We start from the raw sequence: 57671 nt of genomic DNA, 5'->3' as shown, positions 1-57671 counted from the left end.
TCCAGGAACTCGGCATCGGTGAGCCGTTCGACCCGGTCCAGCAGCGGGTCCAGCGCGGCGGGCGCGGACTGCAGCAGCGGGTGCGCGGCGGTGAGCAGGCCGCCGAGCAGCCGGTGCAGGTGCCGGCGGGTGTCCGGCCCGGTGGCCGCGTCGATCCAGCCGGCCACCCGGGTGCCGAGGGTCGCCAGGTCGGTCAGGTCGAGCAGCACCCGGGCGGCCAGGGCGGCGCCCTGCATCAGCGCCGAGCCCGACCGGGTCAGGTCGTCGAGGGCGGCGTCCAGGCGCAGGCCGATCCGGTCCTGTCCGGCCCGGATCGCGAGGTCGACCAGGGCGGCGGCGTCGTCCGCCGCGTCGCTGCCGGCCAGGCCGGGCAGCCCGCGCACCGCCGCGTCCAGCAGCACGACGGCCAGCTCGGCCGCCTGCTCCCGGCTCTCGGCGGTGGTGCCCGGCAGGTGCTGCCGGCGCAGCGCCTCCAACAGGTCCAGCGCGGCCAGCAGCTCGGGCAGCGTGCCGGTGGCGGGCAGCACGGCGGCGGCCAGGTCGAGCCGGTCGGCGACCAGCTCGGGCAGGTCGCAGCGGGCGGCGTCGCGGAGCCCGGCGAGGAGCTGCGCGGCGGTGGGCCCGCCGTCGGCGACCTCGCGGCGGAAGCGTTCCCGCAGCGTGCCGGTCGCGGCCAGCGCCGCGGTGACCCCGCGCACGCCGACCAGGTCCAGGCGGGCCGCCACGGACGGGGTCCAGGCGAGCTGCCAGCGGGTGGTCAGGGCGGCCCCGTCGCCGGTGCCGGTCACCGCGACGGGCTCGCCGTAGCCGACGCCGCAGACATGCAGGCGGTGCAGCAGGACCTCCCGCCGCCGGTCCAGGTCCGTACGCAGCGGGTCCAGGCGGACCTCGCGGGCCTTCGGGCTGTCGGGGTGGGGCAGGCGCAGCGCGGCCAGCGCCGCCTCGACCGCCGGGCCGAGCCCGGAGCGGGGCGTGCCGGGGGCCGTCCGGCCCCGGTCCGCGCCGACCAGCACGGTCTCCAGCGCGCGGGCCAGGGCACGGCCCCGGCCGAGCAGCTCGCCCTGGCCGAGCACGGTGGTGACCGCCTCCAGCACCTCGCCCCGGCCGGGGGCGGGCAGGCCGCGCAGCCGGGCCAGGTCGTCGGCCAGCCGGACCGCCTCGGCGGCCTCGCCGGTGCCGGCGGTGTGCCCGGCGGCGCGCAGCTCGCGGCACACGTCGGTGACGGCCCGGGCGGCGGCGGCCCGGATCCGGTCCGGGTCACCGGCGGCGGCGAGGACCGCCTGCTGCCAGCGTGGGTCGCGGATCCCGGCCGGGTAGCCCGACCGGGAGTCGAGCAGATCGAACGCGTAGGGCACCAGCGAGGTGGCGACCGCGTCGCCGCCGGGCGCGGCGCCCGGCCGGTCGGCCGCCCCGCCCAGCGGGCCGGCGGTGTCCGGGCCGGCGTGACCGGCGGGGTCGGCGTGACCGGCGGCGTCGGGCGCGGCGGCGAGCAGCAGGGCCGGAGCGTGGAAGGCGCCGACGACGGCGGCGACCCGCCGGCCGTCCGCGCCCGCGTCGGCCAGCACCCGGCGCATGTGCGCCTCGCGGGCCAGGTCCCGCGCCGGCACACCCTCGTCGCCGGCGCTGTCGGCGCGCATCGCCCAGCCCACCCCGAGGGCGGCCCGGCGCACGGCCTCCGGCGGGCAGCCCGGGGCGCGTACCTCGACCACCCGGTCCCACATGTCGTCGCCGTCGCGGCCGGTGCCGCTCGCGCCGAGCCCGGCGGCGTAGCGCGCCGGGCGGGGGCCGGGCACGCCCGGGTCCGCGTCGGCACCGTCGTCGGCCGTCGGGGCCGCGCCGGCGCCCGCCCCCGTCGCCGTCCAGCCGGGATCGGCCAGCGGCAGGTCGCAGCAGATCACCTCGACGCCGCGCTGCCGGGCCCAGCGGATCGCCGCCAGCTCCGGCGAGAAGTCGGCGAACGGGTAGAAGCCCAGCGGCCCGTCCGCGCCGTGGCTGCCGACCACGGCCAGCGGGGCCCGGGCGGCCGGGTCGGACAGGTACGGCAGCCAGTGCTGGAAGTCCGCCGGCAGCTCGACGGCGACCACCTCGGCCCCGGCGGCGTCCAGCAGGGCGGGGACCACCGACGCCAGGGCGGGGCTGTGGTGCCGCACCCCGATCAGGTAGGGCCGCGCCGAACCGGCGAGCGCGTCGACCACCGCGCGCGGGTCGTCGGCCGGCGGGCCGACCGGTGCCGGGCCGACGCCCGGCGGGTCGGTCACGGCCGGTGCGCCGGTCGGGCCGGCGGCTTCGCGGGACGCCGCCGTCACCGCAGGCTCGCCCGCAGGTCCCAGAGCCGACGCCACATCGCCGAGCCGTCCTCGGCGCGGCGGCGGACCGGGCCGTCCCAGTAGCCCAGCAGCCGGGCGTGGTCGTTCTCGTCGTCCTTGCGGACCACCCCGAGCAGGTGCCCCGGGACCAGGTCGAGCGGGTCACCGCCGGGCAGGTACGCGGCGGCCAGCCCGAGCGACGCCGCCACCTGAACCGCCTCGGCGGTGGACATCACGGTGCCGGGCCGCTCCACGTCCCAGCCCTCGCCCGACCGGCCGGTACGCAGGTCCCGGAACACCGTGATCAGGGCGTCGAGCACCGCGTCGTCCACCGTGTACGCGGCACCGGCGCGCTCCACGGCGGCGGTGGCCTGCCGGCGGACCAGGTCGGTCTCGGTGCCCGCGTCGGCGATCGGGTGGACCGTCTCGAAGTTGAACCGGCGCTTGAGGGCCGAGGACATCTCCGACACGCCCCGGTCGCGCAGGTTGGCGGTGGCGATCACGGTGAACCCGGGCGTCGCGCGGATCAGGCCGTCGCCGGTGCCGGACAGCTCCGGCACGTTCATCCGCCGGTCGGACAGGATGGACACCAGGGCGTCCTGCACCTCGGGCAGGCAGCGGGTGACCTCCTCGATCCGGGCCACCCGGCCGGTGCGCATCGCGGTCAGCACCGGCGAGTCGACCAGGGCCTGCGGGGTGGGGCCCTGGGCGAGCAGCAGCGCGTAGTTCCAGCCGTACCGGAAGGCGTCCTCGGTGGTGCCGGCGGTGCCCTGCACGGTCAGCGCGCTGGTGCCGCAGATGGCGGCGGCCAGCAGCTCCGAGAGCATCGACTTGGCGGTGCCGGGCTCGCCGACGAGCAGCAGGCCCCGCTCGCCGGCCAGGGTGACCACGCACCGCTCGACCAGGCTGCGTTCGCCGACGAACTTCGGCGCGATGGTCATGCTGGCCGGCAGGTCGACGCCGCCGGGGCGGCCGCGCCGGTCGGCCGGCAGCGACAGCGCCTCGCCGTCGCTGCCCCGGATGAAGGTGACCACGGCGCGCGGGGTCAGCGCCCAGCCCGGCGGCCGGGCCCCGTCGTCGTGGGCGGCCAGGAAGGCCAGCTCGTCGGCGTACCGCTGCTCGGCGGAGAGCACCTGGGCGGCGGCGTTGTCCGGTGCCGCGGTGGGGCGGACGTGTTCCGTCACGGTCACGGGTTTCCTCGATCTCTCACTGGTGTCGGACGGGTGGGCGGGTCGGTGGCGGGACCGGCGGCCCCGCCACCGACGCGGGGATCAGCGCGGGGCGCGGGAGGCCGGGGCGTCGAGGCGGGGCGGGTCGCCGTCGCGCACCCGCCGCCAGGCCCGTCGGTAGAGGTCGGCGACCGGCTCGCCGGGCACGGTGACGCCGAGCGCGGCCGTGCCGTCGGGGGCCAGGTCGAACAGGCTGGCCTTCCAGCCCTCGATCGGGGCCTGCCCGCCGCCGCGGGCCAGCCACGGGCCGGGCAGGAACAGCGACCGGCCGGCCCGGGGCCGGCTGGCCGCGACGACCAGGTCGGTGCCGGCCAGCTCGGCGCGGGCGGCCTTGAGCCGGGCCGGCTTCCAGCCGGTCCACGTCGCCGTGTCGCGGTCGGTCGGGTCCGGCATGGCCAGCAGCATCAGGTACACCGCCGCCGCGTCGACGCCCAGGCCGTGCGCCGCGGCCACCTCGGCGACGAGATCGGGCACGGACCGGGTCGGGTCCTGCGGCCACCACGTCCCGTCGGCGGCCCGCTCGCCGCCGGCCGGGTCGCCGGGGTCGGCGAGCAGCGCCGCGAACCGCGGGTCGCGGACCAGCCGCAGGGCCACCTCCATCGGGTACGGCCGGGCGGCGTCGTGGCGCAGCGCCGGCAGGTACGGGTCCGTCCCGTCGGCGTCGAGCAGGTCCGGCCGCAGCGCGGGCGAGGGCTGGTCGTCGTGGGTGGCCAGCACGATCGCGCCGTAGCGTTCCCAACCCGGCCCGGTCTCCGACGGGGTGCCCGCCACCTGGCGGAAGGCGGGCAGGGAGACGTACCGGTCGAGGTCGAGCAGCAGCTCGGGGTTGGCCAGCCGGTCCCGGATCGCGGCGAGGGCGGCCGGCAACGCGGCCCGGCACGGGTCGCCGGCCGGCGTGTGGTGGGCGACCCAGGCGGCCAGGGCGACCGTCGAGGTCAGCACCGCGCCGGTGAAGCCGGCGGCCCGCTCGTCGACCGGCCGGGCCCGGTCGCCACTGATCCGGAAGGCCAGGTCGGTGCCCAGCTCGACCGAACGGGCCGGGTCGAGCAGAGCCGGCAAGGCCCGGGCGGGGCTCCAGGCGGCGCGGACCGCCCGCACCGCTGCGGCGAGCAGCTGCTCGGGCACCACGACCCGGCGGCCGAGGGCCGCGGTCCAGACCTCCGCCGCCGCGTCGACGTCCGGCCCGTCGGTCCACAGCCGGGCCGGATCGGCGGGCAGCAGGGCCGCGACCACGGCCCGGCGCAGCTGCGCGCCGGCCTCGCTGAGCACGCCGAAGGCCAGCTTGACCTCGCCGACCTGCCGGATGCCGAGCGCCCGGCGGGTCTCGACCGGCACGGGGGTCGCCGAGTCCACGTGCGGCAGCCCGGCCAGCACCAGCTTCGCTGCGGTGGGGGTGACGCCGGTCAGCTCGGCGAACCGCTCGGCTGCCTCCGGCCGCCACGGCAGCGGGCCGCGCGCGGCCCACTCGGTGCGGAAGCGGGCCAGCCAGCCGGCCGGCCGGTCGTCGCCGACCGACGCCGAGGAGTCCACCGTGTACGGCTCGGGCACGGCGAACACGCCGGCCGGGTCGTGGTGCAGCGCGTCGAGGTGGTAGCCGGTGTGGGTGCCGCTGGCGGTGAGGACGGCGAGGAACGCCCCGTCGGGCAGCGGCAGGATGCCCGGCCGGGGGCGGCGGCGGTTGCCCTGCGCGTCGAGCAGGTCGTCGTCGAGCAGGTGCAGCCGCAGCCGCCGCCACCGGGCGGGCTCGGCGGCGGTGGCCAGGTCGAGCCGGTCGAGTTCCGTGAGCAGGGCGGCCAGGTCCTCCCGCTGCTCGTCGGGGGTGACCGCCGCGACGGCCCGGTAGGCGACGGCCGCGACGCCGTCGAGCATCGTCCACCAGTACAGCGCACCGGGCAGCGCCGGCCCGTCGATGTGCAGCCGCACGGCGGGGTCGACGCCGCCGGTCGCGGAGCGTTGGGCGGCCAGCGCCTGGAACTGGGTGAAGGCGTGGGCCAGGTCGGCCTCCCCGTAGGCCGTGCCCCGCAGTCCGTCCAGCGCGGCGCCGAGCCGCCGGTCGGTGGGCCCGGTGGCGGTGGTCGCCGGGGCCGACGTCGGCGCGGACAGCGCCCGGGTGAGCCGAACGGTCGCCGCGTCCAGGTCGGTGCGGACGCGGGCGGCCATCCGCAGCACCCCGGCGACCCCGGCGAGCAGCGCGTCGTGGCGGATCGCCGGCACCGCCGACCGGATCAGCGCGACCAGCGGGTCGGGGGTGGGCTCGGCCTGCCCGCCGGTGGGCGCCGGCGCGGCCGGGCCGGGGCGGCCGGCGCCCGTCCGGTTCGCCGCCGGGTCGGCCAGCTGGGCGCGCCGTTCGTCGACGGCGGCGGCGAGCAGACCGGCGACGGCGTCCCGGTCGATCCGGCGCAGGGCGGCGGAGCCGGCCGGGTCCCGGGGCAGCAGGTTGCCGAGGAACTCCGCGCCGGGCAGCGGCACCGCGCCGGGGGTGTAGTGCCGGCCGGTCTCCCCGGCCACGGCCGACGCGACCCCGTCCGGGCCGAGCAGGGCGAGGTTGCCGAGCACGGCGCGGGGCCGGTCGTCGCCGGGCAGCACCAGCGCGGCGACCGGCTCCTGTCCCGCCGGCACGGTGACGGCGCGGCCGGCCAGGTCCTCGCCGCGCACGGAGCCGTCGGGCCGGGTGACGACCCGCCAGCCGAGCAGGCCGTCCACCGGCGCGGCGGCCGGGGTGGCCTGCGGCGACAGGGCGGGCCGCAGCCAGCTCGCCCGCTCCGTGAGGTGCTCCCCGGCGGGCAGGTCGGCCAGGAACCGGGGCAGGCTGCGCCGGCCGTGGGCGTCGCCGGCCGGGTCGTACTCGCGCCAGCCGCGGTCGCCGTCGTCGTCGGTGCGGTAGACCCAGTGGGCGGTGCCGTCGGTGATGACCGGCACCTCGTCGGGGACGGCGGTGTCCCCGGCGTGCAGCACGCCGCCGCCGGTGGTGCGCCCGCCGCCGGGCAGGGGCAGGGTGATCGTGTTGCGCCGCGGCTGGCTGCCGCGGGTGCGGCCCTGGAGGGGCTGCGGCTCGTCGGGGGCGGTGTGCCAGTAGCCGCGCAGGTTGTAGTCGAGCTCCTGGGAGCGCCAGTAGACCAGCAGGCGGCCGTCGACGTAGTGGTAGCCGGGCTCGCCCCACTTGTCGCCGGCGGGGATGCGCAGGTCGTGGCGGAGCACGATGCCCTCGGCGCCGACGACGCGGACGGTGGTGGGGCTGCCGAGGATCACGTAGGGCCAGGCCTCCTGGCAGGTCGTCTCGATCCGGTGGTCGCCGCCGGTCACCTCCTGCCAGGCCGTCTCCCACTCCGGCCAGCCCAGCTCGTCGAAGATGCCGCCGCGCAGGCTGGCGGCGACCTGCTCGGCGAGGTCGGTGCCGAGCGCCCGCCCGAGGGCGCCCTGGCCGGCGGCGGGCCCGTCGGCGTCGTCGGTGACCAGCCGGAGCGCCTCGACCGGGAGCCCGCCCAGCCAGCTCACCGAATCCCGCAGGTACGGCAGCCCGGCGGCGAACCGGTCGCGGACGCGACCCCGCAGCCAGTCGGCCAGCAGCGGCCGCAGGCCCGGCGTGCCGGCCAGCCGGCGCAGCGTCTCCGACTCGTTGTCGAGCCGGGCCAGCCCACGGCGCAGGGGCTCGGTGAACCGGTCGTCGCCGGCCAGCGCGCGCAGGTCCCGTTCTCCCCCGGCCTTGGCCCACTGCGCCAGGTCCAGGGTCTCGCGCTGCCGCGGCTCGGCGACCGGCAGGTCGAGGGCGAGCAGCAGGTCGAGCAGGTCGAGGTCCTCGCCGATGGGGAGGGTCTCGCCGCGCTCGGCCAGCTCGGCGCGCAACCGGTCGGCCATCCGTTCGACCAGCGGATAGAGCGCCGGAAGCCGAAGGGGGCGGTAGCCGGAGGTGGCCCGGTCGAGGAAGCGGCGCAGCCAGCCGGCGACGCCGTCGCGGGGGCGGGCCGCGTCCGGCGCGTCGGGGTCGCAGAGCCCGGCGAGGGCGCCGGTCTCGGTCAGCAGGACCAGCCAGGACGGCAGGTCGTCCCGGTCGGTGGGCATCAGGTCGAGCAGGCTGCCACGCACCGCCGGGTCCCGGCCGGCCAGCGCCGCGAGCGCCGGCAGGTGCGCCCGCCACCAGCCGGCCGGCGCGTCGGCGACGGTGGGCAGTCGGAGCAGCTCGCCCAGGTAGGCGGCCACCCGGTCGGCGGCGTCGGCGTCGGCCTTGCCGGCGGCCCGGGCCAGCCGGTTGACCGCGGTGGCCGACTGGGTGGACGGCGCCACACCGGCGGTGGCGGCCCGCAGCGCCAGCCGGCAGAACCGGTCCAGGGCCTCGCCGGGCGGCAGCTGGGCGGACAGCTCCCGCGCGTAGCCGGCCAGCGCGGCGCCGGACACCACCTTGGCGGCCGCGAACTCCAGGTAGACCTCGTCGAGCCGGTGCAGGTCGATCGGCAGGCCGTGCTGGGCCTCCGCCCGCCGCGCCTTGTTGAACAGTTGCGTCGCGTAGGTGTCCTGCCCGGCGGCCAGGAACACCCGCGCCGCCTGCTCGAAGAAGGTCGGCAGCACGTGCGGCAGCGTGCGGGCGAAGCGCTCGGCGACGGCCAGGTGCCCGTCCAGGGCGGCCTTGGGCCGGGACCGGGCCTGCCGGGCGAGCTTGCGCAGCTCGGGCACCACCGCCAGGACGTGCCGGCCGTCGGCCGGGTGGTGGACCAGCACCCACTCGGGGAAGGCCAGCGGACGGCGGGGGCCGAGCCCGACGACGGCCGGCTCGGCGGCCGGGGTGAGACCGAGGAAGGCGAGCGCGGCGTCCTCGCCCTCGCCGAGGGCGGCGTCGACCAGCCGTACCACCGGCCGGTCGTCGAGGACCGGGTGCCGGTAGCTGCGGGCGGTCAGCGGCACCGCGTCGCCGGCCCCGGCGGTGCCGGCCGGCAGCACCGCCCCGGCGGCCAGCAGGCTCTCCGCCGACGGCGGGGCAGCTGCGGTGCTGGTGGTGGTCGCGGTCATGCCGTCCTCCCCGTGGTGGTCGCGGCCCCGGACAGGGCCGTGGCCATGCGCATTCCCTCCGACCAGGCGACCGGCCCGACCTCGGCCAGCCGCAGGGTCGGCCCGTCCACGACCGTCCAGGAGAGGCTGCCCAGGGTCGCCTCGGAGTCCCAGTAGTCCTCGTCGAAGCCCAGGGCGGCCTCGACCGTGCGGCCGTCCTCCCAGACGCGACACCTGGCCTGGGAGCCGGAGACCCGGAAGCCGAACGTGGCGGCGCGGACGGCCAACCGGTTGGGCACCTTCGTGCCCCGGAAGTCGGTGACGGCGGTGTCCCGGTCGGCGAGGGTCGCGGGCCGGGCGAAGGTGCCCCGGTGCAACTGCTCGACGCGCTGGGCGATGTCGAGTTCGTCGGCGAACTCGCGCAGGTCGGCCAGGGCGGGCAGGTGCGCCGGGTGGGGCAGCCGCGCGCTGGTCGGCGAGAGCCGGACGGTCTCCCCGTCGAGGTCGACCATCCGCAGGTCGCCGCCGTCGGTGACGTCGCGCAGGAAGCCCGGCGCGGCGGGGTCGTCGCCGAGCACCACGAGGTCGCGCAGCGCGTCGCGCCAGGCCGGGTCCGGCCAGACCCGGGCCAGCAGCGCGGTCGGCACCGGCAGCGAGGACACCACCCAGGCGTCGACCCGGGCCAGGCACTCGGCGGCGTGCCGGTCGAGCCACTGGGCGAGCTGCCGCAGCCGGTCCACCTCCGGGTCGTCCCGCAGCGCCTTGGGGAAGGTCTTGAGTGGACGCCCGGTGGCCCGCGGGCCGGCCGACCGGGCCGCCACCTTTCCGTCGACGAGGGAGATCTCGTGCGAGTCTCCCACCGCTAGCCAGCCCATCAGGAATACCCTCCGTAATGGCGAAATCACCAGATTCCCCAAGGAATCCGCCATGATCGACGACGTCCGGAGGCTAACAGTAGCGACCGACAAGATCGCTGGGGTCGGTCAGGGAGCGGTGCCGGACCAGGCCCGGGTGGCGTCGGGTGCGCCGGCCAGCCGGGCGAACGGCCCGCCGCCGGCCAGCAGGGCCGCCGGCGGCCCGCACTCCACCAGCCGGCCCCCGTCGAGGACCAGCACCAGGTCGGCGTCGGCGACCGTGGAGAGCCGGTGCGCGATGACCACCCGGGTCATCGGCAGCGCGCGCAGGCCGGCCTCGACCGCCGCCTCGGTCACCGTGTCCAACGCGCTCGTCGCCTCGTCCAGGATCAGCAGGGCGGGTTCGGCCAGGAGGGCCCGGGCGAGCGCGACCCGCTGCCGTTGCCCGCCGGACAGGCCGGCCCCGCCGTCGCCGAGGCGAGTCTGCAACCCCATGGGCAGGGCCGCCACGTCGTCGTGCAGGGCGGCCAGCCGGATCGCGCGGGCGATCGCCGCGTCGGAGGCGTCGGGCCGGGACAGGGTGAGCGCCTCGCGCAGCGTGCCCGCGCCGACGTACGTCTCCTGCAGCACCACGCCGATCTGCCGGCGCACCGAGGCCAGCTCCAGCGTGGCCAGGTCGACGCCGTCGAACCGGATCTGCCCCTGTGTCGGCGCGTACAGCCCGGTCAGCAGGCCGACCAGGGTGCTCTTGCCGCTGCCGGAGCCGCCGACCACCGCGACCTTCTCCCCCGGCCGGAACACGGCGGTCACCTCCCGCAGCGCCCAGGGGGAGCGCCGGTCGTACCGGAAGCCCACCCCGGTGAGGGTGACCAGGCCGGTCAGCGCGGGCGCGGGCCGCCCCGGCGCGGGCTGTTCGACGGGGGCCTGCGCGATGTCGGCCAGCCGGTCCACCGTCGGCGTCAGCAGCGTGAACGACGGCAGCCGCTGGGCCAGCGCCACCGCCGGGGTGACCGCGGCGACCGCGAGCGCGGCCAACCCGGCCGCCCGCCCCGGCGAGTCGGCCAGCCGGGCCGCCACCAGGAGCATGAGCACCGGGCTGGCCACCGACCAGGCGGCGAGCAGCGCCTCCCCGGCCGCCGACAGCCGGGCCAGCCGGTACGCCGCGTCGACGCCCCGGTCGAACGACTCCTGCCACCGTCGCAGCACCCGCCGCTGCGCACCGGCGACCCGGATCGCCGCCATGCCCTGCAACGCGTCCGACAGCCGGGCCGCCTCCTCGCCGGAGGCCAGCAGCTCCTCCCGTTGCAGGGCCCCGGCGCGGCTGCCGATCCACGCCGCCGTGCCGACCTGCGCGGCGATGACGACGGCGGCCACCAGGCCCAGCAGCGGCGCCAGCACGGCCACCACGGTCAGGTAGCCGACGACCAGCAGCCCGTCGAGCGCCGTGGCCACCAGCGACGATGCCAGGAGGTCCCGCACGGCGGCCACCGCGCGCACCCGGTCGATCAGGTCGCCGGCCGAGCGGCGCTGGAAGTACCGGTAGACCACCTCGAACAGCCGGCCCACCGTGTCGGTGCCGAGCCGGCTGCCGATGCGGCGTTGCAGCGCGGTGACGGCCAGCCCCCGCGCCAGCGACAGCGTCCCGGTGACCGCCGCCAGCACGGCGACGGCGGCGAGCCACGACGCCCGCGGGGGCGTCGTGGCGTCGATGATGGCGGCCGTCGCCCACGGCACGGCCAGCCCGGCCACGGTGATCAGCAGCGACGCCGCCGCGAGCACGGCAAGCAGCCCGGTGTGCCGGCGGAGCACCGGCGCGAGCAGTTCACGCACCGGCCCGGGGGTGGGGGTGGCCGGCGGCGCGGGGCCGGCGGGCTCGGCCAGCAGCACCACCCCGGTCGAGCCGGCGCAGAACTGGGCGGGCGTCAGCCGCCGCCGCCCGACGGCCGGATCGACGACGTCGACGCCGCGCCGGCCGACGCCTTCCACCACCACGTAGTGGTCGCCGTTCCAGTGCGCCACCAGGGGCAGCGGCAGGTCCCGCAGCCGCGTCGCGTCCTGCCGCAGGGCCGGCAGCGCGATCGCCCGGCAGCGCAGCCCGAACTCCTGCGCCGCGTCCCGCAGGTCGCGCAGGCTCAGCCCGTCGCGGCCGACGTCGAGGTGGGCCCGCAGCCTCGCCACGGGCACCGCCCGGCCCGACGCCGCCAGCAGCATGGCCAGCGCGCTGGGGCCGCAGTCGGTGGCGGCGACCTGGAGCACCACAGGCACCCGCCGCCGGCCGGTCACCGGGGTTGCGCCGTCCGCTCCCGGGGCAGCCAGAACCACTCGACGTCCGTGTCCGCCCGCCGGTCGGCCAGCCACTCGTCGAACACGGCCCGCTCGACCAGCGGCCGGGTGGCGTCGTCCAGCTCGGCGGGTTCCCGGGCCACCACGACGGCGGTCACCGGCGTGCCGGCGACGACCGTCGACACCGGCCCGGTGGCGTCGCGCACCTCCGGGGCCGCCGCGGCAGCGACGGTCCGCAGCACCCCGGCGGCCCGGCCGGCGCGCACGGCCGCGGCCACCGCCGCGAGGGCCGCCTCCGGTTCGCTGGGCGGCGGCGCGTCGGCGGCCCAGGCGACGACGAGGGTGTCGAAGTCCGAGCGGTGCCGGGCGAACCAGGCCGGCAGCCGGACGCCCACCACCCGCTCGCGCAGCCGGGCCACCGCGACCGTGTGGGCGACCAGGTCGGCGAAGTCCCCGGCGGACAGGCCCCGCTCCGCCAGCCACCGCGCGGTCGACGCCGGGTCGAGCAGGCCCTTGGCCCGGCGGTACGCGTCGGCCGCCGCCTGGAGCTCGGCGTCGGTGACCTCGACGGGGTGCAGCTCCAGCTCGGCGGCGAGCACGCCGGTGTCGACCAGCCGGGCGAGCACGTCGTGGTCGTACCAGAGGAAGTCCAGCGCGGTCAGGGCCTCCCCCACCAGCAGCGTCCGGGTGCCGATCCGGGCGAGATGGTGTTCGGAGTGCCGGATCGCCCCGCGCAGCGGCCACGGCAGCGCCGGGACCGGGCTGTACGCGACGGAGACGGTGCCGGCGGGCTCGCGCAGCAGCACGTCGAAGGAGACCGAGCCGTCGCTGCCCTCCTCGTCGCGCACGAGCGCGGGATCGGCCTGCGGCCAGCGGCTCCGCAGGGGGGCGAGCCGGTCCTGCGCGTCGCGCAGGCTGGCGCGGGCGTGGGTCAGCTCCCGCACCAGGGCGAGGGCCTCGTCGAGCAGGGCCGGGTCCAGGGTGCTCACAGGGCGGCTCCGGGGGTGGACGCGGCCCGGGTGAGCAGGTCGACCACGGCCGCCGTGATGGGCAGCCCCGTCTCCTCCTCGACCCACAGGTACTGGCCGCTGGGGTTGATCTCGATGTACACGTGCCGGCCGTCGGGGGTGACGATCAGGTCCAGGGCGCCGTAGCAGAGGCCGAGGGCGCGGGTCAGCGCCACGCAGCGCGCCGCCACGTCGGCGGGCAGGTCGTACGGGCTCAGCGGGGTGTTGCGGCCGTCCTGCCGCCGCCAGTCGTGGCGGGCGTGGTTGGAGCGTTGCGAGTCGATCGCCGCGGTGAAGACCCGGTCGCCGACGACGGTCACCCGCAGCTCCACCTGCTTGGGCACGCGGGCCTGCGCGATGAACGGGCAGTGCCGTACCCCGTCGACGTGGCCGATGTCGCGGTGGGTGACCGGCTCGGTGAAGCGCATCAGCCCGTCGCCGATGTCGGTCAGGCCGACCTGCTTGGCGATCAGCCGGCCGCCGGTGTGGCCGAACAGGTCGAGCACGGCGGCCGGGTCGTTGCCGACCACGGTGGCCGGCACGTCGAAGCCGAGGCGCAGCGCGAGCTGGAGCTGGCGGACCTTCTGCTGGGCGCGCAGGACCACCGGGCGGGGCGCGGGCAGGGTCGGCACCTCGGCGAGGGTCTCCCAGACGTCGCCGACGAACTGCCGGCTCTCCTCGGCCACGTACCGCGCGTAGGGGTCGCCGAGGTGGGCGGGGGCGACGGGGTTGCCGGGACGGCGGAACCAGACGGCCGTCACCGCGTCGAGGTCGACGACCTGCCGGCCGGCGGGGTCCGCGCCGGGGCCGGACGGGTCGGGGTGGCGGACGAGGGTACGGGTCAGCCGCCCGTCGCGGACGGCCACCGACAGCGCCGCGCGGGCCGGCACGTCGGCCGGGTCGAAGCGGACCCAGTTCGCGCCGCGGCGGCGCAGCTCCACCTCGGCCGCGTCGGCGTGCACGTCGTCGGGGGCGGTCAGGATGAGGATCATGGAGGCTCCGGACGAGGTCGCCGCCGGAGGGCCGGCGGATGGCAAGCAGTGTCTGCCGGCGGGGGTCGGGGGGACACCGGGGAAATCCCGGGCTTGGACCCCGGTTCTACGCTCACCGGCGTGTCTACCGAGATCGCGGCCGAGCGTCTCCTGTCGGCGGCCGACGGCGCCGACCCGGAACGGGCCGCCCGCCTGGCCTTCCGGGCGTTCGTCGCGCTGTCGCGCACCGCCGACAGCCACCAGATGCTGCCGTTCCTGGCCCGCGCGCGGAAGGCGCACGGCGCGATCCGCTCGCCACGGACAGAGTTGATCTACTGCACGCTCGCGGGGACCGCGGCGACCCGGGCCGGCCTCGCCGACGGACCGGAATACCTCGACAGCGCTTTGCGGATCTTCGACCAGAACGCCTTCGGCGACGACCCGGTGCTTGTCGAGTGCGCGCTGACGGCGGCGCTGACCCTGATGCGCCCGCACGAGGCGCGGCGCTTCGCCCCGCTGGTCGACGCCCTCGACCTGACGCCGGTGGACCGGGCCCGGCTGCTCGCGATGATCGGGGCCGGCGACGCGTGGGCCGGGCACCTGGTGCGGGGGCAGGCCGAGCTGCGGGAGGCGGTGCGCCTCGCCGCGCTCTGCGACAGCCTGGACGTGCAGGCCGAGGCGACGTCGTGGCTGGCCAAGTGCGACGCGCTCCGGGGTGACCTGGACGAGGCGGCGGACCATCTCGACCAGGCCCGGGGCCTCGCGGCGCGGGTCGGTTCGGCCTGGGTAGCCCGGCATCTGCCCGAGTGCACGGTCGCGTTGGCGTTCGCGCGCGGCGACCACGACGCGTGGGTGGGGCTGCTCGAACTGGTGGTGGCCACCGACGCCGGAGTGACCGCCGGCCTGCAACACGAGCACCGCTGGGAGCTGGCCACCCACCACGCCCTCGCCGGCCGGCCCCGGCTGGCCGCCACCCTGCTCGCCGACGTCGCCGACCCGCCCGACTCCTGGCCGGGCGGCCCGGTGCTGCCGGCGTGGCGGGCCTGGATCCTCGATCCGGACTCGCCCGCGACCACGGCCGCGCTCACGGCCGCGCTGGGGAGGCTGACCCGCCCCATCGAGCAGCTCCTGGCGGCCCGCGTCGCCTGGCTGCTCGGCGCGCACCACGGGCGGTCCGGTCGGCGCGGCGAGGCGGCCCGGCTGCTGGAGCAGGCGTCCGCCGGCTACGCCCGCGCCGGCGCCGCCGGCCTGCTCGCCCTGGTCCTCAAGGACCTGCGGCTGCTCGGCGGCCAGCCGCCGGCCGGGACGCAGGGCGCGGGGTCGGTCGGCGTGGACCCGTCGGCGGCGGCCGCGTTCCCGGGCGCGGCGGGTCGGCCGGCGCTGACCGACGCCGAGGCCCGGGTCGCCGCCGCGATCGCCGACGGGCTCAGCAACCGGGAGGCGGCGCAGCGCCTGTTCGTCTCGGTCAAGACGATCGAGTTCCACCTGGGCAACATCTTCCGCAAGCTCGGGGTGCGCAACCGCACCGAGCTGGCCGCCCGCCGGGCGCGGACCGGCTGAGCCCGGGCCGGCGCGGCGGGGCCCGGCCGGCTCTGCCGGGCCCCGCCGTCAGGTCAGCGGTAGCCGGCGGCCACCACGTTGGCCTGCACCGCGTTCTCCGTCGCGTCGGACGGGTAGCCGGCGACCATCGCCCCCTCGTAGAAGGTGCCGGCGCTCAGGTTCGCGCCGCCGTCGGGCTTGCAGCAGTCCCCGCCGCTGCCCAGGATGATGGCCCCCTGCTTCTTCATCGGGCTGTATCCGGGCGGGAGCGCGCCGTCCCAGAGCGTGTAGAGGCCGCCCGACTGGGCGTTGCTGCCCTTGATCGCGAAGCGGGTCGTGCCGTTGTTCTTCAGCGTCGCCGTGACGAACTTGCTGGTGAACGCCCGCTGGTTGGGGTTCCAGGAGCTGCTCCCGCCGGGGAACAGCCCCCATTCGAGGTCCGCCTGCACCCACGGGCCGGTGCCGGAGCAGCCGCCGAACCAGCACTGGGTGCCGAAGTTGATGGCGTCCATGGCCCCGGCGGCGTCGGCCTTCCTCGTCGTCTCGCTGTTGCCGTAGTCGAAGCAGCAGCCGTTGTTGACGTGGGTGCCGCTGGTCACCATGTACATGCCCTCGGGCGCGGCGCCGGTGGGCACGCCGGTCAGGTGGCCGTCGCGCCAGTAGCTGTTGCCGGGGTTGATGTAGAGCGAGTACGCCTTGGCGCCGCCCACCGTGAGCGACTCCGAGGTGGCGACCGCCGGCCTGCTCTGCGGCGAGCCCGGCACCACGCTCGACCCCTGGTACCACAGGTCGTTGCCGCGCCCGGACTGGTCGTAGACGACCGTGATCACGCAGGTCGTGCCGGCGCAGAACGAGTCCTGCGTCGCCGCGTTGGCGGTGCCGCCCGCGCCCGACAGGCCGATGTTGCGGGTCGTGTTGTCCGACGAGCGCCGGACCTGGTAGAGGTTGCCGTTGTACGCCGCGTAGAGCGCCCGCGTCGTGCTGTGCGCCGCCACGCACGGGGTGCCGCCGGAGGCGTAGATGTCGCAGGGCCGCCCTCCGGGCGGCGGCGGGGCCGTCGTCGGCGGGGTCGTCGTCGGCGGGGTCGTCGGCGACGTCCACTGCTGGTTGGCGCCGCCGTTGCACGCCCAGAGGATGAGCTTCGTGCCGTTGGCCGTGCCGGCGCTGTTGGCGTCCAGGCACAACCCGGACTGCACCCCGGTGATCGTGCCGTTGGCGTTGACGTTCCACTGCTGGTTGGCCTGGCCGTTGCAGTCCCAGATGATGGCCGCCGTGCCGTTGGCGGTGCCCTGGCCGGAGGCGTCCAGGCACTTGGTGCCGTACACCGTGAGCTGCCGGCCCGACGTCCAGGTCCAGGTCTGGTTGGCGCCGCCCTGGCAGTCCCACAGTTGGGTCTGGATGCCGTTGGTGGTGCTGGAGTTGGGAACCTCGGCGCACCGGCCGGACTGGACGCCCACGACCGGGGTGCTCTGCCCCGGCTCGATGGCGGCCGCCGCCGACGCCGCCTCGGCGGCCGGGAAGAGGGCGGCGGGCGCGGCGCCGCCGACGACGAGGAGGCCGAGCAGCGCGCCGGCCAGGACGCCGAGGCGGCGCGGGCGACGCCGCCTCGGCACGGGTGCGCGGGCCGGTCCTGGCCCGCTGGGGGACGGGGTTCGCACGGGGTGGCTCCTTCCGGGGGTGGGGGTGGGGCGGGACGGGCTACCGGCCCCAGATCCGCCAGGTCTGGTTCAGCGGGCTGCTCTGGCCGACCGGTTTGCAGGTCCACTGGAGGATCCGCGCCCCGGCGGCGGTGGAGACCCCGTTGACGTCGACGCACTTGCCGCTGTGCCGGGCGACGAGCTGGTAGTCGTGCGGGTCGTTGCCGCCGTAGGTCACCCTGCGGAGGGCGAACTGCTGGCTGGGGCTGTTCTGGCAGGTCCACTGCTGCACGGCCGCGCCGTCGGCGGTGGACGCCCCGCTGACGTCGAGGCACTTGCCGCTGCCCTGGTTGACCACGGTGTAGGTGTTGGCCACCCCGTCGACCGGGCGGAAGTTCCACAGCTGCTGGTCCCCGCCCTCGCAGGGGTACTGCTGCTGGGGGTTGCCGTCGGCGGCGCTGAGCCCGGTGTTGTCCAGGCACTGCTGGGAGTGCTGGGCCACCGCCACCGACTGGAAGCCGGTGTCCGAGGGCGGCAGCAGGGTGACGGTGTAGGTGTCGGTCTGGTTGCCGTACGGCAGGGTCACGGCGACGTTGTTGTTGGCCACGCCGACCACGCTGTTCGAGACCGTGACCGGTCCCTGCACCGCCCCGCCGTTGTTGTGGGGGATGCGCTGCGTGAGGACCCGCACCTGGTTGTTCTGCACGATGCCGCTGGTGGTGTCCAGCCGTTGCAGGTTGACGGTGAGGTTGCCGGTGGTGCGCCCGCCACCGACGAGGACCTTCGCCGCGCCGGTGGCCTTGGTGGCGTACGCGTCGTAGGACTGGCTGGCGGTCACCGCGACGGCCTGCCCGGTCTGCGAGGCGTAGTAGCGGTAGGCCCACCACTCGCCCTTGGGCTGGTGCTGGCCGGCGGAGTTGCGGACCAGCAGGTTGCCGAGGTCGTTGTGCAGGTTGCCGCCGCCGGCCCAGTTGGCCCGCAGGCCGTCCGCGCGGGCCCGTTCCAGGCGCGCGATGTACCAGGCGCCGTCGGCCGGGTTCTGCTCGTCGGTCGCGCCGTACTCGTTGATCTGGTAAGGCCGGGGGTGGGCGATGCCGCGCGGGTCGAGGGTGGCGTTGGCGGCGGCGACGTTGGCGACCGGGTCGCCCGGCAGCGCGTGCCAGCTGACGATGTCCGGCACCGTGTTGGTCGAGCGGACGAAGTCCAGGTACTGGTTCCAGAACGCGTGGTTGGTCGACGGCACGCAGGCGCAGCTCGGCCCGACGATGAGCTGGTTGGGGAACTCCGCGCGCAGGCGCTGGTAGGTGCGCCGCCACAGTTCGAGGTATTGCGAGATCGGGCGGTTCCAGAAGATCGTGATGTTGGGTTCGTTCCAGATGTCCCACTGCACGGTCAGCCCGGCCGCCCGGACGTCGCCGATGAGCCGGGTGAGGAAGTTGTCGTAGTCGGTCCAGTTGCCGTTGTCGCCGGGGAAGCGGGAGATGCCCGCGCCGTCGGCGCCCCACAGGTCGTGGGGCAGGATGATGAACTGGCCGCCGAGGGCGGCGGTCCGGCGGGCCTGGGCGAGGGTGGAGTTCCAGCGACGGTCGTAGTTGCCGCCGACCCAGCCGCTGCCGGGCAGCTGTGCGCCGCCGGCGCGCATGTACTGGAACTTGACGTCGCGGTAGAAGTGGTCGGCCGGGCCGCTGGCGTTCTCGGTCATGCCGTAGATCCAGCCGGACGCCCGGTAGGTGGGCGTGCCGGTGGTCGTGGCGAAGTTGACGGTGATCGACTCGTCGGCGGCCCGCGCGGGGGACCCGGCGACGGTCACGGCGGCGGTGGCGGCGAGCAGGGCGACCACGAGGCGGGCGACGAGCGCACGGGCTCCTCCTGGCCTGCTGCGGGACGGGGTCTTCACGGGCGGCTCCTTGGTGGGGCGTGGGGGACGCTCTCCGGAGGGCAGCACTTGCGAACCGATTCGCAGGGATCGTAGGGCCGGGCGTCGATAGATGTCAATGAAATGACAGTGCGGTGACGACGCCGTTTCCCTCCTGGTAGATCCCCCGGCCCCCGCCACACCTTGACCGCCAACCATCGACGGACCTATCTTCGTCCGAACCGGTTCGTCGAATCGGTTCGCCGACCGCGAAGCGTTCAGAGGAAGGGCATTCGCCGCCCATGACCGTCGCCCCGCCCGGCCCGGAGTTCCCCATCCAGGACATCCCGTTCAGCTACCGCGGGTCCTGGCTCGACATCTCCCCGGTGATCGCCGAGAAGACGTACGCCGACGACCTGCACCTGGTCTCGCACCAGACCGGGCTGCACGCCGTGCTGCGCCTGACCCCCGCCGGGTCCGACGCCACGGTCGTCGCCACCCCCACGCTGCTCACCTGGCGCGACGGGGCCGGCCGGATCGAGGCCGTCTACGCCGGGCCGGACACCCTGCGGCTGCGGGGCCGGCGGCTCGGGCTGCGGATCGCCGCGGCGGCGGCCACCCTCACCCCGTTCAGCGGCACCTACCTCTACCTCGACCCGCTCGACGGCTCGCACGTGTTCACCTCGTACGAGACCGGTCGCCGCTACCGGGTCACCGTGCTCTCCGGCGCGCTGCGGCGGACCGGGGGCGTCGAGGCGCTCGGCACCGCCGACCGGTTCCTCGACCTCCCCGGCGACCAGCCGTGGGAGGTCGCGATCGAGGAGTACGCGACCGCCCGTGCGCCGCACGCCGCGACCGCCGCCTTCGACCGGCTGCACCACGACCGCAGCACCGAGTTCGCCGCCTTCGTCGACGCGGTCGCGCCGTGGCGCGGCCCGGACACCCCGGCCGCCGACCTGGCCGCGTACGTGCTGTGGTCGGCCACCGTAGCCCCCGCGGGCTTCGTCACCCGGCCCGCCGTGCTGATGTCCAAGCACTGGATGGACAAGGTGTGGAGCTGGGACCACTGCTTCAACGCGATCGCCCTGGCCGCCGGCGAGCCGGAGCTGGCCTGGCACCAGTTCCACCTGCCCTTCGACCACCAGGACCCGGCCGGCGCCCTGCCCGACTCCGTCACCCACTCCGAGGTCCTGCACAACTACGTCAAGCCGCCCATCCACGGCTGGGCCCTGCGACGCCTGCGCCGCCGCCTGCCCGCGCCGCCGGACCGGGCGGCGCTGGCCCAGACGTACGAGCGGCTGGCCCGCTGGACCGGGTTCTGGCTGGACGGGCGCCGGGCCCCCGGCCAGGACCTGCCCCACTACCAGCACGGCAACGACAGCGGCTGGGACAACGCCACCACCTTCGACGGCGGGCGGGTCGTGCAGACCGCCGACCTCGCCGCGTTCCTGGTCGCGCAGCTGCGCTGCCTGGCCGACCTCGCCACCGAGCTGGGCGAGCCCGCCGGCCGCTGGTCCGCCGAGGCCGACCGGATCCGCGCGGCCCTGCTCCGCGACCTGTGGGACGGCGCGCGCTTCGCCGCCCGCGACCCGCGTACGGGGCGGCGGCGGGCGAGCCGCAGCCTGCTCGACCTGATGCCCGTCACGCTCGGCGCGGACCTGCCCACCCCGGTCGCCGCCGCGCTGGCCCGGGGCGTCGAGGCCCACCTGACCACGCACGGGCTGGCCACCGAGCCGCCGGACTCGGCCGACTATCTGGCCGACGGCTACTGGCGCGGCCCCATCTGGGCCCCCTCCACCGTGCTGGTCGAGGACGGGCTGCGCCGGGCCGGGCACACCGACCTCGCCGACGAGGTCAGCCGGCGCTTCCTCGCCCTGTGCGAGAAGTCCGGCTTCGCGGAGAACTTCGACGCCGAGACCGGCGCGGGGCTGCGGGACCGTGCCTACACCTGGACCGCCAGCAGCTACCTGATCCTCGCCGCCGCGCAGCAGGGGCGACGGGCCGCCGGCGGGTAGCCGGGCCGGTCAGCGGGGCCGGGCCGGGCCGGTGCTGGACCGCAGCGAGACGGGCGGGTGGTAGAGGCGGTGGCGCGGCACGGCGCCGGGGGCGGCGATGATCTCCAACAGCAGCGCCACCGCCTCGGTGCCCATGTCGGCCATCGGCACGTCGGCGGCGGTCAGCGGCGGGGAGAAGTCCTCGGCCCAGTGCCGGGCGGCGACCCCGGTGACCGAGAAGTCCCCCGGCACGGCCAGCCCGGCGCCGGCCAGGGCGCGCTGCACCCCGGGCAGCGCGGCCTCGTTGATGGTGGCCATCGCGGTGAGCTGCGGGTACGTCGCGAGCAACTGCGCCACGCACGCCTCGCCGGAGGCGGCGTCGTCGCCGCAGCAGACGTCCACGCCGACCAGGCCCCGCTCCGCCACCGCCGCCCGGAAGCCGGCCAGCGCCCGGTGGCTGGGCCCGTAGCCGGAGGCGACCAGCTCGGCGGAGCGGTTCACCAGCGCCACGTGCCGGTGCCCCAGGTCGGCCAGGTGGTGCACGCACCGGGCGATCAGCCCGGCGTAGTCGACGTCGATCCAGCTCATGCCGTGCGGCTCGGCCGTCCGGCCGATCGTGACGAACGGCAGGCCCACCTTGGCCAGCCGGGTCACCCGGTCGTCGGACAGCCGGATCTCCATCAGGACCACCCCGTCGACCCGCCGCCCGGCGACGATCCGCTCGAACGAGCGGTCGTGGTCGCCACCGGAGGGGGACAGCAGCACGTCCAGGTCGTGCCGGGCCGCCGCCTCGACGACGCTGGCGACGAAGCCGAGCTGCATGTCGGTCAGCCGCTGGCTGGCCGGGGGGATCACCAGCCCGAGGGTGCGGGTGCGCCCCTCCTTCAACGCGCGGGCGCTGGCGTTGGGGCGGTAGTCCAGCTCGTCGATGACCGCCTGGATCCGCTGCCGGGTCGGCTCCGACACGGTCCGCTTCCCGCTCAGCACGTACGACACGGTGCTGCGGGACACCCCCGCCCGCCGGGCGATCTCCCCGATGTTCATCGCACCGCCCTCGACTCGACGCCCGCCCCGGCGCTCGGGGGACGGGCCACGCTCCGCGCCGAAGCATAGCCCTCCCCGTTACCCGCCCGGCCCGGGACAGTGGCCGGACCGTCACGCGGGGTTGCCTCCGCAGGCGGCCGGCGGGCCGGGGAACCGCTACCGGGCGCGCTGGGCGGCCAGCGGGAAGGCGACCCCGGTCAGCTCCTCGGAGACCGTCCACAGGCGACGGGCGGCGTCGCCGTCGCGGGCGGCCTTCGACCGGCCGACGAGCTTCGGCGTGCCGCGAGCCTCGAGGAAGCCGCCCGGCCCGGCGTAGCTGCCGCTCGGCACGTCGGCCACCGCCGCGTAGAGCGTGGGCAGCGCGCCGTCCTCGTCGCTCTGCGCCAGCCGGTCGGTCACCGCCGTCTGGAGCCGGTGCAGCAGGGAACGGTCGTGGTCGAGGTGGCCGAGCAGGTTGGTGGCCGCGAGGCCGGGGTGGGCCGCGGTCGCGCGCACCGGCGAGCCGGACTCGGTGAGCCGGCGGTGCAGCTCCGCGGTGAACAGCAGGTTCGCGAGCTTCGACTGTGCATAGGCGGGGAACGCCCGGTAGGGCCGGCGCTCCCAGTTGAGGTCGGCGAAGTCGATCCTCCCCGCCCGGTGCCCGCTGGAGGAGACGGTGACCACCCGTCCGCGGATCCGGGGCAGCAGCAGATTGGTGAGCGCGAAGTGCCCGAGGTGGTTGGTGCCGAACTGGAGCTCGAACCCGTCGGCGGTGCGGCCCAGCGGCGGGATCATCACGCCGGCATTGTTGATCAGCACGTCGATCGGTTCGGCGTAGCCCTCGGCGAACGCGCGGACCGAGGCGAGGTCGGCGAGGTCGAGCCGGCGTACGTCGACGTCGCCGGTCATGGTCGCGGCGGCGGCTTCGCCCTTGGCGGGGTCCCGGACGGCGAGCACGACGCGGGCGCCCCGGGCCGCGAGCGCGCGGGCGGCGGTGCGGCCGATGCCGCTGTTCGCGCCGGTGACGACGACGGTACGGCCGGTCATGGCGGGGAGCTGGGCGAGCGTGAATGTTGTCATGGGAAACAATGTATCCGGTGACAACAATGTCGGCAATGACGACATCGTTGGCTACCATGACCCGGTGCCCGCGTACCACCATGGAAACCTCCGCCCGACGCTGCTCGCCGCCGCCGAGCGCAGCCTGCGCCAGCACGGCGCGGAGCAGCTCTCGCTCCGCGAGCTGGCGCGGGAGGTCGGGGTCAGCCACGCCGCGCCGCGCCGGCACTTCCCCGACCGTCAGGCGCTGCTCGACGCGCTCGCCGAAGCCGGGTTCGCCCGGCTGCACGCGCAGCTCCGCGCGGCGCTCGCCGCCGCCGGGGGCGACTTCGGGCCGCGCCTGCACGCCATGGCGGCGGCCTACCTGCGGTTCGCCACCGAGGACGCCGCGCTGCTGGAGCTGATGTTCACCAGGAAGCACCGCGCGGGGGCCGATCATCTCGTCGAGGCCGCCGCCGCGCCGTTCGGGCTGATGCACGACCTGATCGTGCAGGGGCAGGCGCAGGGGGTGCTGGAGCCCGGCGACCCGGAGCGCGTGGGCATCGTGCTGTTCGCGACGTTGCAGGGCATCGCCATGCTGGTCAACGGCAACCTGGTGGCGTCGGAGCTGCTCGACGGGATCGCGCAGACCGCCGTCGACCAGTTCATCCGGGGATCGCGACGCCACTAGCCGGGCCGGCGGCCGGCGCGCGACGCGCCGCCTGCGACGTCGTCGCCGCCCGGGCGGCCGGCGCGGGCGCGGCGCGCAGGGCCGGCGACGGGCCGGCCCTGCGCGCCCCCGGGCTCAGCTGCGCAGGCTCCACTGCTGGTTGGCGCCGCCGTTGCACGCCCAGAGGATGAGCTTCGTGCCGTTGGCCGTGCCGGCGCCGTTGGCGTCCAGGCACAACCCGGACTGCACCCCGGTGATCGTGCCGTTGGCGTTGACGTTCCACTGCTGGTTGGCCTGGCCGTTGCAGTCCCAGATCACGACCTGGGTGCCGTTGGCGGTGCCCTGCCCGGAGGCGTCCAGGCACTTGCTGCCGTACACCATGAGCTGCCGGCTGGCGGTCTGCGTCCACCGCTGGTTGGCCGCGCCGACGCAGTCCCAGAGCTGGGCCTGGGTGCCGTTGGTGGTGCTGGAGCCGCCGATCTCGGCGCACCGGCCGGACTGGACGCCGACGATCTGCGCGCCCTGCGGCGACGGGTTGCTGCCGCCCTGCACGCCGGCGTTGGCCATCACCGTCTGGGCGCCCGAGGGCCAGTTGTTGTTGCTGACGACCGTGTTGTTGTTGACGACGTTGCCCCGGTCGCCGTTGGTCACGTTGGTGCTGTTGTTGGTCGACCAGTTGTTGGTGACGGTGAAGTTGCCCATGTTCTCGGCGTACCAGTAGTTGGCGGTGGCCCAGGTGCCGGTGTTGGAGAACACGTTGGTGCGGGCGGTGTAGTAACGGGACCCCTCGTCGAAGTAGAGCCCGAACCAGCCGTTGGTGCGCAGGCAGTAGTTCTCGTTGATGGTCGCGCCCGGGTTCGCCGACAACGTGTAGATGCACCCGCCGTCGGTCATCTGCTGCATGACGTCGTGCACGTAGTTGCCGATGACCTGGTTGTTGGACGCGGTGGTCGCCGTCGTGTAGCGGGGCTGGTAGTTGTACAGGCCGCGGTTGGCGTAGTGGTTGCTGCCGCCGGCGTCGTTGGCGCCCCAGCCGTAGCCGACCGACAGGCCGGTGTACGGCATGTTGTAGACCTCGTTGTGGGAGACCAGGGCGGTGCTGACGTAGGTGGTCAGGATCGAGACGACCCCCCGGTACTCCAGGCCCAGGTCGTGCACCCGGTTGTTGCTGACGGTGATGTTGCGGTTGACCATCCGCTGGTCACTGGGGTGGTGGGCGTCGGCGCGCACGCCGCCGACGACGATGCCGCCGGCCGAGTTGCGGGCGATCTCGGAGCGGGTGACGGTGATGTTGCTGGCGCCGAGGCCGACCCCGCTGGCGTGGGCGTTGGCGTCGTTGCCGATGCCGATGGCGGTCTGCCCCAGGTTGACGAACTGCGAGTCGCTGAAGGTGATGGTGTTCGCGGCGGAGACCTGCACGGCGGCGGGCATCTGGGCCCAGTTCGGCCGGGTGGCCTCGAACTGGGGGCAGCCGGCCTGGCAGGAGGTCAGGGCGTCGGCCGGGCGGGCCCAGGTGCCGACGATGTGCGCGCCGGTCTGCTGGTCGGCGAAGCCGTTGCTGCTGCTGGGGCCGAGCCAGCTGGTGCCGGTGAAGGTGATCCCGCTGAACGAGATGTGGTGCGCGGGGGCGTCGTAGGTGCCGCCGACGTTCACCAGGGACTGCAACTGCGGCAGCTCGACGCTGACGCTGCTCATGTTCTGCCCGGCCAGCGGGATGTAGTTGAGCTGCCCGCTGCCCGGGTTGAGGTACCACTCCCCCGGCGTGTCGAGGAACTCGTACGCGTTGGTCAGGTAGAACGGGCCCGCGCGGTGTGGGCTGGAGAGGGTGTCGAAGCCGAACGTGTTGTTGTTCCAGGCCGGCTGCTGCATGGTCAGGAAGTTGCCGCTGATGCTCTGCACCGGGGAGTACCGGTCGGTGAACGAGCCCACGCTCTCCACCTCGACCCGGTTCTGGTTGCCCAGGTTGTTCAGGTAGTTGAGCGCGCTGTTGCTGAACCGCAGGCCGGAGGTGGTGAAGGTGAAGTCGGCCCGGTTCACGGCGGTGCGCGCGCGGGTGGCGACGGCGCCGTTGACGTAGAGCTGCCGGCTGTCGAGCCCGGCGGGGACGCTGGCCCGCCAGATGTTCTTGCCCGAGTCGACGAGCGACCAGCCGGTGACCGCCCGGGCCCCGCTGACGACGGGTCGGGCGGACGCCGCGGCCCGCCACGTCACGGTGTAGCCGTTCGTGCCGGAGTCGGCGGCGGTCATCCGCAGCGGCGCAGCGAGCCGGTAGACGCCGTCGGCCAGCTCGACGACGATGTCGCCAGACATCGCCGCGGTGCGGGAGCGGACGGCGTTCTGCGCCTCGGTCAGCGCGCACGGCTGGCTGGCCGAGCACGCGGTGCCGCTGCCGGCGGGGGACGCGTAGAGGGTGGTGGTGGCCGCGAGGGCGGGTGTCGCCGGGGCGAACACGGCGGCCGCGGCGGCGGCCGTCGCCGCGGCGACGGCGGCCAGCACCGGCCGACGCCTGCTGGGTGATGACGGGACGGGCACGGGCGGGGCTCCTATCGTGGTGGGGTGGCGGCCGGGGTCAGGGCCGGACGGCGGGCGCGACGCCGTCGAGGGTGTGCGCGGGCCCGCCGGGCCGGGTGGTGGCGTGCGGTCGGGCCGTGGTGTAGGCGTGGTCGGCCACCGCCAGCAGGCGTCGCCCGGCCCGTTCCGGCCGCACGTTGGGCCCGTCGGCGGCCGGGGGCTGCGGGCGGCGGTGGGGCGCGCGGAGCTGGTCCTCGGCGACCGTGACGCCCAGGCCCGGCGAGTCACCGAGGACGAACGCGCCGTCGGAGACGTGCAGGTCGAGGCTGAGCCCGACCGGGGCGTGCAGGTCCTGCAACTCGCTGACCAGGTGGTTGGGCACCGACGTGGCGGCGTGCAGGAGGCCGATGGGGCTGTTGCCGATCGGGCTGACCGGCAGGTCGAAGGCGTGCGCCAGGGCGGACACCCGCAGGAAGTGGGTGACGCCCCACACCGCGGCGGCCTGGACGACGTCGACCGCCGCCGCGGCGAGCAGCGGACGGTACTGTTCGAGGCCGGTGAGGTTCTCGCCGGTCGCGACCGAGGCGCGGATGCCCTGCCCGACGGCGGCGAGGCCCTCGGCGTCCCACCGGCGCACGGGCTCCTCGATCCAGACCAGGTCCAGGTCGCGTTCGAGCTCGCAGACGTGCCGGACGGCCTGCTTGCGGGTCCACGCCTCGTTGACGTCGAGCATCAGGCCGGGCCGCCGCCCGTGCGCCGCGTCGGCCAGCACGTCGCGCACCAGGCGCAGGCGGTCGCGGTCCCGCTCGATGTCGAGGCCGCCCTTGAGCTTGGCGGCCCGCAGGCCGTGCCGGGCGTACTCCTGGTACGCCGCGACCAGCTCGTCGTCGCCGAGCCCGATGTCCAGGCCGGACGCGTAGGCGGGGACCCGCCGGTCGCGGCCGCCCAGCAGCCGCCAGAGCGGTTGCCCGGCCGCCCGCGCCTTGATGTCCCACAGTGCGGTGTCGAGCGCGCCGATGGTGCCGAACACCGAGCCCGCGTGGCCCGCCTTGAACGTCTGCCGCAGCATCCGGTCGTACAGGCTGGTCACGGCGCGGGGATCCTCACCGTGCAGCGCCGCGAAGATGTTCTCGATGTCCCCGTGCGGGCCGAGGCCGACGCCGCTGATGCCCTCGTCGGTCTCGACCACGACGATGGGCACGGCGGTGACGCCGTCGGCGAAGACGCCGTTGGCGTCCCCGACGGGGCGTCCCCACTCCTGGCTGGTGGTCAGGGTCCGGTAACCGGTGATCCGCATGTCACCCCTTCGTGGAGCCGGCGGCGACGCCATCGGCGATCTGACGCTGGAGGAAGAGGTAGATCACCAGGACGGGGATCGCGGCGATCAGCACCCCGGAGGCGAAGGTGGGGATGTCGGCGGAGTACTGCCCGCGCAGCGAGGTCACCCCGACCATGAGGGTGCGGTGCTCGGTCGAGGGCATCAGCAGCAGCGCGATCAGCACGTCGTTCCAGCAGAACAGGGCGTCGAGGATGCCGACCGACAGCAACGCCGGGGCGCCCAGCGGCAGCATGATCCGTCGGTAGACGCCGTACACGCTGTTGCCGTCGATGCGGGCCGCGTCGACGATCTCCGTCGGGATGGTCCGGTAGTAGCTGGTCATCAGGAAGATCGTGAAGGGGAGGAACTGCGCGACGTAGGCGAGGACGAGGCCGGGGTAGGTGTCGACGAGCCCGGCGTCGGCCATGATCCGGTTCAGCGGCACCATGATCACCTGGAACGGCACGAAGAGCGCCGCGAGGCAGCCCAGGAACAGCGCCGACGAGCCCCGGAAGCGCAGCTGGCTCAGGGCGAAGCCGGCCATGGAGCCGAACAGCAGCAGCAGGACCACCGCGGCGGTCACCGTGCCGACCGAGTTCGCCAGGTACCGGGCCATGCCGACGCTGTTCCACGCGGTGGCGACGTTCTCCCAGCGCAGGGCGTCGGCCAGCGAGAAGCGGTCGAGGATGTACTCGCGGCGGGTCTTCATCGCCACGTTGGCGGTGAACACCAGCGGGTAGATCGTGGCCAACGCCAGGAGGCTCATCGGGACGGCGAGCAGCCACCTGCCCGGCCGGACGCGGGACGTCACGCCTCCCTCACCCCCCGCCGGAGCAGGCTGATCTGCAGCAGCCCCACCACGAGCATGACGACGAACAGCACCGTCGAGGCGGCCGACGCGAGCGCCGGGCGGTTCATCTGTCCCTGCTGGATCCAGATGTAGTACTCCGGCAGATAGGTCGAGCCCTCGGGGCCGCCGCTGGTCATCACGTAGAGCAGGCCGAACATGGAGGTCAGCATCCCGATCATCGTGGTCACGAAGACGAACTGAATGGTGCGGGAGAGGCTGGGGACGATCACGTGCCGGATGGTCTGGGGCAGCGACGCGCCGTCGACCCGGGCCGCGTCCAGCAGCGAGGCGTCCAGGGTGGCGAACCCGGCGAGGAAGACCACCAGCGCCATGCCGAAGGTCGCCCAGACGTGGACGCCGACCACCACGAACATCGCCACGTCGGGGTCGCCCAGCCAGTCCGTCGGCCCGATGCCCACGCCGCCGAGCACGGTGTTGAGCGGGCCGTCGAAGGCGAGCAGGAGGTTGAAGATCGCGCCGACGATGACCGGGGAGAGCACCGCCGGGAAGAAGTAGACGCTGCGGTAGAAGCGGTGCCCGGGCACGCGCAGGTAGATGAACGTCGCGAGCAGGCCGGGGATCGCCACCGCCACCGGCAGCAGCAGCACGAGCAGCCCGACGTTGCGCAGCGCGCCCCGGAACAGCGGGTCGGCCAGCAGCTCCCGGTAGTTGTCGAGGCCGACCATCGTCCCGTCGCGGTCGCCGTCCCCGGTGAACGAGAAGTTGACCCCGAGCAGCAGCGGCCACAGCCGCAGCAGCACGATGACCAGCACGGCGGGGGCGAGCAGGACGTAGGGGGCGAGGCGTTCGCTCCGCCGGGCGCCACGGCCACGCCGGGCCGCGGCGCCCGGCGACGCCGGCCGCTGGTGTCGCGCCCGGTCGGTCCGCCCGGCCACCACCGGACGGACCGACGTCGACGGTTCTCCACTCGGCACGGGTCAACCGGCCTGGTCCGAGGCCGCCAACTGCCGCACGGCCTCGTCGACGGTGATCGAGCCGCTCAGCAGCTTCTGGGAGACCCGGCCCATCAGGTCCAGGGTGCGCGAGGAGAGCGCCACGTGCAGGGCGGGCTTGCCGCTGGCCAGGTCGGCGACGATCGTGGTGACGGCCGGGCCGCCCTGCGACACGTCGATCGTCGTGTCGGCGGCGATCGCGCCGGCCTGCGTGTGGAAGGCCGTCAGGGCGTCGGTCGAGGTCAACGACCGCACCAGGTCGGCGGCCAGCTTCGGGTCCCTGGTCCACCTGGCGACCCCGTACCCGATGCCGCCGTCGAACGGCAGGCTGGGGGTCGCCCCGGGGACGACCACCGGCGCGCGCATCACGCCGACCTTGTCGGCGGTGAGGAACTCGCCGAAGTCCTTCCAGTGCCCGATGTCGGACATCAGGCCGATGACGTGGGACGCCTTGGCGGACTGGAAGAGCGCGAACGCGTCGTTGAACATCGCCGTCGAGTTCGGCCCGTCGCTGTTGAGCTTCGCGTCCTGGGTCTCCTTCCAGAGCGCGAAGATCCGCTTGACGTGCGGCGAGGTCCAGTCCCGCCTGCCGGCGATCCAGGCGTCGTACTCCTGCGGGGTGAGCACGCCCGAGCCGAAGGCCGAGAGGAAGAACTGGATCCCGATGCCCTCCTTGTTGCCGAGGGCGAAGCACTTCGTGCCGGTCCGCTTCGTGATGGCGGCGCAGTTGGCCACGAACTCGGGCCACGTGGCCGCCGGCTTCGCCGGGTCGAGGCCGGCCTTCTCGTAGAGAGACCGGTTGTAGTAGATCGGGTGGCCCTGGAGGGTCACCGGGCCGGCGTAGGTCTTCCCGTCCTTGGTGAACGCGTCCCAGCCGGCTAGCCGCTGCCGGTCCTCGGCCACGTACTCGTCCAGCGGCAGGAGCGCGTCCACCCGGTCGCGGATCTGCCCGCCGCCGTTGAACAGGATCACGTCGGGGCCCTTGCCCGACTGGATCGCCGTGCCGAGCAGGGTGTAGTACTGGTCGTGGGGCTGGGCGACGAACTCGACGGTCACGCCGGGGTGCTTCCTGGCGAAGTCCGCCTTCGCCTTCTCGACGTACTGCGCGGCGGTGGGCTCACCGGACTTCCAGTCCCAGACCACCAGTTTGGCGTCGGATCCGCCGGGCGAGGAACGCGTCCCCGAGGCGCTCCCGCAGCCACCCAGCACCAGTGCCGCGACGAGGATCGCTGGCCACACTGCTCGCTGCTTCATCGCTGCTCACCTTCGACTATGCGGGTGCCGGAGAGCCGGCCGTCGATGCAAGAATTGACGAGAAGGTAACTCGTATGACGTATGACGTCAACACTGAGGCGTAGAATTTCCCGACGGCGCCACGACCGCCGCCCGCGGGGGCACTGGAGGGGACATGACGGCAGCACAGGAGACCACCCCGAGCATCTCGGGCTCCCCGGCGTGGGCGCGGCGGCCCGCGAACCTCGCCACGGCGGTCACCGCGGAACTGGTGGAGCGCATCGTCCGGGGGGTGCACCCCCCGGGGACCCCCCTGCCCCCCGAGCCGGCGCTGTGCGGGGCGTTCTCCGTGAGCCGCACCGTCGTGCGGGAAGCGGTGAAGATCCTCCAGGAGAAGGGGCTCGTGCAGGTCCGCCAGGGCAGCGGCACCATCGTCACCCCGCCGTCGACGTGGGACATGCTCGACGAGCTCGTGCTCGCGGCGACCATCGCCGAGGACGACAGCCTGGCGATCCTCGACGACCTGGTCGTCACCCGCCGGGTGCTGGAGTCCGACATGGCCAACGTCGCCGCCCGCCTGGCCGACGAGGAGACCGTCGACCGGCTGCGCGCCCTGGTCGACCGGATGGACGAGCTGGTCGACGACCACGTCACCTACCACGAGCACGACCGCGCGTTCCACGACGTGATCATGCAGGCGTCGGGGAACCGCATCGCCCGGGGCGTGGTGCGGGCCCTGGAGAGCCAGGTGGTGAACACCGCCCGGTACATGGGCCGCACCGAGCGCGCGCTCTGCGTGGCGTCCAACCGGGGGCACCGGCGCATCTACGAGCGCATCGCGGCCCACGACCCCGACGGCGCGGCCGAGGCCATGATCACCCACATCACCGAGGCGTGGCTCGTCCGCCGCAGCGGGCCGGACACCGCCCGGCTCGTGCGCTGACGGACGCGCCGCCTGCGGAAGGGGCTCCCCTGGGGCAGCCCCTTCCGCACAGGCGCGGGCAGCGGTCAGCTCCGCGTCCACTTCTGGCTGTTGCCGCCGGTGCAGGTCGCGATGACCACCTGCGTGCCGTTGGCGGTGCCGCCGCCGGTCGGGGACAGGCACAGCCCGGACTGCACCCCGGTGATCGTGCCGTCGGAGTTGAGGTTCCACTGCTGGTTGGTGCCGCCGGTGCAGTCCCAGATGATCACCCTGGTCCCCGACGAGGTCGCCGCGCCCTCGGCGTCGAGGCACTTCGTGCCGTACACCTGGAGCTGCTTGCCGGCGGTCTGCGTCCACTGCTGGTTGGCCCCGCCGTTGCAGTCCCACAGGGTGAGCTGGGTGCCGTTGGTCTGCGACTGCGACGGGACGTCCAGGCACCGGCCGGCGTTGGTGTTGCGCAGCGCGACCTGCGTGCCGCCGCCCACGCCCGGCACGACGCTGAGGTTGTCGAACTGGGCGGTCTGGCCCTGGCTGGTGCCGAAGCCGACGAGACCCGCGCCGAAGGACGAGTCGGTGGCCGTGCCCACGGTGACCCCGTCGACGGTGGCGGTGATGGTGCTGCCGGAGAAGCCCAGGGCGAGGCTGTGCCAGCGGTTGGTGCCGAGCGCGGCGACGGTGCCGCTGCGCAGGGTGGTGAGCTGGTTGCTGGTGTTGTTGCGCAGGATCGACCACGCGCCGGCGTCGGTGACCCGCAGGAAGTACGCGTTCTGGGCGCTGACCGGGTCGAGGTTCTGACTGCCGACCCGGCCCTCCAGCTGGACGTAGCCGGCCTTCTCCAGCAGCACGTCGGCCGAGACCGTGTAGTTGTTCCAGTTCAGGTTGCCGCCGTAGGTGCTGGGGTCGGCCAGGGTCTTCCAGGTGATCGGGGCCATCGGCGACGACTGGCGCAGGCACATGCCGGCCCGGCCGCCGCCGCAGGCGGCGGTCTCGAACGCGCCCTGGTTGTCCTGGAGGTACCGGGCCAGCTTGCCGGCGGGGTAGCTGTCGAAGTTGTCGCTGTAGGGCAGGCTGAGCTGCCCCTGCGGCGGGCTGGTCGCGGTGCCCTTGCCCCCGCCCGTCGTGGTGGTGATCGTGTAGACGCGGCCGGGCTGCACGGTCAGCGAGTAGCGGCCGCCCGAGGGAGTGATGTCGGCGCCGCGGACGAAGTGGTCGGCGGTGTTGTTGGAGTTCAGGTTGGTCGACCACACCCGCACGGAGCCGGTGGAGAGCCCGCCGGTGACGGTGAGGTCCAGGGTCTGCGCGGCGGTCGCGTCCATGGTCTCGACGACCGTGGTGTAGTCGGTGTTGTTCGGCGACTTCAGCGACACGTAGCTGCCGTTGTTGCGCGCGCCGCCGATGTAGCCGCTGGACGAGTCCAGATACTTCCAGCCCGGCGCGGTGAACTGGGTGGTGTGGGCGAGCGTCCAGGCGTTCTTGCCGACGGCGTACCAGCCGGACCAGGGCTGGTTGGCCAGCATCAGCCCGACGGTGGCCCAGGGGATGTTCGTGGTGGTCGCGCCGATCAGGTTCCAGTTGATGTACGCGGTCATCCGCCCGTCGAGGTAGCCCCGGTTGATGCCGCGCGCCAGCGGCTTGGCGCCGTCGTTGTAGTCCTGCGAGCCGCCCTCGCTGTTCCACAGGGTCTCGCCGGTGGCGGTGGCGTTGGCCGACACGGTGCAGGTGGTCTGCGCGGCCAGGTAGCCGCACGGGTAGTGGCCGCCGATGACGTCGATCGCGTTGCGCAGCGCCGCGTTGTTGACGGCCACGTTGGCCGGGTTCCAGCTGCCCGGGTAGTCGTCGCCGAAGATGAGCTTCACGCCGGCGTAGCCGTTGTTGTTGAGCGCGGTACGCAGGTTGATGGTCCAGTTGGCGTCGTACAACCGCTCGTTCTGGGCGGCGGTGAGGTAGTCGATGGTCAGGTTGTGCTGCTTGGCGCAGCCCAGCCAGGCCAGGTGGTAGTCGATCGAGTCCTGGGACATGAAGGTGCCGTTGCCGATCCAGCCCGGCGCGCCCCAGGCCAGCCCGACGAGCTTGATGCTCGGGTTGCGGAGCTTGGCCTGCTCCATGATCCACCACTCGTAGCCGCGGTTGCAGTCGAGGTCGCCGCGGAAGTGGGAGTGGCTCGGCTCGGACCCGCTGGTGGAGTTGGTGTCGCCGCCGATCTCCACCTTGAGGATCTGCAACGAGGCGCCGTAGTCGGGCTTGAAGAGGTAGTCGAGGATCTGGCCGCGCTGGGGCTCGGGATAGTCGATCAGCAGCCGGCTGTTGCCGCCGCCGCCGCTGACCGCGCCGAGGCCGTCGAAGGTCTTGCCGCCCGACGCCCCGTTGATCGTGATCGAGGTGGCGGCCCGGGCGGGCGCGGCGAGACCGCCCACCGCGCCACCGACGGCCAGCAGAGTGCCGACGAGCAGAAGCGCGAGGGCCGATGGGCGGCGAAGGAGCCGCCTGGTTCCTGACATGGGTCGGGCCTCCCCGGGGAACACGGCTCGACCTCGCCGGCCTGGTCACCCCGCTGGGACCGACACCCGTGTGGTGGTGGTGCGGTGCGGCATGAGGGAGGATCGGGTCGCGCCTATTCATAGATAAACGTCGACTAGTTAGTCGTCATACGTTATATCTCTCGCGGTGGCGCGGGTCAACCCTGCCCGGCCGGGACGGCGACGGCGGCGGCGGCGGCGGCGGCCCCAGCGGGCGGGACCCGGCGGCGGGGCCGGTCGGCGGGCCGGGTCAGGCGTCCGTCGCCTGGACGGCGAGCACCCGCCGCAGCCACGCCTCGGAGGTGTTGACGTGCATCAGCGCGCTGGCCTGGGCCAGCAACTGGTCACCCGCGCGCAGCGCGAGGTAGATCGCGTGGTGCTCGTCGATCGTCTGGTGTGCCGAGTTGCCCTCGATCAACCCGCGCCACACCCGCGCCCGCACCGTACGGCTGGACAGCCCGTCCAGCAGCGAGGTGAGCGTCTCGTTGCCGGTCGCGGCGACGACGGTGTGGTGGAACGCGGTGTCGAACCGGATCAGCTTCTCCGCGTCGTCGGCCGCCGCCCGCATCTCCTCCAGGATCCGGCTGAGCCCGTCGAGGTCGGCGTCGGTCATCCGCAGCGCCGCCAGGCCGGTCGCCACCGGCTCCAGCATCCGGCGCACCTCCATCACCTCCAGCAGGGTGTCGTCGCGCAGCAGCTCCACCGCGACGCCCAGGCCCTCCAGCAGCAGCCGGGGGGCGAGGCTGGTGACGTACGTCCCGTCGCCCCGTCGCACGTCGAGCACCCGGGCCGATTCGAGCACCTTCACGGCCTCCCGCACCCCGCTGCGGGACAGCCCCATCTGCGCGGCCAGTTGCGGCTCCGGTGGCAGCCGCGCGCCCGGCGGCAGCTCGCCGCTCTGGATCATGCTGCGGATCTTCGCGATCGCGTCGTCGGTCAGTGCCACCCCGGCCCCCTCAGCGCCCGCCGCCCTACGCCGACGGCACGGGACCCGGCACCCGCGCCCCGCGGATGCCGGCAGCACCCCACTATAGGAGACGTCACATGTTTGTCTCCCGGCGCGGACACGGCCGACGCCGCACTCGCCGCCGACGCCGCGCCGGGAGCACGACGCGCTCCGGGGCGACGGACCAGGTGCGTCCGCCGCCCCGGAGCCGGGGGTACGCCTGCCGCCGTCCGGCGGTCAGGAGGCCGTGCAGGTGGGGGTCTGGGTGGGCGCGGTGCCGTTGCCCTGGAACCCGAACTCGGTCACCTGACCGGCGGCGAGCTGACCGTTGTAGTCCACGTTGGCGAACCGCACCGTCCCCGAACTACCACTGGCCGTCGCCGACCACGTACCCGTGACAGTCGTGCCACCCGGCAACACCACACTCACGTTCCAACCCCGGGTACCACCGGAACCAGCGGTCACCTTCACCGTGGCCACGAAACCACCCGTCCACGAATTCGCCGACACCGTCGCCGAACACCCGGCCCCACCCGGCGGCGGAGTCGTCGGGGGCGGCGTGGTCGGGGGCGGGGTGGTCGGAGGCGGGGTCGTCGGAGGCGGGGTCGTCGGGGGCGGCGTGGTGGGGTTGGCCACGTCGAAGCCGAGGAAGCGGATGGCCTGCGCGGTGTCGAACGGGATGGAGTGGCCGTACCCCTGGAAGCTGATCGCCTCGACCGGCGGCGTGCCGCCGGTGCCGCCGTAGCGGGTGCGGGTGGCGCTGGTCTGCGGGTAGTCGGTGGAAACGGGGGTCTGGGACACCCCGAGCACGTTGGTCCACTGCTTGATCTGCTCGCCGAAGTTGACGTAGCTCAGCGTGGTGTCCGTGGTGCCGTGCCAGATCTGCATGCGGGGACGCCTGCCGGTGTAGCCGGGGTAGGCGTTGCGCACCAGGTCGCCCCACTGCTGCGGGGTCTTGACGATCCGTCCGCCGGAGCACTCGCTGTTCCACTCCGAGCCGTTCGTGGTGGCGAAGCAGCCGAACGGCACGCCGGAGGAGCTCACCCCGGCGTGGAACACGTCCGGGTAGAGGCCGGCCATCACGTTGGTCATCATGGCGCCGGACGAGAACCCGAGGACGCCGATGCGGTTGGCGTCGACCGGGTAGCGGGCCCGGACGTAGTCGATCATGGACTTGAGGCCCACCGGGTCGCTGCCGCCGTCACGCCGCAGGGCCTGCGGGGAGGAGACATCCCAGCACTTGCTGCTGCGGGTCACCGACGGGTAGATCACGATGTAGCCGTAGCGGTCGGCGAGGGAGCTGAGCTGGTAGCCGGTGTGCAGCGCCGGGCCGCTGCCGGTGCAGTAGTGCAGGGCCAGCAGCAGCGGGGGCCGGGCCGCCACCCGGTCCGGCACGTACAGGTGCATCTGAAGGTTGGTCGGGTTGGTGCCGAAGTTGGTCACCTGGGTGAGCGTCGCGGCCGACGCCGGGGTGGCGGCGCTGATCACGGCCGTCGTCGTCGCCAGGGCCGTCGCCAGCGCGACCGCCAGCAGGGCGATCCTTCGTTTCATCGGCGCTTCCTTCGTGGTGGGTGGGGTGCGGTGGCGGGGCGGTGCCCGGCCCCGTCGGGCCGCGCGGCGGTCGACGGGCCGGCCCGACCAGGGGCCGTCGGCCCGACCCGGGGTGCTCCGGGTCGGGCCGACGGACGGGTCAGGAGGCGGTGCAGGTGGGGGTCTGGGTGGGCGCGGTGCCGTTGCCCTGGAACCCGAACTCGGTCACCTGACCGGCGGCGAGCTGACCGTTGTAGTCCACGTTGGCGAACCGCACCGTCCCCGAACTACCACTGGCCGTCGCCGACCACGTACCCGTGACAGTCGTGCCACCCGGCAACACCACACTCACGTTCCAACCCCGGGTACCACCGGAACCAGCGGTCACCTTCACCGTGGCCACGAAACCACCCGTCCACGAATTCGCCGACACCGTCGCCGAACACCCGGCCCCACCCGGCGGCGGAGTCGTCGGGTTCGGCGGAGTGGTGGTGGGGTTCGGCGGGGTGGTCGTCGGGTTGGGGATGCCGGTGCCGGCGTTGAGGGCGTTGAGGACGGAGTCGTACGCCGGCTTCTTGTTGCCGTTGCAGTCGAACAGCAGGGCGTTGTCGGACCCGCGCCACGAGTCGCAGTCCCGCACGCCCCACACCGTGATGCCGGTGCAGCGCGACACGTTCATGCACGCCCGGGTCACCGCGCCGAAGATGTTCGCCTGGTTGCCGCCGGTCATGACGTCCAGCTCGGTGATCTGCACGTCGACGCCGAGGTCGGCGAAGCGCTGGAGGTTGGCCTGGTAGTCGCTGGCCAGCGTGGTGCCCAGGTGGGACTGGAAGCCGACGCAGTCGATCGGCACGCCCCGGGACTTGAAGTCGCGCACCATGTTGTAGATGCCGGTCGACTTCGCGTTGACCCCGTCGGTGTTGTAGTCGTTGTAGCAGAGCTTCGCGCCCGGGTCGGCCGCCCGCGCGGCGCGGAACGCCGCCTCGATCCAGTCGTTGCCGGTGCGCTGGAGGTTCGAGTCACGCCGGCCGCCGCTGTTGCCGTCGGCGAACGCCTCGTTCACCACGTCCCAGGCGTAGATCTGCCCCTTGAAGTGGGTGGCGACCTGGGTGACGTGGTTGATCATCGCGCTGCGCAGGGCGCTGCCGGACATGCCCTGCGCCCAGCCCGGCTCCTGCTGGTGCCAGAGCAGGGCGTGGCCCCGCACGCTCATCCCGTTGGCCCGGGCGTGGCTGACGAGGCGGTCGCCGCCGCTGTAGTTGAACTGGCCCTGCTGCGGCTCGGTGGCGTCCCACTTCATCTCGTTCTCGGCCACGACGCTGTTGAACTCGCGGTTGAGAATCGTCGTGTACGTGCTGTTGGAGAGTTTGCCCGTCGCGACCGCGGCGCCGAAGTAGCGGCCCTTCTCGGCCGCGGCAGCCCGCAGGGTCGTCCCGGCGCTGGCGGCGGGGGCCATCGTCACCAGCACGCCGGCGGTGAGTGCGCCGGTGACCGCGAGGGTCACCGTCGTCAGGAGGGCTCTCTTGCGTCTCATGTCGATTCCTTCTCCGGGTGGATTGCAGCGGTGGTGGTGCGCCCGGATTGGTTCCGCAAAGGAGATCCGGGCGGATGATCCTGAAACGGTCACTGTTGCCGCGCGAGGCCCGTCCCGCCGTCACTGACAGCGCCGATGGGGATGCTGATCCGACGCCCGCATGCCCTGTGGGGAAGCCGCGATCCCGAGGTGCGACCGGCAGGCCCGCCCGGTGGGCCATCGACGCCGGCATCCTCGACATCGACTGTGAACGATAACAAGGTCGTTCGTCAAGTCCTGCCGAATCGCACCGGCTCAGGCCGACGCCGTGGGGCGCAGGCCGCCGAACCGGTCACCGAGCCGGCCACCGCCGGCCGCCGGGGGCAGTAGGATCCGGTCGTGGTCGGTCGTCGACGGCGCGCCCTGCGCCGGGCCCTGGCGGCCGTGCTCCTGGCCGGCGCCGCCTCGGTGCCCGCCGTGCCGTCGGCGTCCCCCGCCGCGACCACGACGCTGCGGGTGCTCCAGCTCAACCTCTGCAACAGCGGCCGGGCCGGCTGCTACACCGGCCGGGCGGTGCCCCGGGCCGCCGAGGTGATCCGGGCCGAGGCCCCGCAGGTGGTGACCCTGAACGAGATCTGCCAGGGCGACGTGCCCGCACTCGGGCGGGTGTTCGGGCGGGTCCACCGCGGCGGCCCGGTGGCGGCGGAGTTCCGGGCCGCCGACGACCGTCCGAGCGGCGGCGTCACCCGGTGCCGCGACGGCCAGCCGTACGGCATCGGCCTGCTGGTGCGGCTCCCCACGCCCGACCGGAGGCACCTGGTGCACAGCGGGACCTACCCGGTGCAGGACCCCGCGGACCCGGAGCTGCGGGCCTGGCTCTGCGTCCACGTCCCCGACGTCGTCAACGCCTGCACCACGCACCTGGCGGCGTTCAGCGCCGGCACGGCGCTGGCGCAGTGCGGCCACCTGTTCGACACGGTGGTGCCGGCGGTGCTCGGCCGCGCCGGGTACGCGCCGACCGTGCTGGGCGGCGACCTCAACCTCCGCGTCGGCGGCTCACCCGACCTGCGGTCGTGCGTGCCGCCGGACCGTCCCCGCGTCGATGACGGCGCGGTGCAGCAGATCGTCGCCACCCCGGGCGTCACCGTCGACGCCGGCCGGTCGGTGAGCATGCGCGACGCGACCGACCACCCGGGGCTGCTGGCCACGCTCACGATCGGCCACGGCCGTCCGGCCCCGGTCAGGAGACAGCGGCCCTGACCAGCTCGACGACCTTCCGCTCGACGGCGGGGCTCCACGCCCGCAGCGCGTACGCCACCGGCCACAGGTCGCCGTCGTCGAGGTTGGCCGCGTCCTGGAAACCGAGGGTCGAGTAGCGGTAGTTGAACTTGCCCGCGTCCTGGAAGAAGACGACGATCTTGCCGTTCGCGTCGGCGTAGGCGGGCATCCCGTACCAGGTCTTGGCCGACAGCTGCGGGGCGGCGGCGGTGACCGCCACGTGCACCCGCTCGGCGAGCGCGCGGTCCTCCGGCGCCATCTGCGCGATCCGGTCGAGGACCGCCTGGATCCCGTCGGCCCTCTTGGCACCCTTCCTGCCCTCGGCGCGCAGCTCGGCGGCGCGCTCCTTCATGGCGGCCCGTTCCTCGGGGGTGAAGCCGTCGGACCCGGTCGTGGACTCCTTGGCGGACATGTGGGGCTCCCTTGCGCCGTTCGGGGCCGGCGGAGCGCCGGCTGCCTGGCAAAAGGCTAGGCCCGGCGGCCCGGCCGTGCTTCTCGATTCCTGATCGTTGCGCCGGGGCCGGTCGGCGGCCGGCGGCCCGGCGCGCCCCACCGGCGGGCAGGGAGGTCAGGGCACGGGCGCGGCGGCGCCGCACACGCCGGCGAGGAGATCGGCGGTGGTGTGGGCCGCGACGCCGGGCTGCGCGCCGTCGGCGAACCGCGCGACCACGGCCCGGACGTGCCGCTCGGCGGGCTCGGCGAGGCCGTCGTAGACGGCCGCGAACAGCTCCCGGGCCCGCTGCCTCGGCCACCCCTGCGGCAGCAGGTCCAGTGGCAGCTGCGGATCGAGGGTGGGAAAGCGCCGGTAGGTGTCCATCACCTCGGTGCGTGCCCGCACCGCCGCCGCGCCGTCGAGCCGTCCGGAGCGCACCCGGGGCAGCAGCGGCGTCCACCGGCGCAGGAACGCCTCGTAGTGCCGGCTGATCGCGTCCACGTCCCAGGCGTCGACGGGGGCGCGGTGGCTGATCGCGTCGAGGGCGGCCTGCCGGCCCCGGAACACCGTGACGGCACCGGGGGTGAGCTCGGCGAGCTGCGCCCGCGCCTTGGGCGTCAGCTCGTGCGGCGAGATCCACAGGCCGTCGTACAGGGGCGCGTAGCCGAGCCAGCGGAGCCGACCGCGCAGGGCCCGCCGCTGCGCGCTGCGCTCCTGCGGCAGGGAGAAGGCGACGATCGTCCAGCACCCGTCCCACGGCACCGCCGTGGCGGTGGACGCCACGATCCAGCTCCCCCCGGCCGCGAGGCTGGCGGCGGCGGCGCGGCTGAGCCGGTAGGCGCTGCGCCGGCCCTGGCGGCTGCCCTCCAGCACGCCCCGACGGGCCAGCCGGCTGATCGCGGTCCGGGCGCCGGCCGTGGACACCCCGGCCTCGGCGAGCAACGCGACGATGGCGGCGGACGGGAGCGCGGCCCGGGTCCGCAGCGTGTAGTCCGCCAGCAGGGTCACCGCGACGCCCTGGGGCGAGTTGCCGGACTGCCTCCGGGGCAGCCGCAGCGGGTGCTCGTCGTCCGGATAGATCTCCTCGATGCTGAACGGGCTTGCCACAGGCGCTCCGGGCTCGAACTCGGGGACGGAACAACGACTGTAGACGGATCTCCGGCGGCCCGGCTCGCCGTGGCGCGCCCGCCCCGGGCCGGCCCGACCGACGACCCAACGTGATCGAGGTGCATCGATTGACACTTGTGGGACCCGGGGGAACACTAAGTGCTACGCGATGCCCTACGGAGCCGGGCGGGCGGACGGAGCACACGCAAGGGGCGACACGCGATCCCGCGGGGCCGGGCATACCCCGACCGGACCGCGCGTGGCCCGACTTCAGCCTGCACAGGTGACCGAAGGAGTCGTCCCGTGAGAATCAGAAGGAAACTGCTGCTCGGCCTGGCCACGACCCTGGTGGCGGCCGGCCTGGTGGCCCCGTCGTTCCAGCCCGCGTACGCGGCGTCGCTGGTCGAGGTGACCAGCTTCGGCAACAACCCGGGCCGGATGCGCATGCACATCTACGTGCCGGACAACCGCCCGGCCCGGCCCGCGACGGTGATCGCCATGCACGGCTGCGGCGGCTCGGGCCCGGCCTTCTATTCCGGCAGCGAGTTCGCATCCCTCGCCGACCGGTACGGGTTCATCGTGATCTACCCGACCGCGACCCAGCAGGCCGGCTTCGGCAACTGCTTCGACACCTGGTCGGACGCCGCCAAGCGCCACGACGGCGGCAGCGACCCCGTGTCGCTCGTCTCGATGGTCCGCTACGCGCAGCAGCAGTACAACGCCGACCCCGAGCGGGTCTACGCCACCGGCAGCTCGTCCGGCGGCATGATGACCAACCACATGCTGGCCGTCTACCCCGAGGTGTTCAAGGCCGGGGCCGCGTTCATGGGGGTGCCCTACAACTGCTTCGCCGGCGCGGCGGACTACCCGCCCGGCAGCAGCCAGTGCACCGGCGGCAACATGAACCGCACCCCGCAGCAGTGGGGCGACGCGGTCCGCCAGCAGGCCTACCCCGGCTACTCCGGCCCGCGCCCGCGCGTGCAGGTGTGGCACGGCACCGCCGACACGCTCGTGCCGTACAGCCTGCTCCAGGAGTCGATCGAGCAGTGGACGAACGTGTTCGGCCTCAGCCAGACCCCCACGTCCACCGACACCCCGCAGGCCGGCTGGAACCGCCGCCGGTACGCCGACGGCAGCGGCACCGTGCAGGTCGAGGCGTACAGCATCCAGGGCGCCGGGCACAGCCTGCCCGCCGGCGGCATGGCCGCGGCCGCCATCGCCTTCTTCGGCCTGACCAGCACGCCCACCACCCCGCCGCCCACCACCCCGCCCCCCACGACCCCGCCGCCCACCACCCCGCCGCCCACGACGCCGCCGCCCACGACCCCGCCGCCCACCACGCCGCCGGCCTCCGGCGCCTGCCGCGTGACCGTCACCGTCAACGCCTGGAACACCGGGCTGACCGCCAACCTCACCATCACCAACACCGGCGTCAGCGCCGTCAACGGCTGGTCCCTGGCGTTCGGTCTGCCCGCCGGGCAGACCATCACCTCCGGCTGGAACGCCACCTACTCCCCCACCTCGGGGCAGGTGACGGCCAGGAACCTCGCCTACAACGCGGCGATCCCCGCCAACGGATCGATCGACATCGGCTTCCAGGTCACCCACAGCGGCAACGCCGCCAAACCGGCCTCGTTCGCCCTCAACGGCGCGCCCTGCACCGTCGCCTGACAGCGCCCGGCTCCGGGGAGGCACGCCTCCCCGGAGCACCGCCGGGCGATGTCACCGGCCGCGCGCGACGCGCCGGGCGGGCCGCGCCCGCCCCCTGCGCCATCTCCATCATATGAGCCGGTCAAGCCGCCCGAATCGTCCTGGATGCCGATCTTCCGTCCCCGCCGGGTGCATAGTCTCGACCCGTCCGCGCCGGCCGCGCGCGCCCGTCGGGCGCACGGGCCGCAGCCGCGCCCGCCTGCCGGGCCGACCCGAGGGTCCGCGGCGACGCCGCGCGGCGGGACGCACACAGGGATCGGGGGGACCGTGTCCGAGACAGCACACCAGATCGCCGTCGAACAACAGGTGGTCGACCGGGTGTACGCGCGCCTCGAGGTCATGCGCGAGCAGACGAGGCAACTGGACGCGGAGGGCCACCGCCGCGCCGGCTCCGGACCGGTCACCGGCCTGGTCGAGCGGGACGCCATGGTCCTGCGCGCCGCCGCCAGGCTGGCCGAGCTCGACGGCCAGGAGGAGGGCGTCGTCTTCGGCCGGCTCGACTTCGACGACGGCTACACGTACCGCATCGGCCGGCTCGGCGTCCGGGACGAGGACCGGGAGCCGCTCGTGGTGGACTGGCGCGCCCCCGCCGCCGCGCCGTTCTACCGGGCCACCCCGGGCGAGCCGCTCGGCGTGACCCGCCGCCGCGTCATCACCTGCGCGGGCCCCCGGGTCGTCGGCCTCGACGACGAGGTCCTCACCGCGCGCGACGTCGACGGCGTGGTCGGCGAGGGGGCCCTGCTCACGTCGCTGACCAGGGCACGCGGCGCGCACATGCGCGACATCGTCGCGACGATCCAACGCGAGCAGGACGAGGCGATCCGCGCGCCCGCGCACGGCGTCACCGTGATCACCGGCGGCCCGGGCACCGGCAAGACGCAGGTGGCCCTGCACCGCGCGGCCTACCTGCTCTACACCGACCGGGGCAGGTTCACCGACGGGCGGGTGCTGGTGGTCGGCCCGTCGACGGTGTTCACGGAGTACATCGGGAAGGTGCTGCCCGGGCTCGGCGAGGACAGCGTCCACCTGCGGGCGATCGGTGAGCTGTTCGACGGCGTCGTCGCCACCCGGCGGGACCCGGCCGCCGTGGCCCGCGTCAAGGGCGACCTGACGATGGTGCGGGTGCTGGCCGACCTGGCCTGGGACACCCCGCCGAACGCGCCGGACCGCCTGCGCGGCCTCGCCGCCGAGGACCTGGCGAAGGCCCGCGTCGAGATCCGGCGCAGGTGCGAGGCCGGGGGCGTCGCCGTCAACGGCGCGCGGGGCGAGGCCGCGCGGGTGCTCGCCGAGCTGCTGGGCGGCGGGGAGGTGCCGGAGGCGTTCCTGAACGCCTGGTGGCCGCCGCTGACCCCGCAGGACGTCCTGCCCGCGCAGGACGGGCAGTGGTCGGTCGACGACGTGCCGCTGCTCGACGAGTTGGCCGAGATCCTGGGCCGGCCGCCGGAGCCGACCCGGGCCAGGCCCGAGTGGCAGCTCCGTGAGCTGCGCAGCGGCGCCCGCCTCCCGGAGACGTTCGTGCTGAGCTGGAGCCTCAACGACGGCTGGCAGCTCTTCGCGCCCGGCCTGGCCACGCCGATGGCGCTGTCCGGCCAGTCGATCGACGACAACGACTACTGGGCGGCGCAGCGCTGGGCCGCCGCGATCGTCCTGCGCGAGGGGCACCGGGTGGTGAGCTGGGTCGACGGCTTCGACCCGTACGGCGAGGAGGGTTTCGTGCCGGTGCTGGCCGAGCCGTTGCCGGTGGCCGAGGCCGAGGATCCCGTCGACGACGCCTACCTGCACGTCATCCTCGACGAGGCGCAGGACCTGTCGCCGATGGAGTGCCGGATGATCGCCCGCCGCGCCGCGCACGCCTCGATGACCATCGTGGGCGACCTCGGCCAGGCCACCCACCCGCTGGCCGCCGGCGCCTGGCCGGAGCTGGTGCGGCGGCTGGGCAAGCGCGGGGCCAGGACGCTCGACCTGCCCACCGGCTACCGGGTGCCGCAGGTCATCGCCGACTTCGCCGCCCGCGCCCTCGCGCCGGGGATCGCGCCCACCCGGTCCTTCCGGCCCGGCGGCAGCCTGGAGATCCGCCGGGTCGACGACCTGGCCGAGGCCGTCGCCGGCGAGACGGGCACGGTCATCGCCCCCGACCACCTGGCCGCCGCCCTGGGCGCCGTGCCGGTCAGCCAGGTCAAGGGCCTGGAGTACGACCGCGTGGTGCTGGTGGAGCCGGCCGACATCGTCGCCGCCGAGCCCCGCGGGATGAGCCGCCTCTACGTCGCCCTCACCCGGGCCGTCGCGGAGCTGGTCGTCCTGCACACCAAGCCGCTGCCGGAGAATCTCACGGACAGCGGGCCAGCGGCGGGCTGAGCACGGCGGTCCGGGTCAGAACCGCTCGAAGCGGAACGCGGCCAGGGCGTCGTCCCGGTCCTCGCCGAGCACCTCGGCGGCGACCAGGTCACCGGCGTGCACGCTCAGGGTCACCCCGCTGTGCGAGACGGCGAAGTGGAAGTTGGGCAGGGCGACCGCCCGGCCCAGCACCGGCAGGCCGTCGCCGGGGATGGGGCGCTCGCCGACCCGCACGCTCTCCACGACAGCGTGCCGCATCCCCGGGTACAACGCGCGGCCGGCGGCGAGCACCCTGTCGACCGCCGGTTGGTCGACGCTGGTCCGGCCGCCGTCGTCGCGGTGCGCGGCGTCGTCGATCTCGTGGGTGTGCAGCAGGAGCCGTCCGCCGCCGTCGGGGCGCAGGTGGACACCGGGCGCGTGGACGACGCGGGACACCGCGACCGCGGCCGGGGACGTGTAGACGAGCACGCCCCGGGTGTTGCGCATCGGCAGGGCCAGCCCCGCCAGGCCGGCGATCCGGTCGGCCCTCGGCCCCGCGCAGTTCACGACCGCGTCGGCGACGATCCTCCGCCCCGGGGCGAGGCGCACGGACCGGACCAGGCCGTCCGTCACCTCGATGCCGGTGACGGCGTCGTCGCGCACCAGCTCCGCGCCGGCGACGACCGAGGTCGAGAGCAGGTGGCCGACCAGCCGGGTCGGCTCGATCCAGCCCTCCTGCGGGAAGTAGGCGATCCCGTCGTCGGGCAGCTCGGCGGGGCTCATGTCCGGCTCCAGGCGCAGCGCCTGCGCCCGGGTGAGCCAACGCGCCTCGTACCCGTAGTCGAGGACGCCGTCGACCTTCCGGCGCAGTTTCGCGCGCCCGGCCTCGTCGTCGGCCCATTCCAGGTTGCCGCCCTCGTGGTACCAGTCGCCCAGTGGGACCTCGGCCGCCAGCCTGCGGTGTGCCGCCATCCCCGCGACGCTCAGGTCGTGGTACGCCCGGGGCTGTTTGCCGCAGGAGTTGGTCCAGGAGAAGGTCGCGCCGGAGGTGCCGGAGGCCGGCGCCGCCGCGTCGACGACGGTGACGCGGGCGCCGCGCCGGGTCAGCGCGGCGGTCACCGCCGCGCCATAGACGCCGGCGCCGATGACGACTACGTGCTCAGCCATGGTGATCGGGGCTCCGTTTCTCTCCGGGGGACGGGGCGGGTCACGGGTCGACGAGTCCGTCGGCCCGCAGCTCATCCCACAGGGCGTCGGGCACCGGCGCGGCGGCAAGCTGCACGTTGCGGTCGACCTGTTCGGCGTCGGCCGCGCCGAACAGCACGGAGACGACGGCGGGATGCCGCGCCACGAAGGCCAGGGCCGCCTGCGGCAGGCTCACCCCGTGCGCGCGGCACACCTGCGCGATCCGCACCGCCCTGGCGTACGTCGCGTCCGGCACCGGCCCGTAGTCGTAGGTCCGGCCCGGCGGCTCGGTGGCGAGGATGCCGCTGTTGAAGACCCCGGCGGCGAGCACCCCGACCGACCGTTCCCGGCACCGGGGCAGCAGCGTCCGCGCCGCCGACTGGTCGAGCAGGGTGTAGCGGCCGGCGAGCATCACGACGTCGACGTCGGTGTCGGTGACGAACCGCTCCAGCATCCGCCACTGGTTCATGCCGACGCCGATCGCGCCCACCACGCCGGCGTCGCGCAGCTCGTGCAGGGCCGGGTACGCCTCGTCGACCGCCTGCCGCCAGTGCTCGTCCGGGTCGTGGATCAGCACGACGTCCACCCGGTCGAGGCCGAGCCGGGCGAGGCTGGACTCCAGCGACCGGCGTACCCCGTCGGCGCTGAAGTCCCAGCGGCGCGCGTGGTCGGCGGGCACGTCGAACCCGCCGGCGTCGTCGCGCAGGTGCGCGGTCCGCGGCGACGGCACCAGGATCCGGCCGACCTTCGTGGAGACCGTGAACTCGGCGCGGGGCCGGCCCGCCAGCGCCGCGCCGAGCCGGCGCTCCGACAGGCCCAGGCCGTAGTGCGGGGCGGTGTCGTAGTAGCGGATACCGGCCTGCCACGCGGCCTCGACCGCCCGGCGGGCCGTGTCGTCGTCGACCGCCCGGTACAGGTTGCCGATCCCGGCCGCGCCGAACCCCACGGCGGTGACCGGGGCCGACGAGCGCCCCAGGCGGGTGGTCCTCATGCCGTCTCCTCGTTGCCGGATCGGGGATGGGCGCCCGGCGGGGAGCCGCCGGCGTCGGCCGCCCGGACGCGCAGCCCGTGCACGCCGCCGTCGACGGCGAGCACGGTCCCGGTGGTGGAGGCCGCCAGCGGGCTGGCCAGGTAGGCGATCGCGGCGGCGACCTCGTCGGCGGCGACCAGCCGCCCCATGGGCTGGCGGGCCCGCAGGGCGGCGAGCTCGGCGGCCGGGTCGGCGGCGGAGTCGAGCAGCCGGCGCACCCAGGGGGTGTCGGCGGTGCCCGGGTTGACGCAGTTGACCCGGATCCCCTCCGCGACGTGGTCGGCGGCCATGGCGAGGGTCAGCGCCTGCACGGCGCCCTTCGTGGCGCTGTAGAGCGCCCGGTCGGGCAGGCCCACGGTCGCCGCGATGGAGCAGGTGTTGACGACGGCCGCGCAGGCGGAGGCCCGCAGGTGGGGCAGGGCCGCCCGGGTGACCCGGACGATGCCCACCACGTTGACGTCGAAGACCCGGTGCCACTCGTCGGCCGGGTTCGCCTCGACGGACCCCTGCGCGCCGACCCCGGCGTTGTTGACCAGGATGTCGATGCCGCCGAGGTGGTGGGCCGCGGCGGCGACGGCATCGGTCACCGACGGGTCGCTCGTGACGTCGCAGCGCAGGCCGTGCAGCGGGGCCGGCAGCCCGAACGGGTCCAGGTCGAGGCACGCGACGGCCGCCCCCCGCCCGGCGAGCATGCGGGCGGTGGCCAGGCCGATGCCGGAGGCGCCGCCGGTCACCACGGCGGTCAGTCCGGTGAACTCGCCGGTCATGACTCTCCCCACTCGGTCCGGACGCGGCCGTCCCGGCCGGCGCGGTCGCTCGTCGTCTCCCGTCGAAGCATCGCACCGAAACCCCGGCGACGCAGTCACCACCGGCCGCCCATTTCCCATGACCCAGGGGGGTTATCGTGGTGGCGTCCTCTCCCACCAGCGACGGAGCCCCCGGTGCCCCTGCACAAGCTCGGCTTCCTCACGATCGGCCTCTTCGACGAGGCGGACCCCCGGGCGGGCCACGAGTCGACGCTGAGCCTCATCGAGCTCGGCGAGCAGCTCGGCTTCGACAGCGCCTGGGTGCGCCACCGCCACCTCCAGTTCGGCATCTCCTCGCCGGTCGCCGTGCTCGCGGCGGCCTCGCAGCGCACCCGCCGCATCGAGCTCGGCACCGCGGTCACCCCGCTCGGCTGGGAGAACCCGCTGCGCCTCGCGGAGGACCTGGCCACGGTGGACGTCCTCTCCGGCGGCCGGTTGAACCCGGGGGTCAGCGTGGGCCCGCCGATGCACTACGACCGGGTGCGGCACGCGTTGTACCCGGACACCGGCGACGCCGAGGACTTCGGTCACGCCCGGGTCCGCCGGCTGCTCGACCTCGTCCGCGGGGAGCCGGCCGGCGACGTCGACGGCGTCGAGGGGTTCGAGGCGTACTCCCGCCGCGTGCAGCCGCACTCCCCCGGCCTGATCCACCGGATGTGGTACGGCGCCGGCAGCCTCCGGTCGGCGCGCTGGGCCGGCGAGCAGGGCATGAACCTGCTGACCAGCAGCGTGGTCAAGGCCGAGGAGGCCACCGACTTCGACGACATCCAGCTCGCGCACATCCGCGCGTACCGCGCCCACCACCCGGACGGTCCCGCCGCCCGGGTGTCGCAGGGGCTGGTGGTCGTTCCCACCGACAGCGCCACCGCCGGGCAGCGCGCCCGCTACGAGGAGTACGTCCGGCGACGTCTCCCCCGGACGACGTCGCCGCAGGGGCCGCAGCGGATGGTCTACGCCCGCGACCTGATCGGGCCGGCCGAGCGGATCGCCGAGGAGCTGACCTCCCTCGCCGCGTTCCGGGAGGTCGGCGAGGTGGCCTTCGCGCTGCCCTTCACCTTCGACCACGCCGACTACGTGCAGCTGCTCACCGACATCGCGACCCGGCTGGGCCCCCTGCTCGGCTGGCAGCCGGCGCGCTGACGCCGAGCGGGCCTGCCCGCCGGGCGGCTCGGTGCGGCAACCGCGGATGGCCAGGGGCGGCCGCGGCAGTCCCGGCCATCGGCGCTCAACGGGTGGTGGCCGGCGGCGGTGGACGGAAGGTGTTGCGGTAGGCGTGGGGGGCCACGCCGCTCAGTCGCTTGAACTGGGTGCGGAAGTGGGCCGGTGACGCGAAGCCGGCGAGGTGCGCGATGTGGTCGATGCCGAGGTCGGTGGTCTGCAGGAGTTCCTGTGCCCGGCGCACGCGTGCGGCGGTGACCCGCTGCATGGGTGTCTGGCCGGTCTGCTCGTGAAAGCGGCGGTTGAGCGTACGCACGCTGAGCCTGGCGCGGTCCGCGAGTGTCGCCAGGGTTATCTTCTCGTGGGCGTGGGTCTCGATCCAGGCGAGCACAGCGTCGAGGCCGGCTCCGGCGGCGGGCGCGTCCGGGCGCCCGATGTACTGGGCCTGCCCGCCGTCGCGGTGCAGTGGGGCCACGGCGAGCCGGGAAGCGTCGGCGGCGACCGCGGCTCCGTGGTCACGGCGCACCAGGTGCAGGCACATGTCGACGCCGGCGGTCGCCCCGGCCGAGGTGATGAACTGCCCGGCGTCGACGTAGAGGACCTCGGGGTTCAGGGAGACGGCCGGGAACGCGGACCGGAACTGATCGGCGGCGGCCCAGTGGGTCGTGGCTTGCCGTCCGTCGAGCAGGCCGGTCGCCGCGAGGGTGAAGGCGCCGACGCAGATCGAGGCGATGCGGGTACCGGTGGCCGCCGCGGCCCGCAGTGCCTCCAGCGCCGAGGCGGGGACTGCCGCGGCAGGGTCGTTGCGGCCGGGCACGATGATCGTGTCGGCGTGGGAGAGAGCGTCGAGGCCGTGGTCGACGGCAAGGCGTAGCGGCCCGGCGTCGATGACGGGCTCGCTACCGCAGATCTGCACCTGGTAGCCGGGTCTTCCGCTGGCCAGCCGCGCCCGGCCGAGTACTTCGATCGGCGTGGCGAGGTCGAATGCGATCGTGTCGGGCAGAGCCAGGACGAGCACGGTGTGTATGGCGACCTCCTGGGGGCGCGGGCTGACTCTATGGCAGAAAAGAGTCGGTGGATGGCAATCCTGCCACTGTTCGCGGTGATCGGCGGGCCCGAGAATCGACGGCATGTTGGTGCAGATGGTGTTGTTCGACGGATTCGACCCGCTTGACGTCGTCGGGCCCTTCGAGGTCCTGGCCGCCGGAGGAGACGCCGTCGCCGGGGTCACCGCCGGGGGGCCCGCGGCCGGGGACCGCGCGGCAGCGGGTGCGCTGGACGTCGAGCTCGTCACCGCGGAGGGTCCCCGGGAGGTGGTCAGCGGCACCCGCGGCCTGACGCTACGGGCGACCGCGAGGCTGCGGCCCGACCGGCCGGGTTACGTCGTGGTGCCCGGCGCCAGCGGCCCCGTCAGCGGTGACCCGGATCAAGGCGTCCAGACCATCCCGGTGCTGCTGGCCAGGTTCGCCGAATCGGCGGCTCCGCTGATGCGAACCGCTCTGGACAATCCTGACGTGACTGTCGCCACCGTCTGCGGCGGTTCGCTGGCCCTGGCCATGGCCGGCCTGATCGAGGGCCGGCATGCGGTGACGCATCACCTCGGCATGGATGTGCTCGAGGCGACGGGTGTGCACGCCGTGCGAGCCCGGATCGTCGACGACGGCGACCTCATCAGCGCCGGCGGTGTCACGTCCGGCCTGGATCTGGGTCTTTACCTCCTCGAACGCGAGTTCGGCCCCCGGATCGCGCACGCGGTCGAGACCCTGTTCGAGCACGAACGGCGTGGCGTCGTGTGGCGTGCGACCGGCCGTACGCCGATCGCGGTCTGAAAGGAGATGTCCGTGCTGCCCATTCTCGGTTCCTGGGACGTCAGCCTGAAGACCCCGATCGGCACGCTGCGCGCGACGTACGTCTTCACCGAGGCCGACGGCGTGATCACCGGCACCGCGTCCACCACGTCCGAGACCGTGCCGCTCACCGCCGTCGTCTGCGACGGCAGCCGCGTCACCTGGCAGCAGTCCGTGACCCGCCCCATGCGCCTCAACCTCGACTTCGACGTCGTCGTCGACGATCAGACCCTCTCCGGCCACTCCCGCGCCGGACGCCTGCCTCGGACCGCGGTCACCGGCATCCGGCGCCCCACGGGATAGGTCCAGACGATTCCGCCGCCGTCGACGCGGCCACCCCTGGCCAACCGCCGTCGCCGCGCTAGAGCGGAAAGCGGCCCTGCCGCCACTGCCAGTGCCGCCCGGCCGCCAGGTGGTCGACCACCGCGCGCTGGAGCGCGGTGCGGCGCGGCAGCCGGTCCAGCGGCGTGCTCAGGGTGCGGAACACGAACCGCAGCACCTCGACGTCGGCGTCGAGCCCGTCGGGCTCCTCGTAGGGCTCCAGCGCGAACCTCCGCTGGAACCGCACGATGTTGGAGCTCTCGGGCAGGTATTCCCGAAGCTGCGGGTCGAGCAGCCACGAGCCGCAGGCGAACGCCGTGTAGCGCTCGTCGGGGAAGTGGCGCGGGAAGAACGCCCGGGCCGCGTCGAGCGACGCCGCGACCGCCTCCGGGGTCAACGGACCCGCGTCGGGGACGTGCAGGCCGATGGCGTCGTCGCCCCGGTGGTGCTGCAACCGGCCCAGCTCGTAGAGGCCGCCACGCACGTGCAGCGTCAGCCAGCTCTGCATGACCGGCCAGCCCTCGCCGTGCATCCGCCGGTCGACCGCGAGGTTGCGGCCCAGGTCCGCGAGGGTCGTCCAGGACACGGCGTCGGGGATGCCGTGGTCGCGGTGGTAGCCCCGGACGACGTCGACCAGGGCCAGGTACGCGTAGACGTAGAGGTGCCGCCAGGCGGGGCCCCGGTCGCGGGGCAGCGCCGGGCCGGACGACAGCCAGCCGTGGCCCCCGAGGTCGGCGCGGACCAGGGCGACGGAGCGGTCGAGCAGCCAGCGCAACTCGGGGGTCCACAACGGAGAGTCGGCGTCGGGCCAGCCCGCCATGATCTCGGCGGCGTCGTCCGGGGGCACCGCGAGCCGGTCGAGGATCGCGGGCGCGTCGGCCCGGGCGGGCAGCGGAGCCGACGGCCGGTCCCCGGCGAGCCGGTGCACGCGCTCGACCTCCTCGACGGGCACCCCGAGCCGGGCGGCGATGTCGGCGCAATCCACGTCGACGACGCTACCGGCCGGCGGGCCGCCGCGACAGGCCGCCGGCCGCCGGAGCGGGACGCCGGCCGGTCAGCGCCGCGGGCGCGCCGCCGGGTCGAAGCGGGCGACGAAACGCCGCTGCCACGGCGTCTCGACAGCCTGGGGCAGGTAGTGCTCGCGGACGTAGGCGACGGCCTCGGCCGGGGGCACGCCGTCGAGGATCGCCAGGCACGACAGTCCCGTCCCGGTCCGCCCGAAGCCGCCCCCACAGGCCAGCTCGACCCGTTGCGTGCCGGCCCGGTCCAGCGCCTCGCGCAGGGCGGCCGCGAAGTCCGCGCGGTCGGCCGGCAACCAGAAGTCGCGGCAGCGGACCCACCGGCTGTCCCACGGGACCGGCTCCGGCGGGGCACCCACCAGGTAGACCCCGAACTGCGGCTCGGGCCCGTCCGGCAAGGGGTTCCGCAGGCCACGGCCGCGCACCAGCCGCCCGGACGGCAGTCGCATCACACCCGGCGCGCCCGGCCGCCAACCGGCTTCGGTCATCCTGGTCCCTCCCGCCGCCGGCGTCAGCGCCGGGCGTCGCCGGGGCGGCCCCGGCCGGCGCGGGCGGTCCGCTGACCGACGCGGGGAGCCTGCACCACCGGGGAGCTCGCGCGCCCGGGGCGGCCGCTCCGCGCCGCGTCGGCGACCAGCTCGTCGGGGTCGTCCCGGAGCGCCTGCCGGATGTGCGGCGGAACCAGCTCCGACGTCGCCACCGCCATCCGCACCTGCACCGACCGGTCGTCGACCAGGCGTCGCAGGTCCGCCTCTTCGAGCTCGACCGCGAGGACCAACGCGACGCGCACGTCCGCCACCGGGTCCCGGGCGAGCGCGCCGCGTTGGGCGGGGGTGGTCCGCGGGTTGCGGGCCAGCCCCTTGCGGACGCGCGCGGTGCGGTCGGCCATCAGGGCGGTGATCACCTCGGGGTCGTGGGTGTGGGTGGCGAGCCGTTCCCGCACCTCGGGCGAGACGTCGTCGACCAGCCGCGCGGCCAGCTCGGGCTCCAGCTCGCGCGACTCGGCGAGCAGGCCGCGAAGCTCCTTGTCGTGGGCCTGCGCCATCACCTCACGAACCGACCCGTCGCAGGCCGGGTTGCCGGCCACGGCCCAGCGGACCCACCGGTCGGCGTCCTTGACCAGTCGCACGAGGTTGCCGACCGAGGCCGAGGGGTTCCTCGCCACGGCCTCCCGGACCTGACGGTCGTGGTCCCGGGCCAACGGCCGCAGCGCCTGCGCGGGCGCGTCGGCGCGGCTCGCGACCGCCCTGCGGACCAGCGGCGACGGGTCGGCCGCCAGGTCGATGAGGGCCAGGTGGGGCGTCTCGGGATCCTCGGCGAGGGCGAGCCGCGCCTCGGCGTCGGCACCGTCCACGCCGTCCGCGAGAGCGCCCGACCCACTGCGGCGGTGGGCCCCGCCGACGTCCCCCTGGTTTGCCATGGGCGCCATCATGTCACGGGCCCACGGGGCGGGCCCCGTCCCGGGCGGTGGCCCACCCGGCCGGCCGGACCGGCGCACACCCTCTGGAGCGTCCTAGGACAGATTCGTCGGCGGGTGGCCGGGCCGGTCACCGCGGCCCGGCCACCTCGGTGAGTCGGCCGCCGGCCAGCCGGAGCCAGCGGTCCACCCCGATCGCGGCCAGGAAACGGTCGTCGTGGCTGACCACGACGAACGCCCCCCGGTACGCCAGGAGCGCGTTCTCCAGCTGCGCCACGCTGGCCAGGTCGAGGTTGTTGGTGGGCTCGTCGAGCAGCAGCAGCTGCGGCGCCGGCTCGGCGTTCAGGACGCACGCCAGCGTGGCGCGCAGCAGTTCCCCGCCGGACAGCACGCCGACCGGCAGGTGGGCGCGGACGCCCCGGAACAGGAAGCGGGCCAGCAGGTTCATCCGGTCCGCCGCGCTGCGCGACGGCGCGAAGACGGCGAGGTTGTCGGCGACCGTCCGGTCCGCGTCGAGCAGGTCGAGGCGCTGCGACAGGTACGCCACCCGGCCCTCCGCCCGCGTGACGACGCCGGAGACCGGCTCCTGGTGGCCGCCGACCAACCGCAGCAGGGTGGACTTGCCCGCGCCGTTCGGCCCGACGAGGGCGACCCGTTCGGGGCCGCGGATGTCCAGGGCGATGCCGTCGCCGGCGAAGACCGGACGCCCGTCGTAGGCGGCCTGGAGGGCCTCGCCGTGGAAGACGGTGCGGCCGGCGGGCACCGTCGTCTCCGGCAGGTCGAGGGCGAGGTCGTCGTCCCGGCGGGCAGCCGCGCTCGCCTGGTCCAGCCGGGCCTGCGCCGCGCCGAGGCGCGCGGCGTGCACGTCGTGGGACCGGGCCGCCGACACCTGCGCGTCGCGCTTGAGGTTGCCGGCGACGATCCGGGCCAGCCCCGCGTCGGCCAGGTTGCGCGAGGCGGTGGACGCGCGGCGGGCGGCCCGCTCGCGGGCCTGCTGGAGCTCGCGCTTCTGCCGCTTGACGTCCTGCGCGGCCTGCCGCACCTGCCGCTCGGCGACCTCCCGCTCGGCCCGCACCGCCTGCTCGTACTCGGTGTGGTTGCCGCCGTACCAGCGGATCTCGCCGTGGTCGAGGGCGGCGATGCGGTCCATCTCGTCCAGCAGCGCCCGGTCGTGGCTGACCACGAGCAGGCAGCCGGTCCAGGAACGGAGCACGGCGGTCAGCCGCGCCCGCGCCTCGCCGTCGAGGTTGTTGGTCGGCTCGTCGAGCAGGAGCACGTCGGGCCGCTTGAGCAACTGGGCGGCGAGGCCGAGGGACACCACCTCGCCGCCGCTGAGGGTGTCGAGCCGGCGGTCCAACGCGACGTCGGTCAGCCCGAGGCGGTCGAGTTCGGCGCGGGCCCGTTCCTCGACGTCCCAGTCGTCGCCGACGGTGGTGAAGTGCACCTCGGCGGCGTCGCCGGCCTCGATGGCGTGCAGCGCGGCGACGACGTGGTCGACCCCGAGCACCCGGGCGACCGTCTCCCGCCGGGCGAAGGGCAGGTGCTGGGGCAGGTAGCCCAGCGTTCCCTCGACGGTGATGCTGCCGCCGGTGGGCCGGAGCTCGCCGGCGACGAGCCGCAGCAGGGTCGACTTGCCGGCGCCGTTGGGCGCGACCAGGCCGGTGCGGCCCCCGGGCACGGAGAACGACAGGTCCTGGAAGACGGGGGTGCCGTCCGGCCAGGAAAAGGACAGGGCGGAGCTGACGACATGACTGTCGGACATGGGGAACCTCAGCAGACAGGTGATCCGGGCGCGCACGCGCCGCCCGGCGTGAGCAGGGCACGACGACATGGGCGACGCGACGGCACGGGTCGTGCTCCGTCGGTCACCGCTCCGGGGCGCTCACCCGGAGATGTCGTCGTCACCTGCCACGTCGTGCTCCTGTCCCGTCGGCTGGAGCCAGGATAGCCCACCGGGCCGTCGTCGCCCGGCGTCGGGGAATCCGGCTCAGGCCGCGCCGCGTCGGCCAGCGGCGCGGCCGCTGACCTGGACGAAGTGGAAACCGTTCACGATCACCCGGGGATCGCCGAGCGCCTCGATCGCCGCCCCCTGGTCCGCGTCGGTCAGGCCCTGCGCCAGCAGCGCGGGCCGCAGTTGCCCGATGCTGGCGCGCAGCAGCCGGCAGCCCGGACCGCCGCCGCGCCAACTGCCGCCCCGCACCCGGAAGGCCACCTCGGTGAGGCCCGCCGCGACGAAGGCCGCAGGTGCCCGCTGGGGCCACGCGAGGTCGTAGCCGGCGGCCACGAGGGCCGCCGTGTGAGCCGCCAGGTAGCGGGTCAGCACGTCGGCGGTCGCCTCGTCCGGCGCGTACGTCACGAAGTTGCCGGGCGCGGGCGCGAACTCCCCGACGAGCAGCACGCCGCCGCCCGCCACCGCCGCGACCAGCCGCCGCAGGGCCTCCTCACGTCGGGGCAGGTGGCCGAGCAGCAGGCGGGCATGGACGAGGTCGAAGAGGCCCGGCGGCTCGTCGACGACGATGTCGTGTCGGCGGACGGTCAGGCGCGCGCGGGCCGGGATGTGCTGCGGCGCGATGTCCGTGGCGACCACCTCGGCGGCCCGTTCGGCCAGCCACACGGCGATGCTCCCCGCGCCGGCGGCCACCTCGAGGCAGCGCTTGCCGTCCAGTTCGGTCAGCTCCCCGATCAGCTCACGGGTCGACCCGTCCAGCAGGTCGGCCAGCGCGTCGTGGTGGCTGACGGCCTGTTCACTCGCGTTGTCGAACGCATAGCCCTTCGTGCTCATCCCGCCATCGTGCCCCGTGGCGGTGACGAGGAAGTGACGCGCCTCCCGCCGGACGGCCGGGCCGCCCCCTGCGCCAGCCGCGCAGCCGGTCCGGCGGGCCGGGACCTGTCGCGGCCCGGGGCCACGTCAGCTCGCCGGCGGCGCGGTGCTGCGGCGGACCGTGAGGGTCGTCGCCAGCTCCAGTCGCACCTGGGCGCTGCGTTCCCCCCGTCCGAGGGCGAGCGCCAGCTCGGTGGCGGTGACGGCCATCTCGACCAGCGGCTGGTGGACGGTGGTCAGCGGGGGATCGAGCAGCGCGGCCAGCGGCAGGTCGTCGAAGCCCACCACGCTGAGGTCGGCGGGGATCCGCAGCCCGCGCTCCCGCGCGGCCTGGTAGACGCCGAGGGCCTGCTGATCGTTGCAGGCGAAGATCGCCGTGGGCCGGTCGGGCCGCGCCAGCAGGTCGAGCGCGGCGGCCCTGCCGTCGGCGAGGTTCAACCCGGTGTGGACGACCATGCCGGGCCGGACCGGCAGGCCGGACGCGTCGAGGGCGGCGCGGTAGCCGTCGAGCCGGGCCCGGCAGCACAGGATCTCCCGGGGGCCCCCGATCATCGCGATGCGCCGGTGGCCCAGCTCGATCAAATGGCGGGTGGCGGACCGGCCGCCGGCCCAGTTCGTCGCGCCGACGAACGGGACGTCGTCGGGCAGCTCGGTGGTGGGGTCGAAGACCACGAACGGGATGCCACGGGCGCGTAGCTGGTCGTGCTGCTCCTCGTCGAGCTGGGCCACCACCACCAGGCAGTCCGGTCGGCGGGCGAGGGTGTCGTCGATCCAGTACCGGATGGCGTTGCGCTGCGGGCCGAACTCGGTCAGCACGACCCCGACCCGCTGCTTGCGGGCCGCCCGCTCGACGCCGCGGATGATCTGTAGGCCCCACATGTCCTCGATCTCGTCGAAGACGAGCTCCATCATGTTGCTGCGGGTGGCCGGCGCCGACCGACGGTAGCCGTGCTCGCTGAGGGCGGCCTCCACCCGGGCCCGGGTGTCGGCGGCGACGCCGGACCTGCCGTTGATCACCTTGGACACGGTCGGGATGGACACTCCCGCCGATCGGGCGATGACGGCGATCGTCACCGGCCTGGTCGGGTCGGCGGCCGGCCCCGCCCCGGCGACCGGCTCGCCCGACTCGGCGTGCGTCAACCCGGCCTCCTCCTGCGCGCTTCCGCGCCGGCCGCACGCCGCGCCAGTCCCGGCCGCGTGGCGGGCCACCAGCGTCGTTCCGGGCGCAAGGATAGCCGTTCCGTCGTTGCGCGGGGGGTGCCGAGGGCATTGCGGCACCGCAGCGGAAAGTTTCCAAGGTGGATCATGGCGCGCCTGGGCGCCGTCCCGCCTGGCAGGGAGGCTGCGAGGCCGTCCCGCGTCACCCTCGCGCCCCCAACGGGGAGCTTCATTGACGCGCATCAGCGCGTGCCGTACGGTCGGACCGGAAACTTTCGGCCTCGACGGTCCGATCGTTTCCATCCGGGAGCCTTGAAGGTCGCGGCGGACGCCTGGGCAGCGTCCGCACCCTCCGCATTCCCCGGTCGCGCGACCGGGCGGCGACGTCCA

At 74.8% G+C, this 57671-nt stretch carries 42 protein-coding genes (1 of these 42 only partly in view); 10 read left to right on the top strand and 32 right to left on the bottom strand.

Translation table 11 applies throughout. The annotated features are described in order from the left end of the window. From O7633_RS32700 to O7633_RS32670, 7 genes are all read right to left on the bottom strand, one after another. Positions 1-2306: the 5' portion of a DUF5682 family protein gene (locus O7633_RS32700; RefSeq protein WP_278134220.1), read on the bottom strand. 1378 nt of this gene lie to the left of the window's left edge; 2306 of the gene's 3684 nt are visible here — the first part of the coding sequence; its start codon is at positions 2304-2306; its stop codon lies beyond the left edge, outside the window. Beyond that, the gene (locus O7633_RS32695; RefSeq protein ID WP_278134218.1) at positions 2303-3496 is read right to left on the bottom strand and encodes an AAA family ATPase; all 1194 of its coding nucleotides are present in this window, start codon (positions 3494-3496) and stop codon (positions 2303-2305) included. Before O7633_RS32695 ends, O7633_RS32700 begins: the two co-directional genes overlap by 4 nt. Before the next feature lie 81 nt (positions 3497-3577). Then, on the bottom strand, positions 3578-8536 hold the full coding sequence (locus O7633_RS32690; protein WP_282325172.1) for a hypothetical protein: 4959 nt from the start codon (positions 8534-8536) through the stop codon (positions 3578-3580). Then, complete coding sequence (locus O7633_RS32685) at positions 8533-9375, bottom strand: DUF4132 domain-containing protein (RefSeq protein WP_282325171.1); 843 nt, start codon at positions 9373-9375, stop codon at positions 8533-8535. The genes O7633_RS32690 and O7633_RS32685 overlap by 4 nt, the downstream gene beginning before the upstream one ends. Positions 9376-9498: 123 nt before the next feature. Beyond that, positions 9499-11634, bottom strand: a complete 2136-nt coding sequence (locus O7633_RS32680; protein ID WP_278136397.1) for a peptidase domain-containing ABC transporter — start codon at positions 11632-11634, stop codon at positions 9499-9501. Positions 11635-11648: 14 nt separating this feature from the next. Next, positions 11649-12641, bottom strand: a complete 993-nt coding sequence (locus O7633_RS32675) for a TIGR04500 family putative peptide maturation system protein (RefSeq protein ID WP_278134213.1) — start codon at positions 12639-12641, stop codon at positions 11649-11651. Beyond that, on the bottom strand, positions 12638-13651 hold the full coding sequence (locus O7633_RS32670; RefSeq protein ID WP_278134212.1) for an MvdC/MvdD family ATP grasp protein: 1014 nt from the start codon (positions 13649-13651) through the stop codon (positions 12638-12640). The genes O7633_RS32675 and O7633_RS32670 overlap by 4 nt, the downstream gene beginning before the upstream one ends. Before the next feature lie 120 nt (positions 13652-13771). Between O7633_RS32670 and O7633_RS32665 the strand changes: the two genes are divergently transcribed. Continuing rightward, on the top strand, positions 13772-15190 hold the full coding sequence (locus O7633_RS32665; RefSeq protein WP_282325170.1) for a helix-turn-helix transcriptional regulator: 1419 nt from the start codon (positions 13772-13774) through the stop codon (positions 15188-15190). Positions 15191-15243: 53 nt separating this feature from the next. Here O7633_RS32665 and O7633_RS32660 read toward each other — a convergent pair whose 3' ends face one another. Beyond that, positions 15244-16827, bottom strand: a complete 1584-nt coding sequence (locus tag O7633_RS32660; protein ID WP_282325169.1) for an arabinofuranosidase catalytic domain-containing protein — start codon at positions 16825-16827, stop codon at positions 15244-15246. A gap of 40 nt (positions 16828-16867) precedes the next feature. Continuing rightward, positions 16868-18703, bottom strand: coding sequence for an RICIN domain-containing protein (locus O7633_RS32655; RefSeq protein WP_282325168.1), 1836 nt, complete (start codon positions 18701-18703; stop codon positions 16868-16870). A 260-nt stretch (positions 18704-18963) separates the two neighbouring features. Here O7633_RS32655 and O7633_RS32650 point away from each other — a divergent pair, with 260 nt between their 5' ends. Next, positions 18964-20676 carry a trehalase family glycosidase gene (locus O7633_RS32650; RefSeq protein WP_282325167.1) on the top strand — a complete coding sequence of 571 codons (1713 nt, stop codon included), beginning with the start codon at positions 18964-18966 and terminating at the stop codon, positions 20674-20676. Positions 20677-20685: 9 nt separating this feature from the next. Here the strand turns inward: O7633_RS32650 and O7633_RS32645 are convergent, their stop codons facing one another. Together O7633_RS32645 and O7633_RS32640 are read right to left on the bottom strand one after the other, a co-directional pair. Beyond that, positions 20686-21699: a LacI family DNA-binding transcriptional regulator gene (locus O7633_RS32645; RefSeq protein WP_278134202.1), complete on the bottom strand. Its 1014-nt coding sequence runs from the start codon at positions 21697-21699 to the stop codon at positions 20686-20688. Between the two features lie 156 nt (positions 21700-21855). Further along, complete coding sequence (locus O7633_RS32640) at positions 21856-22758, bottom strand: oxidoreductase (protein WP_282325166.1); 903 nt, start codon at positions 22756-22758, stop codon at positions 21856-21858. 64 nt (positions 22759-22822) lie between these two features. Here O7633_RS32640 and O7633_RS32635 point away from each other — a divergent pair, with 64 nt between their 5' ends. Continuing rightward, the gene (locus O7633_RS32635) at positions 22823-23407 is read left to right on the top strand and encodes a TetR/AcrR family transcriptional regulator (protein ID WP_282325165.1); all 585 of its coding nucleotides are present in this window, start codon (positions 22823-22825) and stop codon (positions 23405-23407) included. A gap of 114 nt (positions 23408-23521) precedes the next feature. Here O7633_RS32635 and O7633_RS32630 read toward each other — a convergent pair whose 3' ends face one another. From O7633_RS32630 to O7633_RS32610, 5 genes are read right to left on the bottom strand one after another with little or no spacing between them, the layout of a single operon-like run. After that, positions 23522-25918 (bottom strand): ricin-type beta-trefoil lectin domain protein, encoded by a 2397-nt coding sequence (locus tag O7633_RS32630; RefSeq protein ID WP_282325164.1) that lies wholly within the window; start codon positions 25916-25918, stop codon positions 23522-23524. Between the two features lie 37 nt (positions 25919-25955). Then, the gene (locus O7633_RS32625) at positions 25956-27194 is read right to left on the bottom strand and encodes a mandelate racemase/muconate lactonizing enzyme family protein (protein ID WP_282325163.1); all 1239 of its coding nucleotides are present in this window, start codon (positions 27192-27194) and stop codon (positions 25956-25958) included. A gap of 1 nt (position 27195) precedes the next feature. After that, a complete protein-coding gene (locus O7633_RS32620) occupies positions 27196-28026 on the bottom strand; it encodes a carbohydrate ABC transporter permease (RefSeq protein ID WP_246384575.1) in 831 nt (276 codons plus the stop codon). Further along, positions 28023-29000: a sugar ABC transporter permease gene (locus O7633_RS32615; RefSeq protein ID WP_282325162.1), complete on the bottom strand. Its 978-nt coding sequence runs from the start codon at positions 28998-29000 to the stop codon at positions 28023-28025. The genes O7633_RS32620 and O7633_RS32615 overlap by 4 nt, the downstream gene beginning before the upstream one ends. A 3-nt stretch (positions 29001-29003) precedes the next feature. Further along, positions 29004-30272, bottom strand: coding sequence for an extracellular solute-binding protein (locus O7633_RS32610; RefSeq protein WP_282325161.1), 1269 nt, complete (start codon positions 30270-30272; stop codon positions 29004-29006). Positions 30273-30426: 154 nt separating this feature from the next. Here O7633_RS32610 and O7633_RS32605 point away from each other — a divergent pair, with 154 nt between their 5' ends. Continuing rightward, on the top strand, positions 30427-31194 hold the full coding sequence (locus tag O7633_RS32605; protein ID WP_278134188.1) for an FCD domain-containing protein: 768 nt from the start codon (positions 30427-30429) through the stop codon (positions 31192-31194). A gap of 65 nt (positions 31195-31259) precedes the next feature. Here O7633_RS32605 and O7633_RS32600 read toward each other — a convergent pair whose 3' ends face one another. The 4 genes from O7633_RS32600 to O7633_RS32585 form a co-directional block, all read right to left on the bottom strand. Further along, positions 31260-33671, bottom strand: a complete 2412-nt coding sequence (locus O7633_RS32600) for a ricin-type beta-trefoil lectin domain protein (RefSeq protein WP_278134186.1) — start codon at positions 33669-33671, stop codon at positions 31260-31262. Between the two features lie 268 nt (positions 33672-33939). Then, positions 33940-34635, bottom strand: a complete 696-nt coding sequence (locus tag O7633_RS32595) for a FadR/GntR family transcriptional regulator (RefSeq protein WP_074478849.1) — start codon at positions 34633-34635, stop codon at positions 33940-33942. Between the two features lie 237 nt (positions 34636-34872). Continuing rightward, the gene (locus tag O7633_RS32590; RefSeq protein WP_282325160.1) at positions 34873-36186 is read right to left on the bottom strand and encodes a PHB depolymerase family esterase; all 1314 of its coding nucleotides are present in this window, start codon (positions 36184-36186) and stop codon (positions 34873-34875) included. Between the two features lie 139 nt (positions 36187-36325). After that, on the bottom strand, positions 36326-37699 hold the full coding sequence (locus tag O7633_RS32585; RefSeq protein WP_282325159.1) for an endo-1,4-beta-xylanase: 1374 nt from the start codon (positions 37697-37699) through the stop codon (positions 36326-36328). Between the two features lie 378 nt (positions 37700-38077). Here O7633_RS32585 and O7633_RS32580 point away from each other — a divergent pair, with 378 nt between their 5' ends. Further along, positions 38078-38938, top strand: a complete 861-nt coding sequence (locus tag O7633_RS32580; RefSeq protein WP_282325158.1) for an endonuclease/exonuclease/phosphatase family protein — start codon at positions 38078-38080, stop codon at positions 38936-38938. Here O7633_RS32580 and O7633_RS32575 read toward each other — a convergent pair. Beyond that, positions 38919-39368, bottom strand: coding sequence for a hypothetical protein (locus O7633_RS32575; protein WP_282325157.1), 450 nt, complete (start codon positions 39366-39368; stop codon positions 38919-38921). The genes O7633_RS32580 and O7633_RS32575 overlap by 20 nt on opposite strands. 156 nt (positions 39369-39524) lie before the next feature. Then, positions 39525-40496, bottom strand: a complete 972-nt coding sequence (locus O7633_RS32570) for a PaaX family transcriptional regulator C-terminal domain-containing protein (RefSeq protein WP_282325156.1) — start codon at positions 40494-40496, stop codon at positions 39525-39527. Between the two features lie 303 nt (positions 40497-40799). On the opposite strand from O7633_RS32570, the gene O7633_RS32565 reads away from it, so the two are divergent. Together O7633_RS32565 and O7633_RS32560 are read left to right on the top strand one after the other, a co-directional pair. Continuing rightward, positions 40800-42167, top strand: a complete 1368-nt coding sequence (locus tag O7633_RS32565) for a PHB depolymerase family esterase (protein ID WP_282325155.1) — start codon at positions 40800-40802, stop codon at positions 42165-42167. 306 nt (positions 42168-42473) lie between these two features. Further along, entirely contained in the window at positions 42474-44561 is a 2088-nt protein-coding gene (locus O7633_RS32560) for a UvrD-helicase domain-containing protein (protein ID WP_282325154.1), read from the top strand. 15 nt (positions 44562-44576) lie between these two features. On the opposite strand, the gene O7633_RS32555 is transcribed toward O7633_RS32560, so the two are convergent. From O7633_RS32555 to O7633_RS32545, 3 genes are read right to left on the bottom strand one after another with little or no spacing between them, the layout of a single operon-like run. After that, the gene (locus tag O7633_RS32555; RefSeq protein WP_282325153.1) at positions 44577-45686 is read right to left on the bottom strand and encodes an FAD-dependent oxidoreductase; all 1110 of its coding nucleotides are present in this window, start codon (positions 45684-45686) and stop codon (positions 44577-44579) included. A gap of 40 nt (positions 45687-45726) precedes the next feature. Further along, the gene (locus tag O7633_RS32550) at positions 45727-46695 is read right to left on the bottom strand and encodes an aldo/keto reductase (RefSeq protein WP_282325152.1); all 969 of its coding nucleotides are present in this window, start codon (positions 46693-46695) and stop codon (positions 45727-45729) included. Next, entirely contained in the window at positions 46692-47501 is an 810-nt protein-coding gene (locus O7633_RS32545; protein ID WP_282325151.1) for an SDR family oxidoreductase, read from the bottom strand. The genes O7633_RS32550 and O7633_RS32545 overlap by 4 nt, the downstream gene beginning before the upstream one ends. A gap of 174 nt (positions 47502-47675) precedes the next feature. Here O7633_RS32545 and O7633_RS32540 point away from each other — a divergent pair, with 174 nt between their 5' ends. Then, positions 47676-48680, top strand: coding sequence for an LLM class flavin-dependent oxidoreductase (locus tag O7633_RS32540; protein ID WP_282325150.1), 1005 nt, complete (start codon positions 47676-47678; stop codon positions 48678-48680). Between the two features lie 85 nt (positions 48681-48765). On the opposite strand, the gene O7633_RS32535 is transcribed toward O7633_RS32540, so the two are convergent. Beyond that, the gene (locus O7633_RS32535) at positions 48766-49725 is read right to left on the bottom strand and encodes a helix-turn-helix domain-containing protein (RefSeq protein WP_282328696.1); all 960 of its coding nucleotides are present in this window, start codon (positions 49723-49725) and stop codon (positions 48766-48768) included. 103 nt (positions 49726-49828) lie between these two features. Between O7633_RS32535 and O7633_RS32530 the strand changes: the two genes are divergently transcribed. Both O7633_RS32530 and O7633_RS32525 read left to right on the top strand, forming a co-directional pair. Further along, positions 49829-50527, top strand: a complete 699-nt coding sequence (locus tag O7633_RS32530) for a DJ-1/PfpI family protein (protein ID WP_282325149.1) — start codon at positions 49829-49831, stop codon at positions 50525-50527. A 12-nt stretch (positions 50528-50539) separates the two neighbouring features. Further along, positions 50540-50848 carry a hypothetical protein gene (locus O7633_RS32525; RefSeq protein ID WP_282325148.1) on the top strand — a complete coding sequence of 103 codons (309 nt, stop codon included), beginning with the start codon at positions 50540-50542 and terminating at the stop codon, positions 50846-50848. Positions 50849-50906: 58 nt separating this feature from the next. Here O7633_RS32525 and O7633_RS32520 read toward each other — a convergent pair whose 3' ends face one another. The 6 genes from O7633_RS32520 to O7633_RS32495 all read right to left on the bottom strand — a co-directional run bounded on the left by O7633_RS32520 (position 50907) and on the right by O7633_RS32495 (position 57263). Beyond that, entirely contained in the window at positions 50907-51851 is a 945-nt protein-coding gene (locus O7633_RS32520; RefSeq protein ID WP_282325147.1) for an acyltransferase domain-containing protein, read from the bottom strand. A gap of 69 nt (positions 51852-51920) precedes the next feature. Beyond that, positions 51921-52373, bottom strand: a complete 453-nt coding sequence (locus O7633_RS32515; RefSeq protein ID WP_282325146.1) for a protein phosphatase — start codon at positions 52371-52373, stop codon at positions 51921-51923. 23 nt (positions 52374-52396) lie between these two features. Further along, positions 52397-53305 carry a hypothetical protein gene (locus tag O7633_RS32510; protein ID WP_282325145.1) on the bottom strand — a complete coding sequence of 303 codons (909 nt, stop codon included), beginning with the start codon at positions 53303-53305 and terminating at the stop codon, positions 52397-52399. 127 nt (positions 53306-53432) lie between these two features. Next, on the bottom strand, positions 53433-55064 hold the full coding sequence (locus O7633_RS32505) for an ABC-F family ATP-binding cassette domain-containing protein (RefSeq protein ID WP_282325144.1): 1632 nt from the start codon (positions 55062-55064) through the stop codon (positions 53433-53435). Between the two features lie 225 nt (positions 55065-55289). After that, complete coding sequence (locus tag O7633_RS32500; RefSeq protein WP_282325143.1) at positions 55290-56084, bottom strand: methyltransferase domain-containing protein; 795 nt, start codon at positions 56082-56084, stop codon at positions 55290-55292. 126 nt (positions 56085-56210) lie between these two features. Further along, positions 56211-57263, bottom strand: coding sequence for a LacI family DNA-binding transcriptional regulator (locus O7633_RS32495; RefSeq protein ID WP_282325142.1), 1053 nt, complete (start codon positions 57261-57263; stop codon positions 56211-56213). Between the last annotated feature and the right edge of the window lie 408 nt (positions 57264-57671).

Source organism: Micromonospora sp. WMMD712 (assembly GCF_029581295.1).
In the GTDB taxonomy this organism is placed as follows: Bacteria; Actinomycetota; Actinomycetes; order Mycobacteriales; family Micromonosporaceae; genus Micromonospora; species Micromonospora carbonacea.
Note: the sequence above shows the minus strand (reverse complement) of the source record. Positions and strands in the feature narration are given on the sequence as shown.

Bases quoted from the DNA above. Each gene is read 5' to 3' on its own strand.
- O7633_RS32585 (WP_282325159.1), bottom strand. From the start codon at position 37,699: ATGAGACGCAAGAGAGCCCTCCTGACGACGGTGACCCTCGCGGTCACC.
- O7633_RS32515 (WP_282325146.1), bottom strand. From the start codon at position 52,373: ATGACCGAAGCCGGTTGGCGGCCGGGCGCGCCGGGTGTGATGCGACTG.
- O7633_RS32575 (WP_282325157.1), bottom strand. From the start codon at position 39,368: ATGTCCGCCAAGGAGTCCACGACCGGGTCCGACGGCTTCACCCCCGAG.
- O7633_RS32605 (WP_278134188.1), top strand. From the start codon at position 30,427: ATGACGGCAGCACAGGAGACCACCCCGAGCATCTCGGGCTCCCCGGCG.
- O7633_RS32500 (WP_282325143.1), bottom strand. From the start codon at position 56,084: ATGAGCACGAAGGGCTATGCGTTCGACAACGCGAGTGAACAGGCCGTC.
- O7633_RS32550 (WP_282325152.1), bottom strand. From the start codon at position 46,695: ATGAGGACCACCCGCCTGGGGCGCTCGTCGGCCCCGGTCACCGCCGTG.
- O7633_RS32510 (WP_282325145.1), bottom strand. From the start codon at position 53,305: ATGGCAAACCAGGGGGACGTCGGCGGGGCCCACCGCCGCAGTGGGTCG.
- O7633_RS32530 (WP_282325149.1), top strand. From the start codon at position 49,829: ATGTTGGTGCAGATGGTGTTGTTCGACGGATTCGACCCGCTTGACGTC.
- O7633_RS32625 (WP_282325163.1), bottom strand. From the start codon at position 27,194: ATGCGGATCACCGGTTACCGGACCCTGACCACCAGCCAGGAGTGGGGA.
- O7633_RS32590 (WP_282325160.1), bottom strand. From the start codon at position 36,186: ATGAAACGAAGGATCGCCCTGCTGGCGGTCGCGCTGGCGACGGCCCTG.
- O7633_RS32645 (WP_278134202.1), bottom strand. From the start codon at position 21,699: ATGAACATCGGGGAGATCGCCCGGCGGGCGGGGGTGTCCCGCAGCACC.
- O7633_RS32545 (WP_282325151.1), bottom strand. From the start codon at position 47,501: ATGACCGGCGAGTTCACCGGACTGACCGCCGTGGTGACCGGCGGCGCC.
- O7633_RS32610 (WP_282325161.1), bottom strand. From the start codon at position 30,272: ATGAAGCAGCGAGCAGTGTGGCCAGCGATCCTCGTCGCGGCACTGGTG.
- O7633_RS32505 (WP_282325144.1), bottom strand. From the start codon at position 55,064: ATGTCCGACAGTCATGTCGTCAGCTCCGCCCTGTCCTTTTCCTGGCCG.
- O7633_RS32600 (WP_278134186.1), bottom strand. From the start codon at position 33,671: ATGTCAGGAACCAGGCGGCTCCTTCGCCGCCCATCGGCCCTCGCGCTT.
- O7633_RS32640 (WP_282325166.1), bottom strand. From the start codon at position 22,758: ATGACAACATTCACGCTCGCCCAGCTCCCCGCCATGACCGGCCGTACC.
- O7633_RS32670 (WP_278134212.1), bottom strand. From the start codon at position 13,651: ATGATCCTCATCCTGACCGCCCCCGACGACGTGCACGCCGACGCGGCC.
- O7633_RS32555 (WP_282325153.1), bottom strand. From the start codon at position 45,686: ATGGCTGAGCACGTAGTCGTCATCGGCGCCGGCGTCTATGGCGCGGCG.
- O7633_RS32650 (WP_282325167.1), top strand. From the start codon at position 18,964: ATGACCGTCGCCCCGCCCGGCCCGGAGTTCCCCATCCAGGACATCCCG.
- O7633_RS32690 (WP_282325172.1), bottom strand. From the start codon at position 8,536: ATGACCGCGACCACCACCAGCACCGCAGCTGCCCCGCCGTCGGCGGAG.